This window comes from Niallia taxi (assembly GCF_004005475.1).
In the GTDB taxonomy this organism is placed as follows: Bacteria; Bacillota; Bacilli; order Bacillales; family Cytobacillaceae; genus Niallia; species Niallia taxi.
In genome coordinates, this window is the sequence record NZ_RZTZ01000002.1 from 1 (window position 1) to 57671 (window position 57671).

Genomic DNA, 57671 nt, shown 5'->3' on the forward strand with positions numbered 1-57671 from the left:
TCGCAGGTTCGAATCCTGCATGACTCACCATAATGCGGGTGTGGCGGAATTGGCAGACGCACTAGACTTAGGATCTAGCGCCGCAAGGCGTGGGGGTTCGACTCCCTTCACCCGCACCATTTAATTTGATATCGAGCGGAAGTAGTTCAGTGGTAGAACATCACCTTGCCAAGGTGGGGGTCGCGGGTTCGAATCCCGTCTTCCGCTCCAAATATGAAAACAATGCCGGGGTGGCGGAACTGGCAGACGCACAGGACTTAAAATCCTGCGGTAGGTGACTACCGTACCGGTTCGATTCCGGTCCTCGGCACCATTGTTTTTTAAAGAAATTAGCGCCCGTAGCTCAATTGGATAGAGCGTCTGACTACGGATCAGAAGGTTATGGGTTCGACTCCTTTCGGGCGCGCCATATATACGGGAAGTAGCTCAGCTTGGTAGAGCACTTGGTTTGGGACCAAGGGGTCGCAGGTTCGAATCCTGTCTTCCCGACCATGAAACACTTATATTGGGGCCTTAGCTCAGCTGGGAGAGCGCCTGCCTTGCACGCAGGAGGTCAGCGGTTCGATCCCGCTAGGCTCCACCAATTATTTGTTAATATCTATTTGAATAATGGCGGCGTAGCTCAGCTGGCTAGAGCGTACGGTTCATACCCGTGAGGTCGGGGGTTCGATCCCCTCTGCCGCTACCATATTCTTTTGGAACTTGTTTGGACCTTTAGCTCAGTTGGTTAGAGCAGACGGCTCATAACCGTCCGGTCGTAGGTTCGAGTCCTACAAGGTCCACCATGATATCGAGGAGGAATACCCAAGTCCGGCTGAAGGGATCGGTCTTGAAAACCGACAGGCGGGTCAAACCGCGCAGGGGTTCGAATCCCCTTTCCTCCTCCATTTTAAATAAAGTTTTATCGTCGCGGGGTGGAGCAGTCTGGTAGCTCGTCGGGCTCATAACCCGAAGGTCGCAGGTTCAAATCCTGTCCCCGCAATAATGGTCCGGTAGTTCAGCTGGTTAGAATGCCTGCCTGTCACGCAGGAGGTCGCGGGTTCGAGTCCCGTCCGGACCGCCATTATAATTTAAAAAATATTAAGGCTCAGTAGCTCAGTCGGTAGAGCAAAGGACTGAAAATCCTTGTGTCGGCGGTTCGATTCCGTCCTGAGCCACCATTAATGCCATCGGCGTTAATAAAAAACATCCATGGCGGTTGTGGCGAAGTGGTTAACGCATCGGATTGTGGCTCCGACATTCGTGGGTTCGATTCCCATCAGTCGCCCCATATTTTAATAATTTAATAACGCGGGTGTAGTTTAATGGTAAAACCTCAGCCTTCCAAGCTGATGTCGTGAGTTCGATTCTCATCACCCGCTCCATTATATGGGCCTATAGCTCAGCTGGTTAGAGCGCACGCCTGATAAGCGTGAGGTCGATGGTTCGAGTCCATTTAGGCCCACCATATATTGTTCCGCAGTAGCTCAGTGGTAGAGCACTCGGCTGTTAACCGAGCGGTCGTAGGTTCGAATCCTACCTGCGGAGCCATTTTTTTTGGGGAAGTACTCAAGAGGCTGAAGAGGCGCCCCTGCTAAGGGTGTAGGTCGCGTAAGCGGCGCGAGGGTTCAAATCCCTCCTTCTCCGCCATTCGGCCCATTGGTCAAGCGGTTAAGACACCGCCCTTTCACGGCGGTAACACGGGTTCGAATCCCGTATGGGTCATACAAAAAATAGAAAGAGCTGTTGGTTAAGTTGCCAACAGCTCTTTCTATTGCTTTCTTTTATTTTCACCTGTGGATAACTTAAAATACTAGACTTTAATCATTTATAGTCTAGTTATATTAGTAAGGTAGGGCAAGCTATTTAGAACTTGCCCTTTTTTATGTCCTCTTCTAATTTATCTCTGTCCGTCATTAATTTTTGACCAGGATTATTTAAGTCGAAATCAGAGAACATACCTGTGTTTGGACCCCTAAAAATATCGGTAGCTAGAATTTTTTTGTCCGGTGCATCAAAGTATGGATTTGGATCTTTCTGGTTTTGTTCCAATAGATATTCTTCTTCACTTTTACTCATTAGGAAATCCCTCCTTCTTTCTTACCTTTATATCCTTTCTAAAATGAACATAAACTATGTTATAAAAAACATCAGCGTTTTTTGCATGACTAAACATAAAAAGTTATTTAATGTCATAAAATTTTAAAAAAACAGAAAAGGGTTTATAACAACACTAATAGAATATTACATTTAATTGAACTATTTTATTCTTAAGCAAATTATTTTCCCGTAGGAGTGATGTAGTTTTAAAACTAGCAAAAAAGGGAAAATGGTTTGTACAAATTATTATTTTTACAGTCGAATTAAATCAATAGTCAAAGAAAGTAGGATGATTGTGGAGACAGTATTCCCAACTGAATTTCAGCAGCATTTATTTCATGAAGGTAATCTATTTGAAAGCTATCATTTGTTTGGATCTCATGTAAAGGAAGAAAACGGTAGATTATGCACTGTTTTCTGTGTGTGGGCACCGAATGCTCAGACAGTCCGACTAGTAGGAGATTTTAACAATTGGAACGGTGAGGGATTTGACCTTCAAAAAATAAATAAAGAAGGAATATGGCTAATAAGTATTTCTGAGGATCTTACTGGTGCTATATACAAATATGAAATTACCGGTCAAGATGGCAGGAAACAGCTCAAAGCTGATCCATATGCCTTTTATTCGGAAGTAAGGCCAAATACAGCTTCGATCGTTTATTCATTGGAGGGTTACGCTTGGAATGATGCAAAATGGATTCAAAAAAAGAAAAGAAAACAATTTTTGAAAGAGCCTGTATCCATTTATGAAGTACATTTAGGTTCTTGGAAACTAAAAGAGGACGGCTCGCTGTATACTTACAGAGAATTAGCAATGGAGCTTATTCCTTATGTATTGGATCTTGGCTTTACTCATATAGAGATATTGCCGATCGTGGAGCATCCGTTAGATATCTCTTGGGGTTACCAAGGAACTGGCTATTATTCTGCAACAAGCAGGTTTGGAGAGCCAAAGGATTTTATGTATTTTGTGGATCAATGTCATCAAAATGGTCTTGGAGTAATCTTGGACTGGGCACCAGGTCATTTTTGCAAGGATGCTCATGGTTTATATCAATTTGATGGCTCGAGTCAATTTGACTATCCAAATGCTACGGACAGAGAAAATATTGTATGGGGAACAGCTAACTTTGACCTGGGAAGAATGGAAGTGCACAGCTTTTTAATATCGAATGCAATTTTCTGGATGGATTATTTTCATATTGATGGGTTTAGAGTAGATGCCGTTTCTAAAATCATTTACTGGCCGAATTCTACTGATAATACAGTGAACCCATATGGAATTGATTTTTTACAAAAGCTAAACACAACAGTAAGCCAATATGACCCTACTGTTTTGATGTTTGCAGAGGATTCCAGTGATTTGCCTCAAGTAACAGCACCTGTCCATTATGGAGGCATAGGCTTCCATTATAAATGGAATATGGGATGGATGAATGACCTGCTTTCCTATATGGAAACAGAATCATCTCAAAGAAGGCATGAACATAATAAAATTACTTTTTCATTGCATTACGCCTTTTCAGAAAATTTTGTGCTCCCATTATCCCATGATGAGGTTGTTCACGGCAAAAAATCTCTTCTAGATAAAATGCCAGGTGATTACTGGCAAAAGTTTGCACAGTTTAGACTTCTTATTGGATATATGATGACACATCCAGGAAAGAAGCTATTATTTATGGGGGCAGAGCTTGCCCAGTTTTCTGAATGGAAGGATAAAGAGCAGCTTGATTGGATGTTAATGGATTATGACATGCACCAAAAGGCAAATGTCTTTTTTAAAGAAGCATTAAAACTGTATAAACGCTCTAAACCTCTATATGAATTGGATCATCTCCAGGAAGGGTATGAATGGATTGATGCCAATAACCACGAACAATCGATTTTCTCCTTTATCAGGCAAGGAGAAAAGGAAGAAGATTTCCTAATAGTAATCTGCAACTTTACTTATCATACGTATGAAGAATATCTAATCGGCGTACCGAAGGCCGGAAGCTATCGAGAAATATTAAACAGCGATGATGAACGGTTCGGCGGAGCCAATTATATAAACAAAAAAATTATAAAGGCCAAAGAGAACTCGTTCCATGGGAGGCCATATTCCATTCCAGTGACGATTCCAGCTTATAGCATCATTATCTTACGGCCAGTCCAACATCGGAAGGGGAGAAAAGAGAATGGGAAAGAAACGGTGCGTCGCAATGCTATTAGCGGGAGGAAAGGGAAGTAGACTTTATTCTTTGACAACAAATCTGGCTAAGCCAGCCATTCCATTTGGTGGCAAATATCGAATCATTGATTTTACTTTGAGCAATTGCTCTAATTCAGGAATTGAAACCGTTGGTGTGCTGACTCAATATCAGCCCCTTGTCCTGAATTCTTATATAGGGATAGGCAGTGCATGGGATTTAGATAGGGTAAATGGAGGCGTCACCGTATTACCTCCATACAGTGAATCTTCAGAAGTGAAATGGTATACAGGAACTGCAAGTGCTATTTACCAAAACCAAAATTATCTTTCTCAGTATGATCCTGAATATGTGCTTATTCTTTCTGGTGATCATATTTATAAAATGAATTATGAATCAATGCTAGACTATCATATTCAAAAACAAGCAGATGCCTCTATTTCTGTTATTGAAGTTCCGTGGCATGAAGCTAGTAGATTCGGTATTATGAACACGAATGATCAAATGGATATTATTGAATTTGAAGAGAAGCCAAAAAAGCCAAAAAACAATCTCGCATCAATGGGCATCTACATATTTAAATGGAAAGTGTTAAAGGAATTGCTGGAAGAAGACGATGAAAACGGCAATTCTACCCATGACTTTGGAAAAGATATCATCCCAATGCTTATTGAAAAGCAAAGAAAGGTTGTCGCTTACCCATTCAAGGGCTATTGGAAGGATGTTGGTACAGTACAAAGTTTATGGGAGGCTAATATGGACTTATTGGATGATTCAAGTGAATTGAACATCTCAGACTATAACTGGAGAATATACACAGTTAATCCTAATCATCCACCCCAATATATTTCGAGTGATGCAATTGTGAAAGAGTCTTTAATAAACGAAGGCTGCACGATTAATGGAAATATTGAAAAGTCAATCGTGTTTCAAGGAGTAAACGTGGGTACAGGCTCGATTGTCCGAAGTTCTGTCATAATGCCTGATGCTCGGATTGGCGAAAATACTTATATTGAAAAGGCTATTGTTCCATCTGAGATTGAGATACCTGATGGAATGGTCATTAAGCCAAGAGACGGTAATGATGATGTTGTACTAGTAACAGAAGAAATGGTTAATGCATTTGTATCCTGACAAACAGAGAATAGGGAGGGGTTTTCAGTGTTAAAAACAATGCTAGGGGTAATTGATGCAACAACATATCATCATGATTTAGAAGAATTGATTTCGCACAGGACGCTTGCTGCCTTGCCGATAGGCGGAAGATACAGGCTCATCGACTTCGTCCTTTCTAATATGGTGAATTCCGGGATAGGAAGTGTAGCAATTTTTCCTAAGTACCAATACAGATCCTTAATGGATCATCTTGGTTCAGGGAAGAATTGGGATTTGGATAGAAAAAGAGATGGATTGTTTTTCTTTCCGGCTTCTATTACGGATGGAGATAGCGAAGGGATAGGTTCTTTCAATCAATTTGCCGCAAATATGGATTATTTCTACCGCAGCAAACAAGAATATGCTTTAGTAGCAAATTGCTTCACCGTTTTTAACATGGACTTTAACCCCGTCCTTATTCGGCATTTGACATCAGGATGTGATATAACAGAAATCACGAATAACGGTGCTTCATTGGAAGTCTACCTTATCAAAAAGTCATTATTAATAGACTTAATTTTGACACGAGATATCACTGGTTATACATGCATGAAGGACGTTATGCTTGATCATAATCATGAATACAAAATATGCCATTATGAATACAATGGCTATGCAGAAAAAATATCTTCTATTTCTAACTATTTTGAAGTAAGCAGGGACATATTGAATGCAGAAACATGGAAACAGCTATTTATTAAGGAGCGGCCAATTTTTACGAAGGTAAAGGATGAACCACCGACTCGTTATACAAGCACAGGAGAAGTAAAAAACTCCATGATTGCAAATGGCTGCATTATTGAAGGAGACATTGAAAACAGTATCATTTCAAGAGCTGTTAAAATTGGCAAAGGATCTCGCCTCAAAAATTGCATTATTATGCAAAAATGCTCTATAGGTGATAATTGTGTATTAGAAAATGTAATTTTAGATAAAGATGTTACGGTAGGAAATGACACGGTAATGACTGGAAGTAAAAATACACCATTTGTCGTTAGAAAAGGGACAGTGCAGGGAGCGTTGATGAATTCGTGAAAGTAATGTTTGCAGTATCAGAATGTGTACCATTTATTAAATCAGGAGGACTAGCAGATGTAGCTGGTTCTCTTCCGAAAGAGCTTGTGAAGCAAGGAACAGAGGTTACTGTCATCATGCCAAAATACAAAGATATTCCTGAGAAGTATTTAGGCGATTTGGAGAAGGTGATGGACTTCCGTGTACAGGTTGGCTGGAGAAACCAGTATTGCGGCATTGAAAAATTGCAGCAGGATGGCATTACTTTTTATTTTATTGATAATGAGTACTACTTTAATAGACAGGGTTTATACGGTTATTTTGATGATGGAGAAAGGTTTTCTTTCTTTAACAGAGCAGTGCTGGAAAGCCTTTCTTATTTATCTTACTACCCAGATATTATTCACTGTCATGATTGGCATACTGCCATGATTCCATTTATGCTGAATGTAGACTATAAGTGGAGAAGGGAATATAGTCAAATCAAGACAGTATTCACTATACATAATCTTCAATTCCAAGGAATTATGCCAAGAGGGGCTCTTGGCGATTTGCTTAATATAAATGACGATCATTTTACGACAGATCAGTTAGAGTTTTATGGGAACGTTAATTTCATGAAAGCAGCATTGGTTGCTTCTGACAAGGTAACGACTGTTAGCCCAACATATATGAATGAAATACAAACAGATTATTACGGGGAGAAGCTTAATCAGCTTCTGGAGTTAAGGCAAAGCGACTTAACTGGAATCATCAATGGGATAGACGAGGAAGTATATAATCCTGCAACAGATGATGTCATTATTCAAAAATACTCGAATACAAATATTAATGGAAAGGTCGCAAATAAACTTCATATCCAAAAGATGTTTGGGTTAAAGGAAGATGAATCTATTCCGGTCATTTCCATGATAACAAGGCTGACAAGTCAAAAAGGACTTGAGCTAGTCCGCCATGTCTTCCATGAAATTATGGAGGAGGATGTGCAGTTTCTTGTGCTAGGCACAGGTGATCCTGAATTCGAAAATTTCTTTAGAGAAATGGAGTTCAAATATCCCGATAAGTGCAAAGCGTATATTGGTTTTGATGAAAACTTGGCACATAAATTATATGCAGGAGCAGATCTTTTCCTGATGCCTTCCAAGTTTGAACCATGCGGGCTTGGCCAGTTAATTGCATTGCAATACGGGAATATCCCTATTGTCAGAGAGACTGGGGGATTAAATGACACAGTGTTTTCATACAATGAATCTACGAATAGCGGAAATGGTTTTAGTTTCACTAATTTCAATGCTCACGACATGCTCTATACTATCCGAAGAGCGTTACAAATCTATCAAGATAAAGACGTATGGAGCACTATTGTTAAGAATGCAATGACAATGGATAATAGCTGGGCACAGTCAGCATTTAAATATAACCAATTATATGCTGAGCTTATCTCAAGGAGTGAAACACATGTTTTCTAACAAGGAAAATTTTAAAACCTACTTTTTACAAAAGCTTGAGATGACTTACGGCAAACCGTTTGAAGATTGCACTAACAGCGATCACTTCCAAACATTAGGACATATGATCAGGGAGTATGTAAGCGGAGATTGGATTAATACAAATGAACTTTACCGAAGAAACAAAGGAAAACAAGTGTATTATTTATCAATAGAATTTTTATTGGGAAGATTACTGCACCATAATTTAATTAACCTAGGAATTGATAAGGTAGTAGAGGAAGGGTTTGCAGATTTAGGAATAGACCTTTCTGATATTGAAGAGATTGAATGTGATGCAGGTCTTGGCAATGGAGGACTTGGAAGACTTGCGGCTTGTTTCCTTGATTCATTGGCTACTTTAAATCTCCCAGGTCATGGTTTTGGAATCCGTTATAAGCATGGCTTATTTGAACAGAAAATTGTTGACGGATATCAGCTAGAACTGCCGGAGCAATGGTTAAGGCACGGGCAAGTGTGGGAAGTACGTAAGGAGGACTTAGCTGTTGATATTTCCTTCTGGGGGCATGTAGATTCCTATGACAAAGATGGCAAGTTACAGTTTCGGCATTTGAATGCTGAAACTGTAACTGCTGTTCCTCATGATATACCTGTAATCGGATATAACAGCAGTACGGTTAACACGCTCAGATTGTGGAATGCGGAGCCTGCCTCTCTCCTTGCAAAGGATGTAGCGGACATCATGAAATACAAAAGGGAAACAGAAGCAATCTCAGAATTCCTGTACCCGGATGATGCACATGATGAAGGAAAAATATTACGTTTAAAACAGCAGTATTTTTTAGTTTCTTCAAGCCTTCAGTCCATTATAAAGGACTATAAGCAGCAATATAAAGACATAAAGGATTTCCATGAGCATGTCAGCATTCATGTGAATGATACACATCCCGTTTTAGCAATCCCTGAGCTTATGAGAATCTTAATTGATAAAGAAGGATTAAGCTGGAATGATGCTTGGACCATAACAACAGGTGCAATATCTTATACAAATCATACAACCTTGTCTGAGGCATTAGAGAAATGGCCGATTTCGATTTTTCAGCCGTTATTGCCAAGGATTTATATGATTATAAATGAGATAAATGAACGCTTTTGCCAACAGCTGTGGGATATATATCCAGGTGATTTTAACCGAATTGAAAATATGGCGATCATTGCACATGGCATGGTTAAGATGGCTCATCTAGCATTAGTAGGGAGCCATAGTGTAAATGGTGTAGCAGAAATCCATACAGAGATTTTGAAAAAGCGAGAAATGGCAGAGTTTTATCAAATTTTCCCAGAGAAATTTAATAACAAGACAAATGGAATTACACATAGACGCTGGCTGATAAAGTCAAATCCAAAGCTTACAAGTCTTATTAGCAATACAATCGGGACAGAGTGGATTGAGACACCTTCAAATCTCGAAAAGCTATTAGCTTATAAGCAAGATTCATCGTTCCTTGAACAGCTTTCCACAGTTAAACAGGAAAATAAACAAAAGCTAGCGACTATCATCAAGGACAGTAATGGTATCATTGTTGATCCTCATTCTATCTTCGATATCCAAGTAAAGAGGCTGCATGCATACAAGCGGCAATTGTTGAATGTCCTGCATATCATACACCTATATAACCGCCTTAAAGAAAATCCATCCTTACCTATAACTCCTAGGACATTTGTTTTTGGAGCCAAGGCATCGCCTGGTTACTATTATGCAAAAAAGATTATTAAGCTGATTAATGCTGTAGCGGAAAAAATTAATCAAGATAAAACGATTGAAGATAAATTAAAAGTAGTATTTTTGGAGAATTACCGTGTTTCTCTTGCAGAGCACATTTTCCCGGCAGCAGATGTAAGTGAACAGATTTCAACGGCAAGTAAAGAGGCCTCTGGAACAGGCAATATGAAGTTTATGATAAATGGTGCATTGACTGTTGGAACTCTAGATGGAGCTAATATTGAGATGCGAGATTTAGTCGGAGATGAAAATATTTTCATATTCGGCATGAATCCAGACCAAGTGCTTGAATTGTATAAAAATGGTGGATATAAATCAGCCGAATATTATCATCATGATAAACGAATTCATCAAGTTATCGATCAATTGAAAAATGGCTTCTTTTCGACAAATATTAATGAATTTGAACCGATTGTTGATTCGTTGCTGACAGAAAATGATCAGTATTTCCTGCTGAAGGATTTCCATTCTTATGCAAGTGTTCAGGAGGCTGTCGACAAAGCTTATCAGGACAAACAAAAATGGCTTGAAAAGTGTACTGTCAATATTGCAAAAGCTGGTCATTTCTCCAGTGACCGTACGATTAAGGAATATGCAGAGGAAATATGGAATATTAAAGGGTTAGTACATTAAGAGAAACGCACTGATGCGATTGTCAGACTTTCGTCAGACAATCGCTGTTTTTATTTTTTGTTATCATCGTCTGTATAGCTGTCTCTATTTTTGTAAGGAATGTCGCCAAATGGAGCATCAACGTCTGAATCTTCAAGCGTATTTTCATATTCCTTCTCTTTATCTGTACGATAAATCCCTTTTTCTTGTACGGTTGCATCGTTTGCAGAAAAAGATTCATATTCCTCTGGGAATCCGTCATTTGGATTATTATCAGTATATAGACTATTGTAATCTTTATAATCTCCTCTTAAATCGGAAGGTGTTTCAGACGTACCATAGTTGGCAACCTCTTGAAAACTATCTTCATAGTCTCGGATTTCTGCATTATCGCTATGTGTAAAAACATTGCCGTGAGCAGGCTCCAGTATCTCTTCTTCTACAGGACGGTCTTGGTCATTTTCGCGATCGCTGTATTCCTTCAAAGTAGTAGCAGTCGGAATGGCTTCTAATCTTTCATAAGGAATTTCTTTTCCCGAAACCTTACAGACTCCATAGCTTCCGTCTTCTATTGCTTGAAGCGCAGCATTAATCTTGTCCAATTCGGCTTGGTCATGCTCTTCTAACGCTAGATCTCTTCCTCGTTCGAATAACTCTGTGCCCAAATCAGCAGGATGATTATCGTAGGTCGATAATTCACCGACAGAATCTTGCATCGTTTCTTCTTCTTTGCTATTTAATCTATTAGTCAATTGCTCTTTTTGTTCCTCTAATTGCTTTTGCAATGTGGATATTTGTTCTTTTGTAAGCATTTTAGTCACATCCTTTAAATAGTCGAGTGTAAAAAGCATCTATTGTCCATACTGTACAGTTCCCGCCTATCTCCTACTTAAAACATGGAGTGATAAGTAAAAATACCAATTTCCGTAAACACTAAGAGACATTAGCAGAAATCCAATTTACGAAATAGGGATTAGGACAATATGGGACTAGATCATTGACATAACACGAAATAGAGGTGTATCTTAAAATAAGTTAAATTGAACATTTGTGAGCATATGAACGAAATATTATCGCAGTTCAGTTCAAGATCACGCAATGCGAAAAGATTGCATAGCAGATCTTATAGGGGGATTTACAAGGTAATGAAAGAAAGTAAAGGACTTCTGTTAGAAGGCAGTGAATTAAATACTTCCACTTCTATTTTAAGAAGTAAGGTGATAAAGCTGGAGCAAAAACAAGATTTTTTAACAATTTTTGCCCAGAATGATCAATATAAAGGAAAACGATTTTTTTGGAAAAGTCCTGATGGAGCCTCGGTGTTTGCCGGCATTGGGATTTGTAAAATGCTTCAATCTAATGGAATGGAGCAGATATATGAAGAGGTAGAAAAGGAATGGCAAGAGCTTCTCGATGGCAGTGAAATTAATAACCCATTCCAGACGGCAGGCGTCGGTCCCATGTTATTTGGCGGCTTCTCCTTTGATCCTAAAAAGACAAGAACAAATCTTTGGGATAATTTTAAAGATGCCCATTTCTATTTGCCTGCTATCATGTTCAGTGAAATAGATGGAGAGCAGTACGTTACAGTCAATCAATATGGAGATAGGAACGATTTGGTAGAAGTTATCCAAGCATGTTTCGAGAAGCTTGAAAAAAACGAAGATACATCTACAGTTAATACCCACTCTAATAAATTGTTGGACAGTAAAGAAATCAATGGCGACCAGTGGAAAAGGATGGTGTCAGAGGTTGTCCAGGACCTAGGACAATCCTTAAAAAAGGTTGTATTGGCAAGAGAAAGCAGATTAGTTTTTGAACAAGATATTACGACAGAAGCTGTCCTGGAAAATTTGTTGAACAGGCAAAAAAATAGCTATGTATTTGCATTAGAATCAGGTAAAGATTGTTTTATCGGAGCTTCACCAGAAAGACTTGTCAAAAAAGCAGGAAAACAAGTCTTTTCCGTATGCTTGGCCGGGTCTATTGCTCGGGGAATGAATGAAGAAGACGATGAGTCTTTAGGACAGGAACTAATGAATGATCCGAAAAACAGAGTGGAGCATGATTATGTCGTACAAATGATAAGATCTGCAATGGAAAAGGTGTGCAGCACATTTGAGATTCCGGATGAGCCGCGTCTTTTGAAAATGAGGGATATTCAGCACTTATATACTCCCGTTACAGGAACGTTGCTTAAATCAGCCTCTGTCTTATCTCTAATCGAATTATTGCATCCTACACCTGCATTAGGAGGATACCCGCAAGCACTGGCAATAGAAAAAATTCGCGAGGCTGAAATGTTAGACAGAGGTCTATACGGGGCACCAATTGGCTGGCTTGATTACCGAGGCAATGGGGAATTTGCTGTGAGCATTCGTTCAGCCCTTATTCAAAAAAACGAAGCCTCATTGTTTGCAGGCTGTGGTGTCGTTAAAGATTCAGATGCAGAAATGGAATTTAAGGAAACGGCAATTAAATTCAAGCCGATGCTTTCTGCGCTAGGAGGTCAATTAGGATGAACCATCAAGAAAACTTAACCGCTTATTTACAATCATTCGTAAATGAGCTAGTTCGAAACGGGATAAAAAATGCTGTTATAAGTCCCGGTTCTCGTTCAACACCGATTGCTTTGTTAATGGCTGAGCATAGTCAAATGAATGTACATGTTCATGTAGACGAGCGCTCTGCCGCCTTTTTTGCTTTAGGTATGGCAAAGGCTCTTAAGGAACCGACTGTGTTAGTGTGCACTTCAGGTACTGCTGCAGCCAATTATTTTCCTGCTATTGTCGAGGCAAAGATTTCGAGAATTCCACTGATTGTCCTGACAGCGGACAGACCCCATGAATTAAGGGATGTAGGTGCACCACAAGCGATTGACCAGGTAAACCTTTATGGAAACCAGGTGAAATGGTTTATGGAAATGTCTCCGCCTGATGCAGCTCCTGAAATGCTTCGTTATGTAAAAACAGTTAGTTCAAGAGCAGTTGCATCAGCCATGAAGGAACCAAAAGGGCCAGTGCATTTAAATATGCCGTTTCGTGAACCGCTGATTCCTGATTTTGATCATATAGAAAAGTATGAGAACGAAAGCCGCCATGTGGAAATTATTAATGGAACTTTAACTGTGGCAGATGAATATATAAAAGGACTTGCCCAAAGGCTAGAAGGTATGCGTAAAGGAATTATTGTTTGCGGTGAAATAGACAACGAGAATTTTTCTGCAGCGATTTTGGATTTGGCAAAAGAGCTCAATTTTCCGATACTAGCAGATCCTCTATCACAGCTTCGTTCTATTGACGATCCGGACAATCTGATTGTCGATACATATGATGTGTTTTTACGGAACGATGCTGTAAAGCAAGCATTAGCTCCTGAGGTTATCATTCGTTTTGGGAGCATGCCTGTAAGTAAACCTCTTACTTTATATATGAAGCAATCGGAAGCCCTGCAAATAGTTGTTGACGGTGGTGCTGGTTTTCGCGATCCTAATCAGCTGACTGCTGAAATGGTTTATTGTGATGAAACATTATTTTGTAGGAAGCTTGCGGAATATGCCAAGAAAAACAAGCACAATGATGGGAAGCTATGGAAGGACATCAATGAAAAAACAAAACAAGCACTCAGTCAGGTAGCAAATATAAGTGAATTAAGTGAAGCGAAATTATTTCACTTATTAGCTGAGCTGCTACCTGATAATTCGGTGTTATTTGTCGGCAACAGTATGCCTATTCGTGATTTAGATACTTTTTTTCATAAACAAAGGAAAAACATTTCTATTTATGCGAACAGAGGAGCAAATGGCATTGATGGAACAGTGTCAACAGCTCTTGGGGTTGGTGCGGCAAAACAACAACCATTATATTTAGTACTTGGAGATTTGACGTTCTTCCATGATATGAATGGTCTTATCGCAGCAAAACAATATAATGTGCCAATTACGATTATTCTTATTAACAATAATGGTGGAGGAATTTTCTCCTTTTTACCGCAAGCCCAGCATCCTAAGCATTTCGAATTATTGTTTGGCACACCATTAGATATTCATTTTGAACATATCATCAGGATGTATGGCGGGAAATACCATGCTGTCGAGGATTGGGATCATCTTAAGTCTTTATGTGCTTCAGGTGAAGAGTTTGGCATTAGATTATTCGAAATAAAGACAAATAGAGATGAAAACTTAAAAGAACATCGTCAAATCATGACGAATGTTTCCCAGGAAATACAACATTTTTTGAGAGATGACAAAAAATGAATATAGTGGTCGATCATATTTCTTACCATGTCGAAGTTTACGGTACAGGACCTCCGCTTATGCTGTTACATGGCTTTACTGGAGACTCAAGTACGTGGGCACCTTTTATTCCGATTTTGGCAAAAGACCGGCAGATTATTGTCATGGATATAATTGGACATGGCAAAACTGCCTCACCTGCAGAGAAGCAGCATTATCATATAGAACACGCAGCATATGTCATGAAAAAAGTGCTGGAATCGTTGAAAATAAACTCCGTTGATCTTATAGGATACTCAATGGGTGGGCGGCTTGCGCTTTCATTTGCAATTATATATCCTGATATGGTATCGAATTTGATACTGGAGAGTGCGAGCCCTGGTTTTAAAACGGAAGAGGAAAGAAAAGAAAGACGCATACAGGATAAGCAATTAGGAGATTATATTTTAACGAGTGGTCTTCTTAAATTTGTGAATAGATGGGAAAATATCCCGCTGTTTGCCACACAGTCCCGTTTAAGTTCGGCTGTTAAGGAACAAATAAGAAGCCAAAGACTTTCAAATAATGCAATTGGACTTGCTAATAGTTTGGAGCAGATGGGAACAGGCTCTCAAGTTTCCTGGTGGGACAGGCTTGAGACACTTAAATGCCGGACATTGCTGATAACTGGAGATCTAGATAAAAAGTTCTGTCAGCTGGCAGCAGAGATGCAAGAAAAGGGTAATTGTATGGAATGGATTAATGTAAAGGATGCTGGCCATGCAATTCATGTGGAGAAACCGAAAATTTTTGGTACAATAGTAAGTGAGTTTTTGTCGAATAGCAGTTGAACAAGAGATTAAATTCGGCAAAATATAAAGGGAGGCAATAAAAATGGCAGTAGAATGGGTTGCTGTGCGCAATTATGATGAAATAATTTATGAAACATACAACGGCATTGCAAAAATAACAATCAACAGGCCGCATGTACATAATGCTTTTACACCAAAAACGGTAAATGAATTAATTGATGCTTTTGCAAGAGCAAGAGATGACAGCAGTGTTGGGGTAATTATCTTAACTGGTGCTGGTGAGAAAGCATTCTGCTCAGGCGGAGACCAAAAAGTAAGAGGACATGGTGGTTACGTCGGGGAAGATCAAATTCCTCGTTTGAATGTTCTTGACCTACAAAGATTAATCCGTGTTATTCCAAAACCGGTAATCGCAATGGTTAAAGGATATGCGATTGGCGGCGGTCATGTACTTCATGTAGTATGTGACTTAACGATCGCTGCAGATAATGCTGTATTTGGTCAAACAGGACCAAATGTAGGCAGCTTTGACGCAGGTTACGGTTCTGGCTATTTAGCACGCATTGTCGGTCATAAGAAAGCAAAAGAAATTTGGTTCTTATGCAGACAATACAATGCACAGGAAGCGCTGGACATGGGACTTGTAAACACGGTTGTTCCTTTAGAGCAAGTTGAAGAAGAAACAATCAAATGGTGTGAGGAAATTCTTGAGAAGAGTCCAACTGCTTTACGTTTCTTGAAGGCAGCATTTAATGCTGATACAGATGGTCTTGCAGGGATCCAGCAATTTGCCGGAGATGCTACGCTTTTATACTATACAACGGATGAGGCAAAAGAAGGACGCGATTCCTTTAAGGAAAAACGCAAGCCAGATTTTGGTCAATTCCCACGTTTCCCTTAATGGTTAAGGGATAAAATAAAAAGGGTGACTCCTGGCATCTATCTTCCATTCCAGTTAGAAGGATTGGAATGGAAGATAGTTGGGAGTCACCTTTCTTTCATTTTTTTAAAAAGTTTGGAAGAATTGTCTTCCAATTAATAATTAGTAATGTTAAAGGGGAGAAATATATGGAAGAAATACTTCCTAATTTCCTGAAAAACCGTGCTTCCTTAACTCCTAATAAAGAAGCAATTGTATTCAATAAAAATCGTTTAACCTTTCAGGAGCTATATGAAAAAGCATACTATACAGCAGGGGTATTGGCTGCAGAAGGAATCACAAAAGGGGACTATGTCGCTTTTTTAGTGAAAAACGATCTCCGCACAGTAATTACTCTTCTATCTCTTCATCTGCTCGGTGCAAGAGCAGTACTCTTGAATAATCGACTCACAGCAAATGAACTGCTGTATCAAATAAAAGACTCCAATTCTCTGTTTCTTATCGCAGATGATGATTTTCAGTTAACGGCTGAAGATGTGCTTCGTAACTCTTCCTCCTTAAAAGTCATCTTCAAGAAAGAGTTGGATACAAAACCTTTTCAGAAGCCTGTCGTGCAGGAAACAGTTCATATAAATGACACATGTACAATTATGTATACGTCTGGAACAACCGGATTTCCAAAAGGAGTCATACAAACATATGGAAATCATTGGTGGAGTGCTGTCGGAAATGTTTTAAATGCTGGATTAACAGACAAGGATGTTTGGCTTTGTACAGTTCCAATCTTTCATATTAGCGGCTATTCCATCTTAATGCGAAGTCTTATGTATGGAATGAAGGTTATCCTTCATGAATCATTTGATGAAAAAAGAGTGCTTACTGATTTGGTGCAGGAAAAAATAACAATTATGTCTGTTGTCACGGCAATGCTTCAACGAATCGAAAAGGCTGCAATGGGAGCGTTTCCTGACTATTTCCGCTATATGCTCCTTGGAGGCGGCCCTGCTTCTATTGATTTAATATCGAGCTGTATGAATAAGGGAATACCTGTTTATTATTCCTATGGCATGACAGAAACCTCATCCCAAATCGTTACATTACCTCCTGAGGATGCCGCAAGAAAGATTGGCTCTGCAGGCAAACCATTATTTCCTGCCCAGCTAAAAATCCTCGATGAAAAAGGGAAAGAGTTAGGAGCAAATGAAGCTGGGGAGATAGTCGTATTTGGACCTAATGTGTCAAAGGGATATTTAAACAAAGGACCTCACTCTGTTGATGGCTGGTTTCACACTGGGGATATTGGGTATAAAGATTCAGAAGGCTTTCTGTATGTTCTCGATCGGCGCTCTGATTTAATTATATCTGGGGGAGAAAATATTTATCCAGCAGAAATAGAATCTGTCTTATCCTCTATTACAGGTATCAAAGAAGCGGGTGTAGTTGGAATGGATGACCGAAAGTGGGGACAAGTTCCAATCGCTTTTGTCGTATGTGAGGAAGGAACGGAAATTCCTGCAGCACAAATTTTGGAGGTATGTAAAAGAAAACTGGCTTCCTATAAGCTGCCAAAGGAAATCCGCTTTATTGAAGCACTTCCTAGGAACGCCTCTAAAAAAATCGTGAGAAGAACATTACGAGAATGGATTAAGTAGCCGAACTAAAATTAATTAGGGGGCAAAAATATGGAGCCAAACTTGTATCATGGAAATTTGTACTGGCCGAATACACTGCAATACATTCCATCCTATCCTTCTCTTGCAGAGGATATCGTATGTGATGTGCTTATTGTAGGCGGCGGGATGTCTGGTGCGATTTCTGCTTATATCCTTTCACATGAAGATTTAAATATTGTTGTTGCAGATAAACGAAAAATTGCGCATGGAAGCTCCTCGGCAAATACAGGGCTTCTTCAATATTCCAATGACATGATGCTTCATGAATTTGCACAGTCAATCGGTGAGGAAGAGGCAGTGAGATTTTACCGTCTCTGTTTTGAGGCGATGGAGGATCTTAAAGGCATAGCGGGCTCTCTTAAAGAGGATGTTCAGTTTAAGTCAAGAAAAAGCTTGTATTATGCAAGTACGCAGCAAGACGCAGCCAAGCTGCAAACAGAATATAATATGTTAAAAAAACATGGCTTTCCTGTAGAATATTTGCACGAAAAGGATATTAAGGAACGGTTTGGATTTTCTAAACCTGCTGCCATCTTAACAGATGGAGATGCAGAGGTTAATCCTCAAAAGTTTGTTATGCAGCTAATGAAAGAGGCAGCTTCCCAAGAAAATGTTCAAGTGTTTGAACAGACAGAAATGAAAGAGCTTGGATTTAGTGATGGCTATTGGCATTTTACATCAGATAAGGGAGCGACCATACGAGCGAAAAAGGTCATTTATTCGACTGGATATGAGGCAGCACTTCATACAAACAAGCTCGGCGCAGAACTGAATCGTTCCTTTGTGATTGCGACTACACCGATAGAATCCTATCCTGGCTGGGAAGACAAGAGTCTGATTTGGGAAACGAAACGGCCCTATTTCTATATGAGAACTACATACGATGGCAGAATAGTGGCAGGCGGACTTGATGAGGATCCAATGGAAGCTCCGTCAGATCCAGCAATTATTCAAAAATACGGGGAGAAGTTACTTGCAAGGATTAAGGAGCATTACCCTGATTACGAAATAGAAGTTGATTATGCTTACGGAGCAACCTTTGGTGAATCTGTTGATGGCAGACCATTTATTGGGAGACATCCAAGCAAAGAGGATATTTTTTATTGTCTCGGATATGGTGGGAACGGAACAGTGTACAGTATGTTTGGGGCAAAAATGATACGAGAAATTATCATACATGGTCAGCATCCTGATGAAAACCTGGTTGCCCCTGACAGACCGATAAAGGAATCTGCATCGAACTAAAAACGAAAAGAAAGAGAGGCTTTTGCCTCTCTTTCTTCCTTTACTCAGCCGGCTGAAATGTTTTGCAGTCCGTTTCGCGACTGTTATCAGCATATTCACCAACATGACTTACTACATAAATTTGATCTGCTCCACATAAATTTCCACTTTCCCAAAAACTACAGTTTCTTACTTCACAAAGTACATCTTTTGCCAATAGAAACACGCTCCTTATTTGGCTTTTGCTTTACAGGAATCGGGTAATCCTTTTCCTATAACTAGTATGGAGCAGGCACTTAAGATTTATACTAGTGTGAATGTCTGCCTATTTTTTAGTTGCTTGTAAATATTTCTTATCGTGCATAAATAGCTTCCAGAAAAAGTAGAAGCCAGGAAACAGGATAATAAAGGCAGCGATATAAGTTGCGAATATTGCATGAAATGAACTAGGGCTTGTGAAGGACGATGTAATCGTTACCTCAGGATAAACGATATATGGGAGATGAGCTTTACCGTAAACATAGCTTGCTATTAAATATTGAATCGTAATGGAAACAATAGCGAGCCGCGGCACCCCCTTGATATCCTTGTTTTTTCTAGATGGAAGAAAAAGACCTGCGCCTCCAAGCAGAAAAAAGAAAAGAGAGAGGAGAAGCAAATATAAATCATCCATCATTTTTACATAAATCCAATTTGCATCCTGTTTTAAAGTAATCATGATAAATACTGCCATCAGTAAGGAAATAGGACCGAGAATAATTGCATCCCTTCTGTAAAGCCGGTAGGCCTCAGGCTCTTTCGAAACATTTGAATAGTCTGCCAGCAGCAAGGAAGACAAAAAAAGTGTGCTGCTCAAGGCAAAGCCAAAGAAGGCATATTCATTTGGGCTAGAAAACAGGCCGACTAAATCAAGGCTCTGCTTACCATCAGCAAAATCAACAAATCCTCCATGTGTGACTGGAAGGACACTAAGCAAAATCCCGGGAATCAACATCCCGGTTATACCAGAAATATACGTAAGGGGCTTGCGGTATTCTTCCACAATATTTGAAAAGACAAGAAAGGCACTTCTGATTGCTAATAGCAGCAGAATCAGACTTCCTGGTATAAGCAGAACCGTTCCTAACGTATAGGCAGCCTTTGGAAATAAGCTGTAGACTGCGACAACAATCGCAACAACAAAGGTATTTGTCACTTCCCATGTTGGTGAAAGATAACGGTTAGCGATATTGGTTGCTCTTGTCTTATCTCTATTAATGTAAATCATCGACCAAAAGCCTGCGCCAAAGTCCATTGTTGCCATTATTGCATAGATAAAAACGAAACCCCACAGTACTGTAATCGCAAGTAATGAATCTGTCATGTTGTCACCACTCCTTAACTGTTAGATCCAAACAGTGGGATCTCTTTTTCCTTTGCAGCATTTAAGTCTTTCAGTACCGTGTTTTTACGGAAGTAATAGATGAGCACTAACGAAACGGTTACCCCAAGAATGATATAAACAATCATAAAAGAGAAAAACAGTAATGGAAGGTTACCAGAGGTCGTAACAGAGTCTGCTGTTGATAGCTTCCGATAAATCGTCCAAGGCTGCCGTCCTGTACATGCAAAAATCCAACCGCATTCAATACTTAAAATAGCAAGTGGTCCTGATGCCACAAATATCCACATTAAAAACTTGGGGAACCGTTCCTTTTTCAACAGGTATTTCCATGCTAAGGAAGCGAAGGAAAGCAAAATTAAAAACGAGCCTATTCCAACCATCGCATTAAATAGCGTATGTATATAAAGCGGCGGCCAATAATCCTCAGGGAAATCGTTTAAGCCTGTTACTACTGTATCGAAGCTGTTACCTGCCAAGAAACTAAGCGCCCAAGGTATTTCAATAGCACCGACAATTTCCTTGTTCTCCTTGTCAGTGAAGCCCCCAATAGCAAGTGGAGCATGGGATTGTGTTTCAAAAAGACCTTCTGCAGCTGCCAGCTTTTCTGGTTGATATTCGTACAGCTTTTGTGCAGATTCATGCCCATTTAACGCAGTAAGTAAGGAAAATACAGCACCAACTGCAAGGCTTAATACTAATGCCTTTTGATGGAACTGAAAAATTCGCGAGCCAAACGGCTGCTTCATCATCTTCACTGCGGAAACAGCTGCGACAACAAAAGCTCCTGTAGTGTACGCACTCATTGCGACATGTCCTGCTGAAACAAAGAAAGTAGGATTAAAGAATGCCTTCCATGGATCTACGTCTGTTATTTCCCCGTTATTCATATTAAATCCTTGTGGAGTACCTTCAAATGCATGAACATTTGTAATCAGAATAGCCGAAGCTAAGGCGCCGATCGCAACAAGAATAAGACTGATGATTCTTGCCCATGGTGGAATCCTTTCGGCAGCATATACATAGATGGACATAAATAATGCTTCTATGAAAAAAGCGTAGATTTCAATTTGAAACGGTAAGGCCATTACTTCCCCAATTACTTTCATAAAACCTGGCCATAAAAGGGAAAGCTGTAGACCTGCAATTGTTCCTGTAGGGATGCCGACACCTAGCAGAATCCCGAATGTCTTTGTCCATCTTTTTGCCATAATGACATAGTCAAGGTCCTTCTTTCTTTGATAAAGAATTTCTGCTACTAACATCATTAAAGGCAAACCGACACCAATTGTCGCGAATATGATGTGAAATCCCATCGTCATCCCGAACATACTTCGAGCAGTAACTAGATGATCCATTAATATCTATCCTTTCCTTCTATATTGCATTTACTGCTGTTAGTATTTTCAGGAATTGGCGGAATTATGTAAGCTTACCTGTATACAGGAATTGAGTTGTTATTGGAGGTGGTCTTCAAAAGATTTTTTTTTTACTATATAATATAGAGGCATTAATAAAACATAGACCAGAAAGATAGGAGATAAGAGAATGACATTATTAAATGATATTTTAACTTTTAACGAAGAATTTGTAGCAGAAAACAAATATGAGCGTTATATAACGACGAAATTCCCTAATAAAAAGATGGTTATTTTAACTTGTATGGACACAAGACTTCTTGAGCTATTGCCACATGCTTTAAATCTTTCTAATGGTGATGTAAAGCTGGTAAAAAATGCTGGCGCAATGGTAGTGCATCCTTTCGGAAGTATCATGCGAAGCATTCTAGTGGCTGTTTATGAATTAAAGGCAGATGAAGTGATGATTATCGGACATCATGATTGTGGAATGAGTGCATTAAATTATGACTCTATGCTGGATAAAATGAAGGATAGAGGAATTTCGGAGGATACTATCAGCACGTTAGAGAACTCTGGCATGGACTTAGACAAATGGCTGACAGGCTTTAGTTCTGTTGAAGAAAGTGTGTCACATAGTGTGAAAATGGTGAAGAATCATCCCCTTCTTCCACCAAAGGTTCCTGTTCATGGCTTAGTAATTGACCCTAAAACAGGCAAGCTCGACCTTGTTGTCGATGGCTATAAGGCTTAATTAGGGGAATGATTCTTTTTATGCGGCCACTCCTCTGGGACTGGATCAACCCCGCCTGGATGAAATGGATGGCATTTGGAAATACGCCGTATTGTTAAAAAACCACCCTTCCAAGCGCCATGCTTTTTGATAGCCTCTAATCCATAGGAGGAACAGGTAGGATAAAAGCGGCACGAAGGCGGGGTTAGCGGTGAAATTGCCTTTTGATAAAAACGAATGATTAAGATGAAAAGTTTGCTTATCATGTATAGCACTCCTAATTTAATGCTTAATGAAGACAGTATAGCATGATGGCATTTGAGATGAAAATGTCAGCACTTCAAGATAAGAACATTATTGTGCTGGAAAAATATAATATAATTAAGTTGATGAAAATACTCGGGTTTTACGTTATAATGAAGTAACGAAAAAAAAGGGGATGACTTAAATGCCTTCAGTTGAAAGCTTTGAATTAGATCATAATGCCGTGAAAGCTCCTTATGTAAGACACTGTGGTGTCCACAAGGTAGGAAGCGACGGAGTTGTTAATAAATACGATATTCGTTTTTGCCAGCCAAATAAACAGGCAATGAAGCCTGATGTTATTCACACATTAGAGCATTTGCTTGCCTTTAATCTTCGTGCACATGTTGAAAAATATGATCACTTTGATATTATTGATATTTCGCCAATGGGCTGCCAAACTGGCTATTATTTAGTTGTTAGTGGTGAGCCGACTGTGGAAGAAATTATTGATTTGCTTGAAGCTACGATGAAAACAGCAATAGAAATTACAGAAATTCCTGCTGCGAATGAAACACAATGCGGTCAAGCAAAACTTCATGACTTAGAAGGTGCAAAAAAGCTAATGCAATTTTGGCTAAAACAAAGCAAGGAAGACTTGAAGCAAGTTTTCCCATAAAAAAAAGAGATGCTGAAAAATTCAGCATCTCTTTTTTTATAACAAAGGACTTAATAATCTAGAGAATGATTCCTTAAATTTAATCCATAATGATCTTTTTGAATAGCTGTCCAATGTCAGGGGAGTACATAATTTCATGTCTTCGAGGAAGCCGTTTGTGAGTGTTGTGGATATTTCCTCACTATATATAAATGCGTTTACCTCGAAGTTAAGACGAAAGCTTCTCATGTCGATATTAGCAGTGCCGACAGAGCTGATTTTACTGTCCACAAGCAATGTTTTTGCATGTATAAAGCCATTTTCATAAATATACACCTTAGCTCCTGCCTTTAGCATTTCGCCAATATAAGAGTAAGTGGCCCAGTATACAAACATATGGTCAGGCTTGTTAGGAATCATGATTTTGACATCAACACCAGATAGTGCGGCAATCCGTAAAGTGTCCAGCAAGCTTGTATCTGGGATGAAATAAGGTGTTTGAATGAAAACAGATTCCTTGGCGGCAGTAATCATTTTAATATAGCCATTTTTAATTTGCTCCCATTCTGAATTAGGACCACTGGAAACGATCTGCATTCCTATATTGCCGACAATTTCGTCAAGTTTGCCAGGGAAATAGTCTGGTGAGTAATGAATTTCATGGTGTGGCGCAGCCTGATTCCAATCCAGGATAAATCTTGTCTGGATAGCATAAATGGCAGTACCGACAATCCGTAAATGTGTGTCTCGCCAGTAGCCGAATTTCGGATTAAGCCCCAAATATTCATCTCCAACATTAAAGCCGCCGATATAGCCAGTTTGTCCGTCAATAATCGCAAGCTTGCGGTGATTACGGTAATTCATACGTAAATTAATCAAATGAAATTTACTTGGGAAGAAAACGGCAACCTTTCCGCCTGCTGCTGTTAATTCCTTAAAAGCTCGCTTTCGTAAGGTTCTAGAGCCGAGCTCATCATACAAAAGCCTAACCTCAAGACCTTCTTTTGCCTTCTCTGTTAACGCAGTTATTAATTTTGAGCCAATACCGTCATTTTTAAAAATATAATATTGGAGATGGATTGATTTCTTCGCAGCCTTTATGTCAAGCAGCAATTGATCAAACTTTTCTTTCCCGTCTGTAAAAATATCGACAGCGTTATTTTCCGTTAAGACTGCATCATTATTGAACAAATTCATATAAATAAGATCTTGGTTTTTTTTGATTACATTATTTGTCGTCCGCAATTGATTAGAGCTAATTTGCAATAATTGAGACGCAAGTACTTGTTCGATTCCAAGCTTCTTTCTTTCATCCCATTGAAACATCTTTCGATTTCGCAAGTTTTGGCCAATAAGAAGATATAAGATAAATCCGAGAATAGGGATAAAGGTCAAAACCATGAGCCAAGCCCATGTAGCAATAGGATCTTTTCTTTCAAAGAAAATAACAAGGAAAGCGAAGATAATATTAAGTAAGATAATCGTACTAAGTAAAATGGTGTATACGTGCATAGAACAATCCCTTTCAACCTTTTGTCTTTTAAATGAATAACCCATTTGTCTTATCTAAAGGAAGCGACAAAGGAAAAAAATAGAGGTAAGTAGAAGATTCTGTTTCATTATAGGTGATAACGAACGCAGTGGAAACTATTTTGTTCCTATATAATCTTCCCTCCAAAAGCCAATATTAAACGATACAAGCATTTGGCAAAAGTAGTAATAATAAAGCAATAAAAATTTTCGAAAATAAAACTTTAGCCTTTATGGGCTGTCGTATTTTTTTTGAAAAATATCAGCTATTATATTTAGAATAATCAGAATTATAGTTGTGTAATAATCAGTAGTGAACAAATATATAAGGATACGGAGTGAGATAAGAATGGATTTCTCTAAGCCAGATGTAGAACAGTTCTTAAGATCGTATGCAATTGATGATTTCGCGGTTAGTCCTGATGAAAACCAACTTGTGTTCAGCACTAATTTGAGCGGGAAATATAATTTATGGTCGCTGCAATTACCAAGTACTTTTCCGGTTCCTTTAACATTTAATAATCAAAGCTGCCAAGAACTTGTTTTCGATAAAAAGGGCCGATTTATCATTGCCGGATTTGATAATGATGGTGATGAGAATACACAATTTTATGCACTTCCACCACATGGAGGAAGCTTAAAGGCTGTTGTTTATAATGAAGGCACACGTAACTTCTTCCCCATTTTATCAGAAGATGGGAAAAAATTGTTTTATAGCTCCTCCAATGGCAATCCCACCTATTTAAACGCCTATTGCCACGACCTTGAAACTGGTGAGGATTCTTTAATTTCAGAGGGGAAAGAGGCAACTACATACTTCTTTGGGATAAGTTCTGATGAAACAGTTCAGTTATACTTTAAGCATTTGTCTAATACATATACTCTCATGTATGCAAAGGATAAGGAAGAAATGAAATTGCTGACTCCGAATGCAGAACTGCAGCATACCGTCAGTGATGCAGTATTTGTAACAGATAGGCTTATCTATTTGCTGACAGATTACGAAGCTGATTTTACCTATCTTGCCTCCTTTAATCTTGATACTAATCAATTTAATAAAGTGAAAGAATTAAACAAGGAAGGCTTTGGCTCACTTGTATATGATAAAGAGCAGAAACTGCTTTATGCTGTTAGTAATAAAGGGGTTGAAGATGGTCTTTATTGCTATGATTTACGGAAGGAGTCATGGACTGTTGAGGAAACACCCTGCAGTGTCATTGAAAAAATAACTGTCGGAAAATCAGGCGCAGTATACTTGCTTGGAAGAAGTGCAACTAAGCCGCAAAACATTTACAAACGGACTGATGAGGGCTGGGTGCAGCTCACGAATTATCAAGTACCTGGAGTTTCAGAATCTGAATTGATTGAGCCGGAAGTGGTGAACTATACTTCCTTTGATGGATTAGAAATCGAAGCACTGTTTTTTAAAGCAAATGCGGAGCAAGCAAATGGTGAAATCATTTTCTGGCCACATGGAGGGCCGCAAGCCTCTGAACGGAAATCATTTCGTGCAGCCTTCCAGTTTTTCTTAAATAATGGCTATAGTATTTTTGCACCTAACTTCAGAGGGTCATTTGGCTATGGTCTTTCTTTTATGAAAATGGGTATGGAGAAAAAGGCGAGATACTGCTAATGGGCGGCAGTTATGGTGGTTATATGGCTTTGCTGCTGCACGGTAGGCATGCTGATTATTTTAAAGCTGTCGTTGATATATTTGGACCTTCCGATTTATTTTCCTTCATTAAATCTGTCCCTGAGGACTGGAAGCCTGTTATGGACAAATGGGTCGGAAACCCGGTTCAGGATAAAGAAAAGCTTATTGAATACTCACCAATCACCTATTTAGATGGAATGACAAGACCGATGCTAGTTATACAAGGAGCTAATGACCCAAGGGTGGTTAAAGAAGAATCAGACCAGATAGTAGAAGCCTTAAGACAGCTTGGCAGAGAGGTAGAGTATATGCTTTTGGAAGATGAAGGGCATGGATTCTCAAAAAAAGAAAATGAAATTGCTGTTTATAAGCGTATTCTCACATTTTTTCAAAAGCATCAGCAAGCAAAAACACAAGTATAATTAAACGCAAAAAGACAAGCTCCTTCCTGGAACTTGTCTTTTTTGTGCCAATAAGTGTTAATGCAAATTCCTTTGTGTAAACAGCGTCTGTCCCTGCTGACGATAATCGTCTCTGGCAAATTTTCCTTTAAGGCTTTCAATTAAGTATAATCCCATCAAATCATATAGTTCCTGTTCATTTAATTCCTGAATAATATGAAGAAGGTCATCTCTGGACATCTCCTCTAAAAAGGCAAATGCGAGCATATCAATATCTTCTTCATCGCCTGTCAGCTTATTTTTGTATAAGTTATATAACTCATCGACCAATTTCATATTCCATTCCCTCCAATGGTATAACTTTATCTGTTAAAATGTAAACGCTTTACTTATTATACTTACTATAATATCGGAGAATGTCTATTTTCGCCACATCTTAATTACAGCTTTCAGTTTCATTATTATATCCCTTTTCTTTATAATGGTTACATACCCTATCATTTGAAAGATATTCCATACCAAAAATAAAATAGACTGGTGAATGCGAGGCAATTGATGAAAACATTTTATGACATTAATGGATTGATGGTGAATTTGTCATTTGAGGAAGAAGCATTTTCCCTTCGAGCAAAACATGTGCTTGTAATTTGTACTTGGCATGGAAAATGGCTACTGACAAAGCATAAGACAAGAGGCATTGAATTTCCAGGCGGCAAGGTTGAAGCTGGAGAAACATTAATAGAAGCAGCTGGACGTGAAGTGATGGAAGAAACTGGAGGAATTATTGACCAGATAGAGTGGATTGGTGAATATGAAGTCTGTGAAAAAGAATCAACATTTGTCAAAGCGGTTTTTTTCGCTACTATTGGTGACATTCTAGAAAGGGATAACTATTTGGAAACAGATGGGCCTTATCTTTTGGAAGGAAACATACTAGATGCACGTTTTCAGGACTCCTATAGCTTTATCATGAAGGATAAAGTCCTTGATTACTGTATTAAAAGAATGGAAAAGCAATTATCAGGAGAAAATTTGGGGTATTAGATAAAAAAACGAAGCAGGAGGGATTATCTTGAATGGAGAAATTTTGGAGCAAACTAGATTTCCTTCCCCAAACCCTTCCATCGATTTATATATAGTCACATATGCTGTAAATGGCTTAAAAGTGAAAGGTTTACTTGCTGTCCCAAAACAGCAGGACATAACAGATGGGTTTCTATATTTACGGGGCGGAATTAAAAATGTCGGTAAGGTCAGACCTGGAAGAATCGTTCAATTTGCAGCAGAGGGCTTTATAGTATTTGCGCCATTTTACAGGGGAAATCAAGGTGGTGACGGAAATGAAGATTTTGCGGGTGAGGATAGAGAGGATGCTATTGCTGGATTCGAGCTTCTAAAATATTATCCTGGCGTTGAGCGAGTGCATGTCTTCGGTTTTTCTAGAGGCGGTGTTATGGCTTTATTTGTCGGCATATATTGTCCTGTTGCTTCTATTGTTACATGGGGTGGTGTTTCGGATATGGTGCTGACATATGAAGAGCGCAAGGATCTGCGAAGAATGATGAAAAGAGTTATTGGCGGTACACCAGCAAAATACCCGGAGCGCTTTCAAGAACGAACGCCCCTTCATTACTTGGACAAGATTCATGCACCTACTTTAATTATTCATGGGATACAGGATAAGAATGTTTCGATTGAACATAGCATAAGGCTGGAGGAAGGACTGAAAAAGTCAGGGAAAACTGCTGAGACTTGGTATTTTCCTGAGTTTACTCACTATTTTCCTCCAAAAGTCAATCGAATGGTAGTAGAAAATTTATGCGCTTGGATGAAAAAACAGGCTGAAAAGCTGGTAAAATAAAAGAGATGAGAAAAAGGGAGGGAAAGTATATGGGAATGCCCTTAGAATTAAACACAATGATCGTTACGAAAGGGAAAGAGATACGCTTGGAGGAAAATTGGTTTATGCTGGAGAAAGAAGCATACCGATTATATCCTATGCATATTCCTTTAGAAGTGAAAAAAACAATCGAAGGTGAATTGATTGGAACTGCTTCCATTGAAAAACTGGAATGGGCGGAAGGAAAGACGAAAATTACCTACCAGTTAATTGCATTAAATTCAACTAATTAAGGACAAATATATTGACATTAATGAAAAGATTGAGATATTATGAAGTCTTGAACGGATACTCTCTTATCCTGAGCTGGTGGAGGGACTGGCCCTATGAAACCCAGCAACCTACTATGTGAAGAAAATAGGCTGAAACATTCATTAAAGATGGATGGGGCAGACATGTTCTCTTAGGAAAGGTGCTAACCTGAAGCAAGGAAATATCCTTGAACGATAAGAGTGAAAGGTGCGAATCAATTTTGCTTGAAGCCTTTTCACTATTGAAAAGGTTTTTTGTGTGCAATTTGGTCCATTATCTTTTAAAAAATGTATATTTTCATGTGTGTTTTTTGAACAAAGAAGTTTTTTGCCAAAGGCTTACCCTTCTCGGATAAAAACGCCGTGTTTACTTCATACTATCTAGGGAATGAGTACCGTATCAATTTAGAGGGCAATCTATAGAAAAGACCATTCTTACTATGCTTGCCTTATAATAAGGAGGAAATCAGATGTCATCAAAACGTCGCTTGTTTACTTCTGAATCGGTAACGGAAGGTCATCCGGATAAAATCTGTGACCAAATTTCAGATGCGATTTTAGACGCTATTCTAGCAAAAGATGCAAATGCCCGTGTTGCAGCAGAAACATCTGTGACTACAGGGTTAGTTTTAGTTGCAGGAGAAATAACTACATCTACATATGTGGATATACCGAAAATTGTAAGAGAAACAGTTAAGGAAATTGGCTATACTCGTGCCAAATACGGTTTCGATGCACAAACGAGCGCAGTGCTTACTTCTATTGATGAGCAGTCAGCAGATATTGCTTTAGGTGTTGATCAAGCTTTAGAAGCACGTGAAGGTACAATGTCTGATGAAGAAATTGAAGCGATTGGCGCAGGAGACCAAGGTCTAATGTTTGGTTTTGCTTGCAATGAAACAAAAGAACTTATGCCTCTTCCAATCTCTTTGGCTCATAAGCTTTCAAGAAGATTGGCAGAAGTGCGCAAAGAGGAAATCCTGCCTTATTTGCGTCCAGACGGTAAAACACAAGTTACGGTTGAATATGATGAAAATGACAAGCCTGTAAGAATTGATACAATTGTAATCAGTACACAGCATCACCCTGAAGTAACTTTGGAGCAAATTCAGCGTAATATAAAAGAATATGTTATTAAACCAGTTGTTCCAGCAGAATTAATTGATGAAAACACAAAATACTTCATTAATCCGACAGGCCGTTTTGTTATTGGCGGACCACAAGGTGACGCAGGATTGACAGGCAGAAAAATCATCGTAGATACATACGGAGGATATGCACGACATGGCGGTGGAGCTTTCTCTGGTAAGGATCCAACAAAAGTGGACCGTTCGGCAGCTTATGCAGCACGCTATGTAGCGAAAAACATCGTTGCAGCAGGATTAGCTGACAAGGTTGAAGTACAGCTTGCATATGCAATCGGTGTTGCTCAACCAGTTTCTATTTCGATTGACACATTTAAAACAGGTACTGTATCGGAAGATGTACTGGTAGAAGCGGTTCGAGAAAACTTTGATCTTCGCCCAGCAGGAATCATTAAGATGCTAGACTTGCGTCGCCCAATTTATAAACAAACGGCGGCATACGGACATTTCGGCCGTAATGATCTTGATTTGCCTTGGGAACGTACAGATAAATCAGATGTATTAAAAACAGCTGTAGCTGGTAAATAAAAGAAGGAGTTGCACGAAAATAAAGTGTAACTCCTTCTTTCTTTTTTCGTCTAATTAGTCAGTAGAAAATTTTACTTGTTTTTAGCTCTTAAAATTATCAAGAGTTTCGTCTATAATGTATTAATGTGAAATATAAATGATAGTCAATATTTGCTAATAGAACATAACGATGTTTTAAAATAGCTTGGATTACATTTAAAGAATAAAAGTAAAACTTTATACTAACAGTAATTTTTGTCTCCTTTATGCAGGAGAAGAATGGAGTAGGTGAGCAATATGTGTGGTTTTGTAGGTTGTATACACGAAAAAGAGCAAAACTTCCAAGAGGCGCAAAAAGAACAATTTGCGAATATGAATAGAATTATTACACATCGTGGACCAGATGATGAAGGATATTTTTATGATGAGCATATTCAATTTGGCTTCAGAAGATTGAGTATTATCGATATTGAATCAGGGCATCAGCCGTTAACATATGAAAATGAACGCTATTGGATTATTTTTAACGGGGAAGTTTATAACTACCTTGAAATTAGAGAAGAGCTTGTGAAGGCAGGTCTAACTTTCCAAACTAACTCAGATACAGAAGTTATCATTGCGCTATACAGCCATGAAAAAGAAAAGGCTGTTGAAAAGCTTCGCGGCATGTTTGCATTTGTTATTTGGGACAAGCAGGAAAAAACATTATATGGTGCTCGTGACCCATTTGGAATTAAGCCTTTCTTCTATTATGATAATGGCGAAAAGACTTATTTTGCATCTGAGAAAAAGAGTATTGCTATGGCATTAGAAAGCGATGTATTAAACTATGAGTCTCTACAGCATTATATGACTTATCAGTTCGTGCCAGAGACTAGTACGATGTCAGAGGGCATTAACAAGCTGGAGCCAGGTCATTACTTCACGAAGAAGCTTGGTGAACCAATGGATATCAAATGCTATTGGAGAGCATCTTTCAAGCCTGTGAATAAATCAGAGTCAGATTTCGTTAAAGAAATAAAAGACGTGATGTTTGACAGTGTAAAAATGCATATGCGAAGTGATGTTCCGGTTGGTTCTTTCCTTTCAGGCGGAATTGATTCATCCATTATTGCAAGTATTGCGAAAGAATTCCATCCTGGAATTAAAACATTTTCTGTCGGATTTGAGCACAATGGTTTCAGTGAAATTGATGTTGCGAAGGAAACAGCAGATAAGCTTGGCTTAGAAAACATCAGCCGCATCATTACACCACAGGAATATATGAATGAAATTCCAAGAATTATGTGGCATATGGATGATCCGCTTGCAGATCCAGCTTGTGTGCCTTTATACTTTGTTGCACAGGAAGCTAGAAAACATGTAACAGTTGTTCTTTCTGGAGAAGGAGCAGATGAGCTGTTTGGCGGATACAATATTTACCGTGAACCACAGTCACTAGAAGTGTTTAATAAAATCCCGAAAATCGGTAAGTCTTTGTTGCGTGCCATTGCAGCTATTCTTCCTGAAGGTGTTAAAGGAAAAAGCTTTATTGAACGCGGTGTGACACCGATGGAGCAAAGATATATCGGAAATGCGAAAATGTTCACGGAAAGTGAAAAATCGCAATTGCTGTCTATCTATAACAAAAATATCGACTATAAAGATATTACAAAACCTCTTTATGAAGAAAGCAAAGGGTATGATCCGGTTGACCGCATGCAGTTCATTGACATTCATACTTGGATGAGAGGGGACATCTTGCTAAAAGCAGATAAAATGACAATGGCTCACTCTCTTGAATTACGCGTGCCATTCTTAGATAAGGCTGTATTTGATGTTGCGTCTAAAATACCTTCAAGCTTGAAAACTGCAAATGGAACAACCAAATACATTTTAAGAAAAGCAGCGGAAAGCTTTGTGCCTGAGCATGTATTAACACGCAAGAAACTAGGCTTCCCTGTGCCAATTCGTCACTGGCTGAAGGATGAGATGAACGAATGGGCAAAAACAATTATTAAGGAAAGCGATACAGACCATTTACTAAACAAATCAGTTGTCTTGCAGCTTTTGGAAGACCATTGTCAAGGCAAAGCGGACAATAGCCGTAAAATCTGGACTGTATTAATGTTTATGGTTTGGCATAGTGTTTATATCGAAAAAAAATATTCCTTCGAAAAGGAATATTTGAAAGAGAAAACACTTGTTTAATTAATGGATTAGGGAAGTTAGTTGCTGTAAGTAATTGCCTGGCTTCCCATCTGCACCCACGATGCGATAAAATCATCGATGGGTGCTTTTTTGTTTTGTTCACCTGTCAATGGATCATTAAAGTAAACATAATCTTTGTCATAGCCAGTAATCAGGACAGAATGCTCGGAGTAAGTGACATCAATTGTGCCGCTTGGAGTTACCCATGTACGGAAGTTATCATCAGAAAGCTCCTTGAATTTGGAAGTAGTAATAACCCAAACTGGACGGCCATCTGAAAGCTGCTCTTTTACAGAATCGAAATCAGAACCGGAGAAATCAACGATTGCTCCTGGAAGATACTTTTCCGCTAGCTCTGCAATTGGCTTGTGATAAACACCTAGACCCGGACCTTCAAGGGAGTACATATCTCCGACAAATCCATCATTAGGATTGCCATAATAAATAGTGCCGTTAACAACTTCATATGCTGTAGTATTTTTAGTAACCTCTTCTGCAAGTGTCATTTTATCTACATTTACTCCTGCATATTGCAAAAGCATGGCAAGAGCTGTCACTTCACAGCCTCTAGGAAGCTCTGGCAGCTGATTAATAGCAGTTGCCTCCAATAATACAGATTCTTTAGTCGTTATTTCTGAACTCAATTTTTCTATATTTTCTTTTGTTTTCTTTGCTACTTCTTCAACCCGCTCTTTTGCGAAGGCGAAATTCTTAGAATCGTCTAAATTTAATACATAAAAGCTGATACCAGCTAATATGGCAATTAAGGAAAAGAGGAGCGCTTTTATGATTTTAGTAAGCCTTTTTTGAACTACAAGGAATAATACGAAAAATAGAGCAAGAACAGAATAGAGTATTATTTCGTTTGTATTCATTTTCATCACCTATTTCTTATATAAGTATTTATCGGTTAATTTTTGCGAAAATAAATAGTAAGAAATGAACTTTCTTGAATTAAAAATATTTTTTCGTCCAAGGAGGCGCTTCCTGTTTATTTTTTAATATTTCTTTTCCCGATAGTGCATAATATAAAAACCAATTTATTGTATTAAATAGTGTTTCTATCAAATATAGAGTACTGCTGCAACCTTTAATTTCCCTTAAATTATCGGGAATAAAGTTTAAAGTTTAATTTAAAAATTTGTCAAAGTGTATTTACGTGTTACATAATAGAAGAAGCAATACTGTGATAAGTCGAATGGGGGAGTTTTTTTATGTGGAAATGGGAAGCAGAAGGAGAAGCTAAAGCAGTCATAGTTATTGTCCATGGTGCCATGGAGCATCATCGCCGGTATGGATGGCTTATTGAAATGTTTCGCTTATCTGGTTTTCATGTCGTCATGGGAGATCTCCCAGGCCAAGGCATGACGACAAGGTCAAGCAGGGGACATATCGACTCATTCAGCGAATATACGATAGAAATTAAAGACTGGATTCAAGCAGCATATCAATTTGATTTACCGGTGTTTCTAGTTGCACACAGCTTAGGAGGTTTAGCCTCCATTCGTTTGTTGCAGCAGGAAAAGCTAAAGATTGCCGGAGTCATTTTATCATCACCGTGCTTGGGATTAAAGAAATATCCACCGAAGCTGCTAAGTGCTATTTCCATTCTCCTGAACAAGGTTGCGCCTAGACTGCGCATGAACACAGGATTGACAATTGATATGGCGACTAGAAATGCAGAAATTAGGGAAATAGACAGTAATGATACGTTGTATATCACAAAAGTGTCTGTAAGATGGTATAGAGAACTCATAATTTCTATGGCTGCAGCCTTTGCAAATGCAAACAAAATGCAGGATTTGCCGCTTCTTGTTATGCAAGGCGGAGACGATTCCGTCGTCGATAAAAAAATGGTAAAAAACTGGTTCAATATGGTACCATTATCTGAAAAGAGATATAAAGAATGGCCGCAGTGCTTCCATGAAATTTTTAATGAACCAGAAAGAGATGAAGTGTTTGACTATGCGTTGGATTTCATTCGTAGTCAGCTGAAATCTATAGGCTATATTGTATAAGTGAGGTTTTAATAATGTCTGTACCGAATATGCCATTAACATTAATGTCCAAGGTGTACTTGAAGGTTTTTCCTGTTGTACACAAAGAACTGAATTATTGGACAAACAGAGCAACACAAATTCCGAATCCTGAACTGCGTAAACAAGCGTTGGCCAGTATAAAAGACAAAACTTTCCACTGTGAAGGCGGCTCCATCATGGCCCTTATTTCAAGGCATGAGTACAAGGTAGCCATTAAATTTATCGTGGCATACCAAACAATCAGTGATTATCTTGACAATCTTTGTGATCGAAGCACTTCGTTAGATCCGCAGGATTTCTCTGCATTGCATGAGTCGATGGAACATGCACTGACAGTAGGAGCAGAAGCATCCAACTATTATCGATACAGGGAAGACCAAGATGATGGCGGCTATTTATATGATTTAGCGAAAACCTGTCGGGACACATTAGCTGAATTAGATAATTATGAGCATATTAAAGACCATTTGCTAGAGCTTTGCCGTTATTATTGCGATTTGCAAATACATAAACATGTTTCTGTGGAGGAACGCATCCCGAGACTGCAGTCATGGTTTAATGATAACAAGCATGCAATCCCTGAAATGGAGTGGTATGAATTTTCGGCTTGCTCCGGCTCTACGCTAGGTATTTTTTGTTTAGTTTCATATGCCCTTAGAAAGGATTTCGAGCCTTCTTATTCCTCTAATATCCGTGATGGTTATTTTCCATATATACAAGGACTTCATATCCTGTTGGATTATTTTATCGATCAGGAAGAAGACAGGCAAGGCGGCGATTTAAATTTCTGCTTCTATTACAAGGATGAAACAGAGCTTTTCAGTCGCTTGAAGCATTTTGTGGTCGAAGCTGACAAGCATACGAAGAATCTGCCTCACCAAAGATTTCATAAGCTCATAAACAGAGGACTGCTAGGCGTATACTTATCAGATGAAAAAGTATATAAACAGCAGAACATTCGCAAACTGGCACGGGAAATCATTAAAACCTCTGGACCAGTAGGCTATTTCTTCTATATTAATGGACGTGCCTACCGCAAGTTTCAAAAAATGATGCCAGCAGGAATTGCACGAACAATGTCAAAATAATGACATCATCAAGGAGAGTGGCAGATGTTTCCTGTACTTGAAACAGAGCGATTGCTATTAAGAGAGATAGAAGAAAAAGATATTAAAGCAATCTATTCGATTTTAAGCCGTGAGGATGTTACGGTGCATTATGGACAGGAGCCTTTCAAGGCATATGAGGAAGCCCGATCCTTGCTTGCGATTTTTAATATGAATTACAGCATGCAAAGAGGCATTCGTTGGGGAATACAAGAAAAAAACAGTGGTGCATTTGTTGGAACAATCGGGTTTCATGCATGGCACCAAAAACATAGACGGGCAGAGATTGGGTATGAGCTTCATCCGGATTTTTGGAAAAAGGGCTATGGGCAAGAAGCAGTTTCTGAGGTTATTTCCTTTGGTTTTTCTGAGCTGAAATTAAACCGTATCTCTGCAATTTGTTACCCAGAAAATAAGTCCTCCCAAAAATTGCTGGAAAGGTCCGGTTTCCATAAAGAAGGCATATTAGCAAAATATATGGTTCAAAATCAGCATGTTTATGATTGCTATATGTATTGTCTGCTACATCCATCCTTGAATGAAGAGAAATAAAAAGGCAGGATATCAGCTTTTTGCTGATATCCTGCCTTTTTTCGCTTATCGTTTCTCTAAAGCTATAACAAATGGTGGATTGTTTTTCTGGTTAATAAACTGGTATTGAAGAACATGTGCCTTTTCCTGGTTGAAATTCTCCACAAATTGCAGCAGCTCATCTTTTTCTGCTGCACCTTCCGCATGTCCGTGATAAATAACGAGGATAATTATTCCTTCTGGTGCAAGCATTTCAAAGATTTGTTCCACTGCAGAAATTGTTGTGGCTGCATTTGTAACTATTGTTTTATCTCCGCCAGGTAAATAGCCTAAATTGAAAATAGCTCCCTTGACGTGGCCGTGAAGGTCTTTAGGGATGATGCTTCCAACATGCTCATGGCCTATCTTCGTAAGGATGACTCTGTCGGAAAGAGACTGCTCTGCAAGTCGCTTTTTTGTAGCAAGCATTGCTTCGTCTTGAATGTCAAAACTGTAAACCTTTCCTTCATTCCCAACAAGGTTTGCAAGATAGACAGTGTCATGTCCGTTTCCCATTGTTGCATCAATGGCAATGTCACCTATTGCAACAGACCTGTCCAGTAAAGTCCTTGCGAATGGTAATATACGTTCTAATTTCATACAAGCACCTTGTCAGACGGCTGATAAAACTTTCCTTGCCAGCTGTTTCGTCTTTTCAATTCTGCATCAATGCTGTTTAGTACTTCCCATTTGTTAACACTCCACATTGGTCCAACCATCAAATCAATCGGTCCATCGCCAGTAATGCGGTGGATAATCATTTCAGGCGGTAATATTTCTAATTGGTCACAAACAAGTTGAATATATTCATCAAAGGAAAGAAATTGAAGCAGTCCTTTTTCATATTGTTTAACCATTGGTGTGCCTTTTAGTAAATGCAGCAAATGAATTTTAATTCCTTGGACATCTAATTTGCTCACTTCTTTTGCCGTTTCCATCATCATTTCATTTGTTTCAAGGGGAAGCCCATTGATGATATGTGTGCAAACGCGAATATTATGTTTTCTCAGCTTGTTAACACCGTCTACATATGTTTGGTAGTCATGTGCCCTGTTAATTATATTAGCCGTTTTTTCATGAACTGTCTGCAAGCCAAGCTCCACCCAAAGGTATGTGCGCTCATTCAATTCTGCCAAATATTCAACAACATCGTCAGGAAGACAGTCTGGACGTGTCGCGATGGAAAGCCCAACAACATTATCCTGCTTCAAAACAGTCTCGTATTTTTCTCTTAATACATCAACAGGTGCATGTGTATTCGTATATGCTTGGAAATAAGCCATATATTTGCCATCTTTCCATTTTTCATGCATTTTATCCTTTATTTCATGAAATTGCTTTTCTAATGAATCGACACGATTGCCGGCAAAGTCACCGCTGCCTGCAGCACTGCAGAAGGTGCAGCCTCCATGTGCCACTGTGCCATCCCTGTTAGGGCAATCAAAGCCGCCATCCAAGGCAATTTTAAATACTTTATGTCCGAACTCGCCACGCAAATGATAATTCCATGTATGATACCTTTTATTATCAGCTGCATAGGCAAATGGGTTTTGCTGATTCAAACGTTTAACCTCCCTCTCATGCAATACTCCACACGCATAACCAAAATTTTAACATGTATCCTCTTCTTATCCAAACAAAATTCAATGGTAGTTTTTTAAAACAATTATTCAGTAAAGAAAAGGAAGTCATAAGAAGCCTAACCGCTACAGATAATATCTAGGAAGCAAATTGCTTCAAAATAGCAGGACTTGTTGGGAGGGCTATAAATTTGGCAACTCGTGATTCTATAGATGAGCTTTTGGAAAGATGTAATGCTGCAATTGGCTTTGCAGAGGAGCAGTATAAAATTTCTCAGATGCAACAGCATTATAATATTGAAGAATATACAGATGCACAATATCAGCTAGAAAATGTATTTAATGATTTGGAAACGATGGACCATAGTGCTAATGCTCAGCAAAGGGATCAGCTTTACAGAATGAGACTTCTTATTCAGGATAAGCAGAACCAAATGGCGCTCCATCTTCCTTAAGGATGTACAGTTACAAAAAATAGGGCGAATCGGGATTGTACCCCGGTTCGCCCTGTTTTTTTATGATTTTGCCACTTTCACTTTGCCGGCTTTTAATGGAACATCATAGAAATACGAAGCAATCATGCCAAGCAGCAGTAAAAATACTAATACTGGCACAAGTAATCCTATTCCATTTACATCGACAAGATAGCCTCCTAATAATGGACCTATCATTCTGCCGCCTGTTGCCGTACTGTTGATGATGCCCTGGAAGAAACCTTCCTTGCCCTTTGGAGCCAGTTTATCGGCAATTGTTGGCACTGCTGGCCATACAAGCATTTCTCCGATTGTCAGGATGATCATTGCTGCAAGGAAACCAGCGAACATTTCTGCTTGCCCAACAATAAGGAAGGAAACGATGAAAATGACCATGCCAATCAGCATCTGCATTTTAACGGAAGAGCATATTTTCTTCGTAAACAGGCTGATAAGCGGCTGACCAAACACGATGAGTCCACCGTTTACTGCCCAAAGCAGACTGTATTGTGCCAGCGGGATATTCAGCTCTTGCGTATGTGTTGAAATAGTGGCCTGCCATTGAACATAACAAATCCAGCAAAGCAAATAGCCGAACCCAAGTATGGCAAGTGCATAAAGTTTAGTGTTTCGTTGCAAGCCTTTTTGTTTCATTCTGTTCTCAGCAGTATTTGGCATACTTGGCTGAACTTGAATATTTTTATAGCTAACTAAAGCAATAAAGAAAAATACCACATACATAAATGTGTTCGAAATAAATATCCAAGTAAATGAATAGGATGCGATAACCCCACCGATTGCTGAACCTAATGCCACACCGGCGTTTTGGGCAACATAAATGCTGTTGAATGCTTTTCTGCCACCTTCTGGCCAAACATTTCCAGCCATAGCATACATGCTGGGGTAAATAATTCCAGATCCAAAGCCAGACAATGTAAAGAAGAAGCAGTAAGCTCCCCAGGCATTCCAAATGGTCAAGCCTAACAAGGCAAGAGCTGTTAAGGAAATTCCAAGGAGTATCGAAAGATAGCCTCCTAATTTATCATAAAGCGCACCACCTATTAAATTTCCGATTACACTTGCGCCAGAATTAAGCATTAAGATAAAACCGGCAACGGTAAGCGATTTTCCAAGGTGGTCATGAATATATATACTGTTTAAAGGCCAAAGCAAGGAAGAGCCAGTTACATTGACTGCCATTCCAATTACTAAAAGCCAGAGTGCTCTAGGCATATTGGTGCTCCTTTTTTAAGTTGATTTGCTACCAGAAATAAGTTTAATTCGGATTGTGTTGTCCTGCAATAGAAATAGCTTCAACATTATGAAGGCGGAAAATTGATTATTTTCTGTAAATTAAAGCGCTTACGAGCAGAAGATATAATATTTATTAATTGAATTTATTGAAAAATCACACTTCTTCAACTACAGTAGAAATAACATCTTGTGTTGATAGAAGAAATGACTGATATTTGTTTAATAAGACATGGAGAAAATACGTATTTAACAAATGCTTGTTTAAGCAATATCCATTATAGAAATCAAAAGTGGGCAATTAAGGATTATATCGTCAAACAATTACAGCTTTAATTAACGGAAGGGTGAGGAGTTTGGAGAAAGATTTTGGAGCATACGCAGATAAACAGGTTGTGCTTGAGCCAGTGAATACAGGGGAATTATCTGGTCTTAGCTTCGCAGTAAAGGATGTTTTTGCCATTCAAGGTCACAGGTCTACAGCAGGTAATCCAGATTGGCTAAAAACGCATCATGCGGCAAAAGAAACAGCACCAGCGCTTACTAGCTTGCTTCATGCAGGTGCAAGACTAGAAGGAACGACAATAACAGATGAACTTATGTACAGCTTAAATGGAGAAAACTTTCATTACGGGACACCTGTTAATCCAAAGGATCCTAAGCGAATACCTGGAGGTTCCTCCTGTGGATCAGCAGTTGCTGTTGCAGCAGGGCTAGCAGATTTTGCGATTGGAACAGACACAGGTGGGTCTGTTCGAATTCCCTCTTCCTATTGTGGAATTTATGGCATAAGACCAACACATGATATTGTCCAGATAGATGATGTTATTCCACTTTCGAAAAGCTTTGATACTGTCGGCTGGATGGCAAGGGATGCCAGTACGTTATGGAAGGTTGGGAGGGTATTAATAGAAGCGGAAGAGACTGGATCGTTCACACGTATGATTACGGCAGAGGATGCTTGGAAATTAATAGACATAGAAGCAAAAGAGGCATTGTTAACAGAACTGCATAAGTGGGATACGGATTCTATGGAACAATCCACAACCATTTTGGCAGAAGAAGGCTTGGCTGAATGGGCTGAAACCTTCCGTATGCTTCAGGGCAGGGAAATATGGCAGGAGCATGGCGAATGGATTCAGACATATAACCCTACGTTTGGTCCTGGTATTGCAGAGCGTTTTAAGTGGGCGAGTACACTGACAGATAGCGATATTTCTCCATATTTACAGAAAAGAAGTATGATAACGGAAAAAGTGGAAAAACTGCTTAAAGATGACGGTGTGTTGATTTTACCTACGGCTCCTGGTACGGCCCCATTGCTTAACCTGCCTGTCGAAGAGCTGGAGGTACGCAGAAGCAGAACATTCCAGCTTTGCTGTATTGCAGGGTTAACAGGATTACCGCAAGTTAACATACCACTTGCAGAGGTGAATGGTGTGCCAGTTGGTCTTTCGATTATTGCTGGAAAAAGACAAGACAGAAAATTGCTTAAATGGATAGCACAGCTTGAAGCAAATCGAGTGTGACCATATTTCTTTCGTAAGCATATGCTGCTTTTAACAGGAAAGTTCATGCTTAATAACTGCTTGCATCCATGAAGAAAATAACATACAATAAACAACATATAGGGCAACAGCTAGGAAAAGGAATAGTAAAGATAATTTTTTGTTGAAGAGAGCTGGCGGATGGTGCAAGCCAGTCAAAAAAAATCTTGAACTCGCCTTTGAGTTGCAAGTGTGAACTAACAGTAATGCTTGCCGTACACCGCGTTAAGGGATGAATGAAGCGAGTGATTTATTCACTAATTGTGGGTGGTACCGCGGGAGATATACATATATTCCTCTCGTCCCTATTGGGATGAGGGGATTTTTTGTTTTCTGATGAAAACAGCCCTGCGAATAGAAATTAAATAGGAGGAAATTAAGATGAGCTTTAGTCATCAAAACATAGAACAGAAATGGCAAAAGTATTGGCAACAAAATAAAACATTCAAAACAAGTGAAGATAAAGGGAAAAAGAAGTTTTACGCACTTGATATGTTTCCATATCCATCTGGAGCTGGTCTTCATGTAGGACATCCAGAAGGATATACAGCTACAGACATTCTTTCTCGTATGAAAAGAATGCAGGACTTTAATGTCCTGCATCCGATGGGATGGGATGCATTCGGTTTGCCTGCAGAACAATATGCATTGGATACAGGTAATCATCCAGCATTGTTTACAGAAAAAAACATTGAAACATTCAGACGTCAAATCAATTCATTAGGCTTCTCTTATGACTGGGACAGAGAAATTAATACAACAGATCCTGACTATTATAAATGGACACAATGGATCTTCCTTCAGCTTTTTGAAAAAGGCTTAGCGTATGTGGATGAAGTGGCAGTTAACTGGTGTCCTGCATTAGGCACAGTGCTTGCTAATGAAGAAGTAATCGACGGAAAAAGTGAAAGGGGCGGACATCCAGTTGAAAGACGCCCAATGAGACAATGGATTCTAAAAATTACTGCTTACGCTGATCGTTTGCTGGAAGATTTAGATGATGTGGATTGGCCTGAAAGCATTAAAGAAATGCAGAGAAACTGGATTGGACGTTCTGAAGGCGCGGAAGTGACGTTCCAAATTGACAATCACGAAGAAACATTCACTGTTTTCACAACAAGACCTGATACACTGTTTGGGGCAACATATGCTGTTCTTGCACCAGAGCATGCTTTAGTTGACAAAATCACGACAGCAGAACAAAAGGAAGCAGTTGAAGCATATTTAGAGAAAATTAAGAGTAAGAGCGATTTGGAAAGAACAGATCTTGCTAAAGAAAAAACAGGTGTATTCACAGGAGCTTATGCTGTTAACCCAGTGAATGGCGAAAAAATGCCGATTTGGATTGCGGACTATGTGCTTGTCAGCTATGGAACAGGAAGCATTATGGCAGTTCCTGCACATGATGAGAGAGACTTCGAGTTTGCAAAAACTTTCGGGTTGCCAATTAAGGAAGTTGTGGCTGGCGGAAATGTACAGGAAGAAGCTTATACTGGTGATGGAGCTCATGTTAACTCTGAATTCCTTGATGGGATGCAAAAAGAAGCAGCAATCACGAAGATGATTGCGTGGCTTGAAGAGAAGGGCATCGGTACAAAGAAAGTAACCTACAGACTTCGTGACTGGTTATTCAGCCGTCAAAGATACTGGGGTGAACCGATTCCAATTATCCATTGGGAAGATGGTACAATGACAGGTGTTCCTGTGGAAGAATTGCCGCTGACATTGCCTGATACTGCAGAAATTAAACCATCAGGCACTGGTGAATCACCATTGGCAAACATTTCTGAGTGGGTTAATGTTGTGGATCCAGTAACAGGTAAAAAAGGCAGACGTGAAACAAACACAATGCCGCAATGGGCAGGCAGCAGCTGGTATTATATCCGTTATATCGATCCGAATAACAGTGAAGCTATTGCAGACCCTGAAAAGCTAAAAGAATGGCTTCCAGTTGATATGTATATCGGTGGAGTTGAGCACGCAGTATTGCATTTATTGTATGCACGCTTCTGGCATAAGGTATTGTTTGATTTAGGTGTTGTTCCAACGAAAGAGCCTTTCCAAAAGCTGTTTAACCAAGGAATGATACTTGGTGAAAACAATGAAAAAATGAGTAAATCTAAAGGTAATGTTGTTAATCCAGATGAAATCGTGGCAAGCCATGGTGCAGACACACTTCGCTTGTATGAAATGTTCATGGGACCACTTGATGCTGCTATCGCTTGGTCAACAAATGGACTAGATGGTTCAAGAAGATTCCTTGATCGTATTTGGCGATTGCTTGTAGACGATAATGGAGAAATTTCCGGCAAGGTTCAAGATATCGAGGAAGCAAAAGGATTAGACAAAATCTACCACCAAACGGTGAAGAAGGTTACAGAAGACTTTGAAGGCTTGCGCTTTAATACAGCAATTTCACAAATGATGGTGTTCATTAATGAGTGCTATAAAGCAGATGTGCTACCAAAAGCTTATATTGAAGGTTTTGTGAAGCTTCTTTCTCCAATTTGCCCACATATTGCAGAAGAGCTTTGGGAAAAGCTTGGTAGCTCTGCAGGCACAATCGCATATGAAGCATGGCCTGCATATGATGAGGCAAAAATGGTAGACGATGAAATCGAAATCGTTATCCAAATCAACGGTAAAGTAAAAACAAAATTGATGGTTCCAGCAGATGCGAATAAAGATGCACTTGAGCAGATCGCAATGGAGGACAGTCAAGTGAAAGAGCAAATTGACGGGAAAACAGTTAGAAAGATCATTGCTGTACCTGGAAAATTGGTTAATATCGTAGCGAATTAATAAAAAAAAGTTCAGCCAAATAATACGGCTGGACTTTTTTTTGTCCATAAAAATATTGGGCAAGTGATTTGCATCTTTTTTTTAATTGTTCTATATTACAATGAGTAGAGTTAACAAGATAAGTAACGGTTGAATGGAGGAAACAATAAGTGGAAGATATTAAGATAATTACAACAGCAGAATTAGAAGACAAGCTAAACAAAGGGGAAAAGCTGGAGCTTGTTGATGTCCGTGAGGATGAAGAAGTAGCAGAAGGAATGATTCCAGGCGCTAAACATATTCGCATGAATGATATTCCTGAAAACCTAGACTATTTCTCACAGGATAAAGAATATATTTTTATATGCCGCTCTGGAAAAAGAAGTGAGAATGTTTGCTATTTCCTTGAAGACAAAGGCTTTAAAGTTGTTAATATGGTTGGTGGAATGCTTAACTGGAACGGCAAAACAGTGTAATTAATGGAGTCTGAGACATAAGTGTTAAGTCTAATTCAAAACCGAACTACTTAATCGTTACGGATTAATAGTTTGGTTTTTTTAGTATCGTTTTAAAACGATACTAAAAAATCTTATGGAATGGAGCAGAGGCACTCAACTACTTAGGGAAATAACCCCGCAGGCGAAGATGCGTGCGTTATGAAATGAACTAATTTCAAGGCTACTCTATTAGATAATTCCATGCACCATTGTTTCAAAGTTAGTTGGAATCATTTCGTGGTTAGATTGGTGATGTTTTGTCCACCTGTTTTTTTTCTTTCTCCTTTAAAATGTCTAAAATACTGTGAAAATGGCTACTCTTTTAATAGAATATTCTGTCATATAAGGAGAGTTGTCTAGATGATTAAAGTGAAATTATTTGACCAAGAGCATGAAAAAGACTTGGAAATGGAAATGAATAAGTTTTTGGAAAAAATAGATGAAAAGAAGCTTGTGGATATAAAGTATAATATTGCTGCATTACAAGAGGACGATGAGGAACAAATATATTGCTTCTCCTCCATGATTATTTATAAAAGCTGAACGACCTTTTGTATAGTCGTTCAGCTTTTTTTTAGTAATACGTATTCTTGGCTTCTAATGCGGCATTAACACCAGCAAGTCTTCCTGTCACAAACGCACTTGTAATGTTATACCCTCCTGTATATCCATGGATGTCCAATATTTCCCCACAGAAGAAGAGTCCAGGCATTAGCTTTGATTCCATTGTTTTCGGTGAGATTTCCTTGATTGAGACACCACCGCCAGTAACAAATGCTTTCTCCAAAGGTAATGTTCCGTTTACATTAAAAGTAAAACCTTTACATAGAGCTGCGAATTTTTTCAGCTTATCCTGCGAAATTGTCGCTCCTTGTGCAGAAGGGTCAATATCTGCCAGCTCAAGCAAAAATAGTAGATAGCGTTCTGTTAGAAAGCCTTTTAAGATATTTTTAACTGCTTTTTTTGGCTCGTCCTTAACGAGTTTGCTAATTTCCTGAAACAGTGGTTCTTCCTTTTTATCAGGGAATGAATCAATTGAAACAGGCACCTCCGCTAATTTCGTTTTCTTCAGCTCCTTCACGACAAACTGGCTACAGCGTAAAACAGCAGGACCGCTGATTCCTAAGTGAGTGAAGATCATGTCCATCTTATGTGTGATAATCGGTTTTCCTTTTTGGTTCAATACACTAAGAGCAACGGCTCTTAAAGACAAGCCTTGTAAGGTTTTGTCTTTAATGAATTTTTCGCTGGAAGTGACAGGAACCTCTGTTGGAAACAGCTCAGTAATGGTGTGCCCAGCACTTTGTGCCCAAGCATAGCCATCACCAGTTGAACCAGTATGGGGAACAGATTTACCGCCAACAGCAATGATAAGTGATTTGCACACTGCCTCTTTGCCATTTTGCAGTTGAATCGTTTTCGTGCCGTCTTGATTATATACAACATTCTTAACAGGAGTATTTGTACGAATTTCGACCTTCAGCCTGCCAAGCTCCTGTAATAAGGCATCCACAACGGACTGTGCCTTATTAGAAACTGGGAACATTCTGCCATGATCCTCTTCCTTTAAGGCAATTCCTAAATTCTCAAAAAACGCAATAATATCTTCATTATTAAAAATAGAAAAACCGCTGTACAGGAACCGGCCGTTTCCTGGTATATGCTTAATTATTTCCTCGACTGGCAGGCGATTTGTAACATTGCATCTGCCGCCACCAGAAATAGCAAGCTTACGTCCTAGCTTTTCTCCTTTATCAATTAACAGGACTTTCGCATGAGAATCGGCAGCACCGATTGCTGCCATTAATCCAGACGGTCCGCCCCCTATTACTATTACATCATATTGCATTAGTGAACCTACTTTCTTTTTTCCTATAATAGAGCTTGTTAGATAGTCTATTTTCTTTATTTGCAAGCTAAAGTAGCGTTTCTAGCCAAGAAAAGGTAAACTACTAATAGTGTTTTAAAAAAATTGCTCAGTATTACACTTAGTATCTTCATTCATTTCGTGTTAAAATAATTTGTTATGTTACATTGCAGCTTCGTTTAAGGAAGGGATTATATGTCGTCAAAATTGTTGAGAGGTACGTTTATTCTAACACTCGGAACTATGATATCAAAAGCACTGGGATTGTTCTATGTTATCCCGTTTAATATGATTGTCGGAAAAGAAGGAACTATCCTTTATCAATATTCATATGTAGCTTATACGATTGTCATCAGTATTGCAACAGCAGGGATACCTCTTGCTGTCAGCAAATTTATATCCAAATATAACGCCATGGGAGAGTATGGGGTTAGCAGGCGGCTTTTTAAGTCAGGTTTGCTTGTCATGACCTGTACGGGGGTTGTCTGCTTCCTTGCCATGTATTTCCTTGCACCATTTCTTGCAGAAATTAATATTCCTGAGGATGATTTAGACTCGAGTGTCAAGGATGTTACGACTGTTATTAGGGCAGTTAGTTTTGCTGTTATCGTCGTTCCTGTCATGAGCTTGATTCGCGGCTTCTTTCAAGGACATGAATCTATGGGGCCGTCTGCTGTATCTCAGGTTGTAGAGCAGATTGTGCGGATTATTTTCATGCTTGCTGGAGCAGCTGCCGTTTTGTACATTTTCAAAGGCGATATTGTTACTGCAGTTAGCATATCGACATTTGCTGCATTTGTCGGTGCGATAGGCGGTCTTGCCGTTCTTATCTATTATTGGGTTAAAAGAAAAAAACATTTTAACTCTATGCTTGACGAAGATAAACAACAAATTACAGATATATCATTAGGTTCCATGTACAAAGAGATACTCATTTCGGCAGCACCATTCGTTTTCGTCGGAATAGCGAATCCGCTCTTTCAATTTATCGATACGATAACCTTTAACCGTGCTATGGCTGTTGTCGGGTTAAGTGCTGTTTCAGAAACACAATTAAATGCATTTAATTATCAGACACATAAAATTGTCATCATACCTGTGTCGTTGGCAACAGCTTTTTCGATGACACTCGTACCGATGATAACAAGAGCATTTGTTAGTGGAGATCAAAAGTCTGTTAATCATAATTTAAATCAGGCATTTCAAATATTATTATTTATTACATTGCCGGCAACAATAGGATTATCGGTGTTGGCTGAGCCGGTTTACCGTCTGTTTTACGGGACAACAGATTTGGCTTTAGGAACAGAGGTACTGCGGTTATATGCACCAGTTGCGATTCTTTTCTCTCTGTATGCCGTTACTGCTGCGATTCTTCAAGGGATAAACGAGCAGCGATTTACTGTTTTAAGTCTTTTAGTGGGATTATTAGTCAAGCTGAGCTTAAACATGCCGCTAATTGAAAGATGGGAAGCGAATGGAGCTATATTGGCAACAGCATTAGGTTACAGTGCTGCTATCATCATTAATATCTTTGTTATTAAGGTATTTGCACAATATCCGTTTAGGCTCGTGCTGCGAAGAAGTGTGCTTATAATCGGCTTCACGTTTCTAATGTATGTTGGGGCAGAAATAGTGTATAAACTGCTTGGTTTGTTTTTAAAGCCAGAATCAGTTATTTCATCCCTGCTTATGGTCGGAATTGTTGGGTTAGCCGGCGGTTTGCTTTATATCTATTTAGCATATCGCTCCAAGCTTGTGTACCTATTATTAGGAGAACGGGCAGCATCTATCAAAAGGAAGCTGAGGCTGCCATTTTAATATAAGGTAAAAGATTAAAGAAACGGATGGCAAGAAGAATGAAAAAAATGAGAATTGATAAACTGCTTGCCAATTTAGGATTTGGCAGTAGAAAAGACGTAAAGTCACTGTTGAAAAGCAAGGCTGTTAAGGTCAATGATGAGGTTATCAAGGATGCGAAGCAGCAGGTTGATCCAGAAAATGATGTTATTACATTACATGGAGACGTGGTGGAATACAAGGAGTTCATTTATTTAATGATGAACAAGCCGCCAGGTGTCATTTCAGCCACAGAGGATACGCGAGAGGAGACAGTCGTTGATCTGCTTGAGATTGAGGATGCTGTCTTTAATCCATTTCCTGTTGGAAGGCTGGATAAGGATACGGAGGGACTATTGCTGCTGACAAATGACGGAAAGCTGTCCCACCGTCTGCTTTCACCGAAAAAGCATGTGCCGAAAACGTATTTTGCTGTCATTAAAGGGGTCGTAACAGAAGAAGATATCGAGTCCTTTAAAAAGGGAGTAATGCTTGATGATGGCTATGTAACAAAGCCAGGTGATCTTGTCATCTTGAAGTCTGGAGAAACGTCAGATATTGAGCTGACTATTTCAGAAGGCAAATTCCATCAAGTAAAAAGGATGTTTGAGAGTGTCGGCAAAAAAGTCATGTACTTAAAACGTATGTCCATGGGACCACTGGAACTCGACGAAACATTGGAATTAGGAGAGTACAGGGAGCTTACAACAGAAGAAATAGACATGCTTCTACAATATGAAGTAAATGAATAGCAGCTGCAACATAAAAAAACGCCAAACACTTGTTTTGGCGTTTTTTTATGAATACACGATTTTAGATTAGTATATTTCTCAATAATTAATCTGCTTGTTTGAAGCTTAAGAAGTCATTTTCACTTTTTTTCTGGTTGTTGTCCATTTTCCACGACTAGGGCTTTTAACCAAGTCGTTATAAGCTAACACATTCAAATCCCTTTGAATCGTTCGAGGAGTAATACCAAATTCCTCCACTAGCTCTTGTGTTGTTACTGTTCCACGCTTACTAATAAACATGTAGACGGATTTGATACGGTTTAACATCCGGTTAGTTGAAGGTTTCAATAAACCACTCCCTATCCTTTTTTCAAACCTTTGGCAAATTCCTACGACCGACAGCTTATTTGAAGATTTGTTCTTCAAGCGTATGTAATTTTCTTTTTTACAGACAACTCCTTTTCAAATGGCTAATAGTGAACAATAATGAACTCATATAAATATTGTATCCCTATTTACTTTTTAATTCTACATTATTTAATTAAATTTACAAAATATTTGATTATTAATGTATAAATATACCACCTCCTGATTAACTTGCTTAGTTTATCATATGGTACAAACTGATAATTTTATGATAATAATTTTATTGAAAAGGAATAAAATTGTTTATTTGTACTTTTATTACCATTATAATCTAGTAAATAAACATGATGGAGGATTAGTCATTTGGATAACATAAGAAAAGAACAGCTTGTCCATCCAAGAGAGAATATTTATTTTGTACTCGTATTGCTGGTCAGCGTTGGAACGTTAATCTTGTTGCTTTTTTCGGTTATTGGCATTATTCTTTTTGCGGTATTTACAGCAATCATGCTGTTTCTTCATGCACTTTCCATGGGAGGTATTAGAAGAAATGGCGTTAAACTAAGCGAAAAACAATTTCCAGAGCTATATGCACAGGCGATTGGCATTGCCAAGGACCTTGGCTTAAGCAAGCTCCCGGATATTTACATATTGGAATCAGAAGGGATGCTTAATGCATTTGCGACTAAGTATGTACGCAGGAACATGGTCGTGTTATATTCCAGTATTTTTGAAATGGTTGATAAAGAAGCAGAAAAGGAAGTAATGTTCATCCTGGCACATGAGTTTACTCATTTAAAACGAAAACATGTCCATTTTGGATTTTTCCTATTGCCGGCACTGTATATTCCTTTCCTGGGAAATGCGTATATGCGAGCATGTGAATACACTTGCGACAGAACAGCAGCCTATTATGTACAATCCTTTGATGCAGCAAAAAATGCACTCACAATGCTCGGGATTGGCACGACACTTTATAGAAAAGTTAATAAAGAAGCATATATGGAGCAACTTGAGAAGGAAAGCGGCTTCTTTGTATGGTTTAATGAAAAGCTATCGACACATCCTCATTTGCCAAAAAGGATTTATGCAATTGAGTCTTTTTACAATGCGGAGGGTGTACAGCCCTTGAAGGAATCCAAGAAGGGGCTATGGATAGGTATTGGTTTATTTGCAGCGGCTTGCCTTGTTTCCATTGGATTAATTATCGCTGTTATTGCCGGAATTACAGCTTTTATTGAGAAATCAAACATTATTCCGTATCTAGAATCAGAACTGCCAGCGGGATATGGAGATGCTGATGATCTTTATTATGGAGGATATACAGAGCTTCATGAAGCAGCATACAATAATGATATAGAGACAGTCAGTACCTTACTTGAAAGCGGGGCAGACCCGAATTCACAGGATGATGAAGGATATACACCACTTATGTCTGCTATTGATGGAGGATCAAATCCTGAACTTTTAAAACTTTTACTGTTTAACGGAGCCGATGTTACATTACAGGACGCATATGGCTACACAGCTTTTGACTATGCAGAGAGTTATGGAGATGAAGAAACAATTAGTCTGCTAGAAAGTTATCTATATCAATAAAAGGTAAGCGGCTGGATTATCCAGCCGCTTATGTTTTATTCTCAGATAATGCGAAATAGTCCTGCAAAAATTTCCTGTGGCTGCCGACCATTTTCTCAGGAAGATTGTCCTTGCTAAAGAACGCAAGTGTAAAGCCCTCATCCTTGTTTACTTGGATTTGCCCACTATACTGCTTTGTATAATAGGCGGCTGTAACCGAATAAAACGGATCACCGTTTGCTGCAACCGTGTAGAATTCTTGGCCAGAATAAATGTTTAACAGCTCGAGCTCTTCAACGCTTAAGCCTGTCTCTTCAAAAACCTCGCGTTTTGCCGTCTCCACCGTGCTTTCTGCCAATTCCATCAGACCGCCAGGGAGTCCCCATACTTTATGTGGATGGGTTCTTTCCTGCAAAAGGACCTTGTTGTTGTTGTCAGCAATGATGACAACCGCTCCAACGAGTATAAGTGGCATTTTGCCAACCTTTTGCCGCAATTCCTCGATATATCCCATGTCCTCATTCCTTTCCTTGCTTTTTTCCTATTTTACAGGAAGATTCTTAAATCATAAAATTTTTTCCTGATTGTGTGGAAAAGAGATGGAAATGTACAAAATAAGAAGGGACCAGCATTTCTTTAACTAGTACTTGTCTTTTATTGATAAGAAGTAGAGAGATTATGGTAAAATATTTTTATGCAACTTGATACAATAGGATGTAATTTCAAAAGCAATAAGAAATCCATCCTTATAACGAGCAAAAGCATATTGGTTCAATATGTTAAGGAGGCAAGGGTTAGTGAAAGCATTAGATTGGTTAAAAGAAGTGCATATTCGTAAAGAGGACTTCATTCATGACTTACAAGGATTGCTGCAAATAAAAAGTGTATTGGATGAAGAAAATGCTACAAAGGATGCTCCGTTCGGTAAAGGGGTTAAGGAAGCTTTGACGTATATGCTGGAGCTTGGCAAAAAAGACGGATTTGCAGAGAAGAATGTCAAGAACGTAGCCGGTCATGTTACATTTGGCTCAGGAGATGAAAGCATCGGTATCCTTTGCCATGTGGATGTCGTGCCGGAGGGGGACGGCTGGACAAGCGATCCTTACAGTGCGGAGATCCGTGACGGGAAAATATATGCAAGAGGAGCCTTGGATGATAAGGGTCCAACAATGGCTGCTTACTATGCAATGAAAATAATAAAAGAACTTGATCTGCCGATTACGAAGGAAGTCAGAATGATTATTGGCACGGATGAAGAAAGTGATTGGCGATGTGTAACAACTTATTTTGAAGAAGAAAAAATGCCTACAATGGGCTTTGCTCCAGATGCAGACTTTCCCATTATTTATGCCGAGAAGGGCATTTCAGATTTTGATATAGTCCAATCACTGGACAAAAAAGAGCAAGGCAAATCAGGTAAGGTGGAAATGGTTGCGTTCTCTTCTGGCAGAAGATACAATATGGTCCCGGATTTTGCCGAAGCAAGGCTTCATGTCGGTGTTGACCAAACAGAAGTGATTCAACGTTTCCAAGAGTATTTAAGCAAGGAAAAGGCAAAAGGCCGATACATAGTTGACGCAGGTAATCTCGTTCTGGAAATGGAGGGAGTGTCTGCACATGGATTAGAGCCGAAAAATGGTGTTAATGCAGGATTGAAGCTTGCTTCCTTTTTAGCTGAATTAGACCTTGATGAAACTGCAGCAGCTTACTTCCAATTTGTGAAGAGCTATTTTGAGGATGATTCGAGAGGACATAAGCTGGGGATAGCTTATAATGATGATATAACTGGAGATTTGACATTAAATGTTGGCATTCTTCATTATGATCAGCAAAACGGCGGGAAATTAGGTTTAACATGCCGCTATCCTGTAACAAATAAAATCGAGGAAACAAAAGCTGTTTTAGATGAACTGCTTGCCGAAAAAGGCTTTTCCATCGATCATTTTACTAATTCGAAGCCACATCATGTTGATAAGAACTCTGAACTGATTAAAACATTGAGTAAAGTGTATCTTGAACAGACTGGTGAGGAAGCTAAGTTAATTTCTATTGGGGGAGGAACATATGCAAGGTCACTTGAAAATGGCGTTGCATTCGGACCACTGTTCCCAGGAAGAGAGGATATTGCTCATAAAAAGGATGAGTATATGTATATTGAGGACTTGCTGAAGGCTATTGCGATTTATGCCCAAGCAATTTATGAGCTTGCTAAATAAAAATTAGAACAATATATAAGGGGGAGAGAAAATGAGTATTGTATGGATGAATGGAGCGTTTATAGACAGATCTGAAGCAAAGGTAGATATTGAAGATAGAGGCTACCAGTTCGGTGACGGCATATATGAAGTAATAAGGGTATATAATGGACAGCTGTTTACTGCAAATGAGCATCTTGAACGTCTGCTTGGCAGTGGAGACAAATTAAGCATACAAATTGGTTATTCTGTTGAAGAGTTTAAAGGTCTGCTTGAGCAGCTTATTGAAAAGAATAATCTGGAAACTGGTATAGTTTATATGCAGGTCACAAGAGGCGTAAATTCGAGGAACCATGCATTTCCTGCAGAGGATACTCCTCCAACGTATATTGCCTATACGAAAGAAGTAGCAAGGCCAACTGAGCAGCTTGATAATGGCGTTACAGCTATAACTGTTGAGGATATTCGCTGGTCAAGATGTGATATCAAAAGCTTGAACCTGCTTGGAAATGTGATTGCAAAGCAAAAAGCGACAGAAGCTGACTGCTATGAAAGCATTCAATATCGGGACTTGACTGTAACGGAGGGCAGCTCTTCTAATATTTGGATTATTAAAGATAATGCCGTAAAAACACATGAGGCTAATCAGTTTATCTTAAATGGTATTACAAGACAGAAGATAATTGAGCTATGTCAGGGAAATGACATAGAGGTGGTAGAAGCAGCATTTACAATTGAAGACCTAATAGATGCTGATGAGGTATTTTTATCAAGCACAACGGCAGAAGTAATGCCGATCATTTCCATTAACAATGTGCCAGTTGGAAGCGGAGAAATTGGTCCTGTAGCAAGAAAGCTGCAGCAGCTATTCCAGGACGCAATTGAACGGGAATGCAACCAATTAGCATAAACTGCATACAAACAAAACAATCCCTCCCGCAGCAGCGGAGGGATTGTTTGTTAATCAAATGCAAACACATCACTAGATAAATATCTTTCACCAGTGTCGCAAACGATAAAGACAACAACATCATCTGGTGACAGTTCCTTTGCAACTTGGACAGCAGCATAGCAAGCTGCACCTGAAGATGGACCTGCTAATATTCCTTCTTCAAGGGCCAATCTTCTTGTGAATTCATATGCCTCTTCATCTTTGACTAAGTGAATTTTATCATATACGTCTTGGTTTAAGATATCTGGAATAAATCCAGGACTTGTTCCAACAAGCTTATGCTTGCCAGGCGCTCCTCCAGAAAGAACAGGAGATCCGGCAGGCTCTGCAACATGCACTCGTATGTCAGGAAATGCTGCCTTCAAAACTTCACCAGTTCCGGTAATTGTACCGCCAGTTCCTGCTGTTGCCACAAATGCAGCCAAAGGTTTATTGAGCTCTGTCATTGCAGCGATTATTTCTGGAGCTGTCGTTTTTCGGTGTGCTTCAGGATTATGATTGTTGCTAAATTGCATTGGTACAAAGGAGTTTGGAATCTGTTTTTGCAGTTCTATTGCTTTTCTGATACTGCCAGGCATTTTTTCGTCTCCTGGTGTCAGGACAACCTCAGCTCCGTATGCTTTTAAGATGTTGATTCTTTCTTTTGTCATTGTGTCTGGCATAACAAGAATTGCTCGATATCCCTTAGCAGCTGCATTCATCGCCAAGCCAATACCAGTGTTCCCGCTTGTCGGCTCGATTATCGTCGCCCCAGGCACAAGCTTGCCTTCTCTTTCGGCAGCCTCAATCATGCTAAAAGCAGCTCTGTCCTTCACACTTCGGCTAGGGTTGAAATATTCCAGTTTTGCGTAAATAGCAGCACCATTACTTTCTGAAATGCGGTTAAGTCGGACTAATGGTGTGTCTCCAATAAGTTCAGTTACAGATTGATATATTTTCATTGTTATTTCCTACTTTCTTTTTTCTAGAAATGAATAAAATTGCCGATAGATGGTGATTGCTGATAAGGTAAAAGTTTTTAAACCTTATGTTTCCTGAGCAATAAGATTAAAATCAAGTGAAAAGGATATATAATAACAATATATTTCTTTTCTAAAAGGACTTTTTACAAATATTTAATAGTATTATAGCTATAATTGCCCATAAAAAAAATAATTTACTTTTAAAAGGATGCTCTTAATGACAATGAACACACATTATTTTTTAGCAATTGGCTTGCCGGAAGCTGCCAGACAACAGATAGAAGATAAAAAAGCAATGCTTCAAGCAGCATTCCCCTTTAAAAAATGGGTGCATCCACAAGATTATCATTTAACGTTAGCGTTTTTAGGTAATGCGCCAGAGGAACAGAGAAGTGAGCTTACGGAAATTTTGGATAATGCTTTGAATAATACAGAGAAATTTACTTTAAATATCGATAAAGTAGGTGTATTTGGAAACGAAGCAAGTCCGCGGATTTTCTGGCTTGGAGTGGACGAGAATCCATCTCTATTCAAGCTGCAAGAGAATGTGTATGCGTATTGCAAGCAAGCTGGCTTTACATTAGAAAAAAGGCCATTCCATCCGCATATTACCCTTGCGAGGAAATGGGCTGGACAAGAGAGTTTTCAAGCAGACAGGCTTGCTTTAGAATCTCCATTTGTGGAAGAGATGGTTTCATTTGATGTAAGTCAATTTTCATTATTTCAAACACATTTAGATAAAGAACCTAAATATGAAGCAATATATACAAAAAAATTATAAGTACAGGTGTTTTTAGGGGGAAAAGCTTTGGCACAATTAATTAAGCTAAAAGACTACATATCACGCTATCAGCAAAATATACTACTATATCCGTCTCGCTTTGTCCGTCTGAAGAAGCAAAAATGGGAAGGAGTCAAAAGTGCGTTTGACTCAAAAGATATGCAAATATTTTATGAAAATCCAGATTTGACAGAATATCTACCAGAAGAAAAGGAATCTATCTTTCTTAAAATCAGAGGGATGATGAATCGAAAAACAAAGGATGAAGAAAGCCTTCTGCTTTTTCCGGCTATCGTTAAAGAAGAAGAGGAAGACAAGGAGGAGCAACTATTTTCCTTTGATTATAAAGCAAATGAATATAATGAACCGAAAAGCTTAGAGCAGTTGAAGCTGCAGTTTTTGAATCAGCTTTTCCAATTTCAAATGAAATGGGCGAGCTCGACGCTGACAGAAAAGTCAACTGTTAAGAAAGCATTTTATTATGATGATTTGCTGAAATATTTTTTGCAGCGATTTCCAGACACGTATCTGGTCCTTTATAAACCAGTTTTCTTGTTGAAAAACGCGCCAATTGAGGTAGAGACAATCCTTGTAACGCCAACTGCAGTTTGGTGTATTACTGTATTGGAAGCAGAAGATTCCGCTGTCTTTGTTGGTTCAAATGAAAAATTTTGGGTAAAGAAATACAATAGCAAAGAAAAAAAGATTTTAAGCCCGGTTATTGCACTGAACCGAACAGAAAAAATAATTCGAGGTATTTTTGACAGACATGATGTAACATTGCCTATTCAAAAAGCCATTTTAACAAGAAATGGCTATATCGATTATCCAACAATACCTTACGATTTGAAAATCATCGAGAAAAGAAACTATGATGAATGGTTCCAGATGATGAGAAACAACCAATCACCGATTAAGGCGATCCAGTTAAAAGGGGCCGAAAGTCTTTTGCAATATTGTTTGACAACCTCTGTAAGAAGATATGATTGGGATTCTACAGGAGATGAGGAGTCTTGATTAATAATTGAAACAGAAGAAGGAGTGGGGAATTCATGCTGTCCATAAAGAGAGATTATTATGCTTACTTAGATGAGCTTTCTGTTATAACCATACTGCTTCCATATATGTATCATGGCGGTGAAGCTAATGCTTTTACAGTTCAGGGAGATGAAGGTTCTATTAGTTTAACAATCAAGGCGAAGGAAACGGTACAGCAGTATGCTAAATACACTTGTATTTCCTCCGTGAAGTTAGATGCAGGCAAAAGCTATAAAATCATTGATAATCACAATGGCAGTACTGATTTGCAAATTGGTGCGGTAATAAGGACAAAAGAATTTGATGAGCGTTACTTTTATGAAGGTCCGCTTGGCATTCAATACAGTACGGAAAAGAGCAGTTTTTACTTATGGGCGCCTACTGCCCAACAAGTGAAGCTAGTCTTGCAAAATCCCCACGATCATACACGCAGTGAAATACCGATGAGCAGACAAGACAAGGGAGTTTGGACAACAGAACTA

The 57671-nt window shown here is 39.0% G+C and carries 52 protein-coding genes, 18 tRNA genes, 1 riboswitch and 1 other annotated feature (1 of these 72 running past the window's edge); of the genes, 54 read left to right on the plus strand and 16 right to left on the minus strand.

Annotated elements, in window-relative coordinates:
• Window positions 1-34 precede the first annotated feature (34 nt).
• From EM808_RS04850 to EM808_RS04935, 18 genes are all read left to right on the plus strand, one after another.
• Window positions 35-119: transfer RNA gene (locus EM808_RS04850), tRNA-Leu, on the plus strand.
• Between the two features lie 16 nt (window positions 120-135).
• Window positions 136-210: transfer RNA gene (locus EM808_RS04855), tRNA-Gly, on the plus strand.
• A gap of 14 nt (window positions 211-224) precedes the next feature.
• Window positions 225-313: transfer RNA gene (locus EM808_RS04860), tRNA-Leu, on the plus strand.
• Window positions 314-332: 19 nt separating this feature from the next.
• A tRNA-Arg gene (locus tag EM808_RS04865) sits at window positions 333-409 on the plus strand.
• A 6-nt stretch (window positions 410-415) separates the two neighbouring features.
• Window positions 416-492 (plus strand) — tRNA-Pro (locus tag EM808_RS04870).
• A 15-nt stretch (window positions 493-507) separates the two neighbouring features.
• Window positions 508-583, plus strand: a tRNA-Ala gene (locus tag EM808_RS04875).
• A gap of 28 nt (window positions 584-611) precedes the next feature.
• Window positions 612-688, plus strand: a tRNA-Met gene (locus tag EM808_RS04880).
• A gap of 20 nt (window positions 689-708) precedes the next feature.
• Window positions 709-785 (plus strand) — tRNA-Ile (locus EM808_RS04885).
• A gap of 9 nt (window positions 786-794) precedes the next feature.
• Window positions 795-887: transfer RNA gene (locus EM808_RS04890), tRNA-Ser, on the plus strand.
• A gap of 21 nt (window positions 888-908) precedes the next feature.
• A tRNA-Met gene (locus EM808_RS04895) sits at window positions 909-982 on the plus strand.
• 4 nt (window positions 983-986) lie between these two features.
• Window positions 987-1063 (plus strand) — tRNA-Asp (locus tag EM808_RS04900).
• 21 nt (window positions 1064-1084) lie between these two features.
• A tRNA-Phe gene (locus tag EM808_RS04905) sits at window positions 1085-1160 on the plus strand.
• 34 nt (window positions 1161-1194) lie between these two features.
• Window positions 1195-1270: transfer RNA gene (locus EM808_RS04910), tRNA-His, on the plus strand.
• Between the two features lie 20 nt (window positions 1271-1290).
• Window positions 1291-1364: transfer RNA gene (locus EM808_RS04915), tRNA-Gly, on the plus strand.
• Between the two features lie 6 nt (window positions 1365-1370).
• Window positions 1371-1447 (plus strand) — tRNA-Ile (locus tag EM808_RS04920).
• Between the two features lie 8 nt (window positions 1448-1455).
• A tRNA-Asn gene (locus EM808_RS04925) sits at window positions 1456-1530 on the plus strand.
• A gap of 8 nt (window positions 1531-1538) precedes the next feature.
• Window positions 1539-1629: transfer RNA gene (locus EM808_RS04930), tRNA-Ser, on the plus strand.
• A 3-nt stretch (window positions 1630-1632) separates the two neighbouring features.
• Window positions 1633-1704: transfer RNA gene (locus EM808_RS04935), tRNA-Glu, on the plus strand.
• A 141-nt stretch (window positions 1705-1845) separates the two neighbouring features.
• Here EM808_RS04935 and EM808_RS04940 read toward each other — a convergent pair.
• A complete protein-coding gene (locus EM808_RS04940; protein WP_127736756.1) occupies window positions 1846-2058 on the minus strand; it encodes a hypothetical protein in 213 nt (70 codons plus the stop codon).
• Window positions 2059-2368: 310 nt separating this feature from the next.
• Between EM808_RS04940 and glgB the strand changes: the two genes are divergently transcribed.
• Genes glgB through EM808_RS04965 form a run of 5 tightly spaced genes read left to right on the plus strand, consistent with a single transcriptional unit; the run spans window position 2369 to window position 10301 of the window.
• Window positions 2369-4309 (plus strand): 1,4-alpha-glucan branching protein GlgB, encoded by a 1941-nt coding sequence (gene glgB / locus EM808_RS04945; RefSeq protein WP_127736759.1) that lies wholly within the window; start codon window positions 2369-2371, stop codon window positions 4307-4309.
• Window positions 4257-5402 carry a glucose-1-phosphate adenylyltransferase gene (locus EM808_RS04950; RefSeq protein ID WP_127736762.1) on the plus strand — a complete coding sequence of 382 codons (1146 nt, stop codon included), beginning with the start codon at window positions 4257-4259 and terminating at the stop codon, window positions 5400-5402. Before glgB ends, EM808_RS04950 begins: the two co-directional genes overlap by 53 nt.
• A gap of 27 nt (window positions 5403-5429) precedes the next feature.
• Entirely contained in the window at window positions 5430-6458 is a 1029-nt protein-coding gene (locus tag EM808_RS04955; RefSeq protein ID WP_127736765.1) for a GlgC family sugar phosphate nucleotidyltransferase, read from the plus strand.
• Window positions 6455-7906 carry a glycogen synthase GlgA gene (glgA, locus tag EM808_RS04960; protein ID WP_127736768.1) on the plus strand — a complete coding sequence of 484 codons (1452 nt, stop codon included), beginning with the start codon at window positions 6455-6457 and terminating at the stop codon, window positions 7904-7906. The genes EM808_RS04955 and glgA overlap by 4 nt, the downstream gene beginning before the upstream one ends.
• Window positions 7896-10301 (plus strand): glycogen/starch/alpha-glucan phosphorylase, encoded by a 2406-nt coding sequence (locus tag EM808_RS04965; protein WP_127736771.1) that lies wholly within the window; start codon window positions 7896-7898, stop codon window positions 10299-10301. Before glgA ends, EM808_RS04965 begins: the two co-directional genes overlap by 11 nt.
• A gap of 50 nt (window positions 10302-10351) precedes the next feature.
• On the opposite strand, the gene EM808_RS04970 is transcribed toward EM808_RS04965, so the two are convergent.
• Window positions 10352-11092 (minus strand): TraR/DksA C4-type zinc finger protein, encoded by a 741-nt coding sequence (locus EM808_RS04970; RefSeq protein ID WP_127736774.1) that lies wholly within the window; start codon window positions 11090-11092, stop codon window positions 10352-10354.
• Between the two features lie 333 nt (window positions 11093-11425).
• Here EM808_RS04970 and EM808_RS04975 point away from each other — a divergent pair, with 333 nt between their 5' ends.
• The 6 genes from EM808_RS04975 to EM808_RS05000 all read left to right on the plus strand — a co-directional run bounded on the left by EM808_RS04975 (window position 11426) and on the right by EM808_RS05000 (window position 19106).
• On the plus strand, window positions 11426-12802 hold the full coding sequence (locus EM808_RS04975) for an isochorismate synthase (protein WP_127736777.1): 1377 nt from the start codon (window positions 11426-11428) through the stop codon (window positions 12800-12802).
• The gene (gene menD / locus EM808_RS04980) at window positions 12799-14538 is read left to right on the plus strand and encodes a 2-succinyl-5-enolpyruvyl-6-hydroxy-3-cyclohexene-1-carboxylic-acid synthase (protein WP_127736779.1); all 1740 of its coding nucleotides are present in this window, start codon (window positions 12799-12801) and stop codon (window positions 14536-14538) included. Before EM808_RS04975 ends, menD begins: the two co-directional genes overlap by 4 nt.
• Window positions 14535-15347: a 2-succinyl-6-hydroxy-2,4-cyclohexadiene-1-carboxylate synthase gene (menH, locus tag EM808_RS04985; protein WP_127736783.1), complete on the plus strand. Its 813-nt coding sequence runs from the start codon at window positions 14535-14537 to the stop codon at window positions 15345-15347. The genes menD and menH overlap by 4 nt, the downstream gene beginning before the upstream one ends.
• Window positions 15348-15390: 43 nt before the next feature.
• Window positions 15391-16209, plus strand: coding sequence for a 1,4-dihydroxy-2-naphthoyl-CoA synthase (gene menB, locus EM808_RS04990; RefSeq protein WP_127736786.1), 819 nt, complete (start codon window positions 15391-15393; stop codon window positions 16207-16209).
• Window positions 16210-16376: 167 nt separating this feature from the next.
• Complete coding sequence (locus EM808_RS04995; RefSeq protein ID WP_127736789.1) at window positions 16377-17840, plus strand: o-succinylbenzoate--CoA ligase; 1464 nt, start codon at window positions 16377-16379, stop codon at window positions 17838-17840.
• Between the two features lie 30 nt (window positions 17841-17870).
• On the plus strand, window positions 17871-19106 hold the full coding sequence (locus EM808_RS05000; RefSeq protein ID WP_127736792.1) for an NAD(P)/FAD-dependent oxidoreductase: 1236 nt from the start codon (window positions 17871-17873) through the stop codon (window positions 19104-19106).
• A 40-nt stretch (window positions 19107-19146) separates the two neighbouring features.
• On the opposite strand, the gene EM808_RS05005 is transcribed toward EM808_RS05000, so the two are convergent.
• From EM808_RS05005 to EM808_RS05015, 3 genes are all read right to left on the minus strand, one after another.
• Window positions 19147-19302, minus strand: coding sequence for a DUF1540 domain-containing protein (locus EM808_RS05005; protein WP_127736795.1), 156 nt, complete (start codon window positions 19300-19302; stop codon window positions 19147-19149).
• Between the two features lie 108 nt (window positions 19303-19410).
• Complete coding sequence (locus EM808_RS05010; protein ID WP_127736798.1) at window positions 19411-20448, minus strand: cytochrome d ubiquinol oxidase subunit II; 1038 nt, start codon at window positions 20446-20448, stop codon at window positions 19411-19413.
• A 14-nt stretch (window positions 20449-20462) separates the two neighbouring features.
• Window positions 20463-21824, minus strand: coding sequence for a cytochrome ubiquinol oxidase subunit I (locus tag EM808_RS05015; protein WP_127736801.1), 1362 nt, complete (start codon window positions 21822-21824; stop codon window positions 20463-20465).
• 190 nt (window positions 21825-22014) lie between these two features.
• On the opposite strand from EM808_RS05015, the gene EM808_RS05020 reads away from it, so the two are divergent.
• Window positions 22015-22578, plus strand: coding sequence for a beta-class carbonic anhydrase (locus tag EM808_RS05020; RefSeq protein WP_127736804.1), 564 nt, complete (start codon window positions 22015-22017; stop codon window positions 22576-22578).
• Here the strand turns inward: EM808_RS05020 and yidD are convergent.
• Window positions 22575-22823, minus strand: a complete 249-nt coding sequence (gene yidD / locus EM808_RS05025) for a membrane protein insertion efficiency factor YidD (protein WP_285849480.1) — start codon at window positions 22821-22823, stop codon at window positions 22575-22577. The two genes, EM808_RS05020 and yidD, sit on opposite strands and share 4 nt — an antisense overlap.
• Window positions 22824-23005: 182 nt before the next feature.
• Here yidD and EM808_RS05030 point away from each other — a divergent pair, with 182 nt between their 5' ends.
• Complete coding sequence (locus tag EM808_RS05030) at window positions 23006-23479, plus strand: S-ribosylhomocysteine lyase (protein WP_127736807.1); 474 nt, start codon at window positions 23006-23008, stop codon at window positions 23477-23479.
• Between the two features lie 36 nt (window positions 23480-23515).
• Here the strand turns inward: EM808_RS05030 and cls are convergent, their stop codons facing one another.
• Entirely contained in the window at window positions 23516-24970 is a 1455-nt protein-coding gene (gene cls, locus EM808_RS05035) for a cardiolipin synthase (RefSeq protein WP_127736810.1), read from the minus strand.
• Between the two features lie 367 nt (window positions 24971-25337).
• On the opposite strand from cls, the gene EM808_RS05040 reads away from it, so the two are divergent.
• Together EM808_RS05040 and EM808_RS29740 are read left to right on the plus strand one after the other, a co-directional pair.
• Entirely contained in the window at window positions 25338-26621 is a 1284-nt protein-coding gene (locus EM808_RS05040; protein WP_412973737.1) for a S9 family peptidase, read from the plus strand.
• On the plus strand, window positions 26621-27064 hold the full coding sequence (locus EM808_RS29740) for an alpha/beta hydrolase family protein (RefSeq protein WP_412973738.1): 444 nt from the start codon (window positions 26621-26623) through the stop codon (window positions 27062-27064). Before EM808_RS05040 ends, EM808_RS29740 begins: the two co-directional genes overlap by 1 nt.
• A gap of 57 nt (window positions 27065-27121) precedes the next feature.
• On the opposite strand, the gene EM808_RS05045 is transcribed toward EM808_RS29740, so the two are convergent.
• Entirely contained in the window at window positions 27122-27379 is a 258-nt protein-coding gene (locus EM808_RS05045) for a DUF6154 family protein (RefSeq protein ID WP_127736813.1), read from the minus strand.
• A 219-nt stretch (window positions 27380-27598) separates the two neighbouring features.
• Here EM808_RS05045 and ytkD point away from each other — a divergent pair, with 219 nt between their 5' ends.
• From ytkD to asnB, 5 genes are all read left to right on the plus strand, one after another.
• Window positions 27599-28087, plus strand: coding sequence for an RNA deprotection pyrophosphohydrolase (ytkD, locus tag EM808_RS05050; protein WP_127736816.1), 489 nt, complete (start codon window positions 27599-27601; stop codon window positions 28085-28087).
• A gap of 25 nt (window positions 28088-28112) precedes the next feature.
• On the plus strand, window positions 28113-28904 hold the full coding sequence (locus EM808_RS05055; protein ID WP_127736849.1) for an alpha/beta hydrolase family protein: 792 nt from the start codon (window positions 28113-28115) through the stop codon (window positions 28902-28904).
• Between the two features lie 29 nt (window positions 28905-28933).
• A complete protein-coding gene (locus EM808_RS05060) occupies window positions 28934-29176 on the plus strand; it encodes a DUF2584 domain-containing protein (protein WP_127736852.1) in 243 nt (80 codons plus the stop codon).
• A 60-nt stretch (window positions 29177-29236) separates the two neighbouring features.
• Window positions 29237-29396, plus strand: a riboswitch (SAM riboswitch).
• A gap of 268 nt (window positions 29397-29664) precedes the next feature.
• Window positions 29665-30867, plus strand: coding sequence for a methionine adenosyltransferase (gene metK / locus EM808_RS05065; protein WP_127736856.1), 1203 nt, complete (start codon window positions 29665-29667; stop codon window positions 30865-30867).
• A 276-nt stretch (window positions 30868-31143) separates the two neighbouring features.
• Window positions 31144-33036 (plus strand): asparagine synthase (glutamine-hydrolyzing), encoded by a 1893-nt coding sequence (asnB, locus tag EM808_RS05070; protein WP_127736860.1) that lies wholly within the window; start codon window positions 31144-31146, stop codon window positions 33034-33036.
• A gap of 17 nt (window positions 33037-33053) precedes the next feature.
• Here asnB and EM808_RS05075 read toward each other — a convergent pair whose 3' ends face one another.
• Window positions 33054-33911: a C39 family peptidase gene (locus EM808_RS05075; protein ID WP_127736863.1), complete on the minus strand. Its 858-nt coding sequence runs from the start codon at window positions 33909-33911 to the stop codon at window positions 33054-33056.
• Window positions 33912-34250: 339 nt separating this feature from the next.
• On the opposite strand from EM808_RS05075, the gene EM808_RS05080 reads away from it, so the two are divergent.
• Genes EM808_RS05080 through EM808_RS05090 form a run of 3 tightly spaced genes read left to right on the plus strand, consistent with a single transcriptional unit; the run spans window position 34251 to window position 36733 of the window.
• Entirely contained in the window at window positions 34251-35054 is an 804-nt protein-coding gene (locus EM808_RS05080; protein ID WP_127736866.1) for an alpha/beta hydrolase, read from the plus strand.
• A 14-nt stretch (window positions 35055-35068) separates the two neighbouring features.
• Window positions 35069-36163, plus strand: coding sequence for a tetraprenyl-beta-curcumene synthase family protein (locus tag EM808_RS05085; RefSeq protein WP_127736869.1), 1095 nt, complete (start codon window positions 35069-35071; stop codon window positions 36161-36163).
• Between the two features lie 24 nt (window positions 36164-36187).
• Entirely contained in the window at window positions 36188-36733 is a 546-nt protein-coding gene (locus EM808_RS05090; protein ID WP_127736872.1) for a GNAT family N-acetyltransferase, read from the plus strand.
• A 45-nt stretch (window positions 36734-36778) separates the two neighbouring features.
• On the opposite strand, the gene mnmM is transcribed toward EM808_RS05090, so the two are convergent.
• Window positions 36779-37351: a tRNA 5-(aminomethyl)-2-thiouridylate-methyltransferase MnmM gene (gene mnmM / locus EM808_RS05095; protein ID WP_127736875.1), complete on the minus strand. Its 573-nt coding sequence runs from the start codon at window positions 37349-37351 to the stop codon at window positions 36779-36781.
• Window positions 37348-38313, minus strand: a complete 966-nt coding sequence (gene mnmL, locus EM808_RS05100; RefSeq protein ID WP_127736878.1) for a tRNA modification radical SAM protein MnmL/YtqA — start codon at window positions 38311-38313, stop codon at window positions 37348-37350. The genes mnmM and mnmL overlap by 4 nt, the downstream gene beginning before the upstream one ends.
• A gap of 209 nt (window positions 38314-38522) precedes the next feature.
• On the opposite strand from mnmL, the gene EM808_RS05105 reads away from it, so the two are divergent.
• Entirely contained in the window at window positions 38523-38786 is a 264-nt protein-coding gene (locus EM808_RS05105; RefSeq protein ID WP_127736881.1) for a YtzC family protein, read from the plus strand.
• A 60-nt stretch (window positions 38787-38846) separates the two neighbouring features.
• On the opposite strand, the gene EM808_RS05110 is transcribed toward EM808_RS05105, so the two are convergent.
• Window positions 38847-40037: an MDR family MFS transporter gene (locus EM808_RS05110; RefSeq protein WP_127736884.1), complete on the minus strand. Its 1191-nt coding sequence runs from the start codon at window positions 40035-40037 to the stop codon at window positions 38847-38849.
• A 374-nt stretch (window positions 40038-40411) separates the two neighbouring features.
• On the opposite strand from EM808_RS05110, the gene EM808_RS05115 reads away from it, so the two are divergent.
• The 4 genes from EM808_RS05115 to EM808_RS05130 all read left to right on the plus strand — a co-directional run bounded on the left by EM808_RS05115 (window position 40412) and on the right by EM808_RS05130 (window position 45423).
• A complete protein-coding gene (locus tag EM808_RS05115; RefSeq protein ID WP_127736887.1) occupies window positions 40412-41584 on the plus strand; it encodes an amidase in 1173 nt (390 codons plus the stop codon).
• 103 nt (window positions 41585-41687) lie between these two features.
• Window positions 41688-41912: a binding site (T-box leader), on the plus strand.
• Between the two features lie 71 nt (window positions 41913-41983).
• Window positions 41984-44404 carry a leucine--tRNA ligase gene (leuS, locus tag EM808_RS05120; RefSeq protein ID WP_127736890.1) on the plus strand — a complete coding sequence of 807 codons (2421 nt, stop codon included), beginning with the start codon at window positions 41984-41986 and terminating at the stop codon, window positions 44402-44404.
• A 149-nt stretch (window positions 44405-44553) separates the two neighbouring features.
• The gene (locus EM808_RS05125; RefSeq protein ID WP_127736893.1) at window positions 44554-44859 is read left to right on the plus strand and encodes a rhodanese-like domain-containing protein; all 306 of its coding nucleotides are present in this window, start codon (window positions 44554-44556) and stop codon (window positions 44857-44859) included.
• A 381-nt stretch (window positions 44860-45240) separates the two neighbouring features.
• Window positions 45241-45423, plus strand: a complete 183-nt coding sequence (locus tag EM808_RS05130; RefSeq protein ID WP_127736896.1) for a sporulation protein Cse60 — start codon at window positions 45241-45243, stop codon at window positions 45421-45423.
• A 31-nt stretch (window positions 45424-45454) separates the two neighbouring features.
• On the opposite strand, the gene EM808_RS05135 is transcribed toward EM808_RS05130, so the two are convergent.
• A complete protein-coding gene (locus tag EM808_RS05135) occupies window positions 45455-46729 on the minus strand; it encodes a BaiN/RdsA family NAD(P)/FAD-dependent oxidoreductase (RefSeq protein ID WP_127736899.1) in 1275 nt (424 codons plus the stop codon).
• A gap of 213 nt (window positions 46730-46942) precedes the next feature.
• Between EM808_RS05135 and EM808_RS05140 the strand changes: the two genes are divergently transcribed.
• Window positions 46943-48568 (plus strand): putative polysaccharide biosynthesis protein, encoded by a 1626-nt coding sequence (locus tag EM808_RS05140; RefSeq protein ID WP_127736902.1) that lies wholly within the window; start codon window positions 46943-46945, stop codon window positions 48566-48568.
• A 47-nt stretch (window positions 48569-48615) separates the two neighbouring features.
• Window positions 48616-49338 (plus strand): pseudouridine synthase, encoded by a 723-nt coding sequence (locus EM808_RS05145; protein ID WP_127737888.1) that lies wholly within the window; start codon window positions 48616-48618, stop codon window positions 49336-49338.
• A gap of 105 nt (window positions 49339-49443) precedes the next feature.
• Here the strand turns inward: EM808_RS05145 and EM808_RS05150 are convergent, their stop codons facing one another.
• A complete protein-coding gene (locus tag EM808_RS05150; protein WP_127736905.1) occupies window positions 49444-49665 on the minus strand; it encodes a DeoR family transcriptional regulator in 222 nt (73 codons plus the stop codon).
• A 381-nt stretch (window positions 49666-50046) separates the two neighbouring features.
• Between EM808_RS05150 and EM808_RS05155 the strand changes: the two genes are divergently transcribed.
• On the plus strand, window positions 50047-51282 hold the full coding sequence (locus tag EM808_RS05155) for a M48 family metallopeptidase (RefSeq protein WP_127736908.1): 1236 nt from the start codon (window positions 50047-50049) through the stop codon (window positions 51280-51282).
• A 28-nt stretch (window positions 51283-51310) separates the two neighbouring features.
• Here the strand turns inward: EM808_RS05155 and EM808_RS05160 are convergent, their stop codons facing one another.
• Window positions 51311-51775 carry an NUDIX hydrolase gene (locus EM808_RS05160; RefSeq protein WP_127736911.1) on the minus strand — a complete coding sequence of 155 codons (465 nt, stop codon included), beginning with the start codon at window positions 51773-51775 and terminating at the stop codon, window positions 51311-51313.
• 283 nt (window positions 51776-52058) lie between these two features.
• Here EM808_RS05160 and pepV point away from each other — a divergent pair, with 283 nt between their 5' ends.
• On the plus strand, window positions 52059-53477 hold the full coding sequence (gene pepV / locus EM808_RS05165; RefSeq protein WP_127736914.1) for a dipeptidase PepV: 1419 nt from the start codon (window positions 52059-52061) through the stop codon (window positions 53475-53477).
• 31 nt (window positions 53478-53508) lie between these two features.
• On the plus strand, window positions 53509-54366 hold the full coding sequence (gene dat / locus EM808_RS05170; protein ID WP_127736917.1) for a D-amino-acid transaminase: 858 nt from the start codon (window positions 53509-53511) through the stop codon (window positions 54364-54366).
• 50 nt (window positions 54367-54416) lie between these two features.
• On the opposite strand, the gene cysK is transcribed toward dat, so the two are convergent.
• On the minus strand, window positions 54417-55349 hold the full coding sequence (gene cysK, locus EM808_RS05175; protein WP_127736920.1) for a cysteine synthase A: 933 nt from the start codon (window positions 55347-55349) through the stop codon (window positions 54417-54419).
• A 238-nt stretch (window positions 55350-55587) separates the two neighbouring features.
• Here cysK and thpR point away from each other — a divergent pair, with 238 nt between their 5' ends.
• The 3 genes in view from thpR to pulA are tightly spaced (at most 35 nt apart) and all read left to right on the plus strand, a layout consistent with a single transcriptional unit that may run on beyond the window.
• Window positions 55588-56151 (plus strand): RNA 2',3'-cyclic phosphodiesterase, encoded by a 564-nt coding sequence (gene thpR, locus EM808_RS05180; RefSeq protein WP_164849580.1) that lies wholly within the window; start codon window positions 55588-55590, stop codon window positions 56149-56151.
• 27 nt (window positions 56152-56178) lie between these two features.
• On the plus strand, window positions 56179-57168 hold the full coding sequence (locus tag EM808_RS05185) for an NERD domain-containing protein (RefSeq protein ID WP_127736926.1): 990 nt from the start codon (window positions 56179-56181) through the stop codon (window positions 57166-57168).
• Window positions 57169-57203: 35 nt separating this feature from the next.
• Window positions 57204-57671, plus strand: partial view of a type I pullulanase gene (gene pulA / locus EM808_RS05190; RefSeq protein ID WP_127736929.1) — the beginning only. The gene runs 1686 nt beyond the window's last position; only the first 468 of its 2154 coding nucleotides appear in the window; it begins with the start codon at window positions 57204-57206; its stop codon lies off the right edge, out of view.

Bases quoted from the DNA above. Each gene is read 5' to 3' on its own strand.
- menD (WP_127736779.1), top strand. From the start codon at position 12,799: ATGAACCATCAAGAAAACTTAACCGCTTATTTACAATCATTCGTAAAT.
- yidD (WP_285849480.1), bottom strand. From the start codon at position 22,823: ATGATAAGCAAACTTTTCATCTTAATCATTCGTTTTTATCAAAAGGCA.
- dat (WP_127736917.1), top strand. From the start codon at position 53,509: ATGAGTATTGTATGGATGAATGGAGCGTTTATAGACAGATCTGAAGCA.
- EM808_RS05110 (WP_127736884.1), bottom strand. From the start codon at position 40,037: ATGCCTAGAGCACTCTGGCTTTTAGTAATTGGAATGGCAGTCAATGTA.
- EM808_RS04940 (WP_127736756.1), bottom strand. From the start codon at position 2,058: ATGAGTAAAAGTGAAGAAGAATATCTATTGGAACAAAACCAGAAAGAT.
- EM808_RS04970 (WP_127736774.1), bottom strand. From the start codon at position 11,092: ATGCTTACAAAAGAACAAATATCCACATTGCAAAAGCAATTAGAGGAA.
- EM808_RS05145 (WP_127737888.1), top strand. From the start codon at position 48,616: ATGAGAATTGATAAACTGCTTGCCAATTTAGGATTTGGCAGTAGAAAA.
- cysK (WP_127736920.1), bottom strand. From the start codon at position 55,349: ATGAAAATATATCAATCTGTAACTGAACTTATTGGAGACACACCATTA.
- EM808_RS04965 (WP_127736771.1), top strand. From the start codon at position 7,896: ATGTTTTCTAACAAGGAAAATTTTAAAACCTACTTTTTACAAAAGCTT.
- mnmM (WP_127736875.1), bottom strand. From the start codon at position 37,351: ATGAAATTAGAACGTATATTACCATTCGCAAGGACTTTACTGGACAGG.
- EM808_RS05010 (WP_127736798.1), bottom strand. From the start codon at position 20,448: ATGACAGATTCATTACTTGCGATTACAGTACTGTGGGGTTTCGTTTTT.
- EM808_RS04975 (WP_127736777.1), top strand. From the start codon at position 11,426: ATGAAAGAAAGTAAAGGACTTCTGTTAGAAGGCAGTGAATTAAATACT.
- EM808_RS05080 (WP_127736866.1), top strand. From the start codon at position 34,251: ATGTGGAAATGGGAAGCAGAAGGAGAAGCTAAAGCAGTCATAGTTATT.
- ytkD (WP_127736816.1), top strand. From the start codon at position 27,599: ATGAAAACATTTTATGACATTAATGGATTGATGGTGAATTTGTCATTT.
- EM808_RS05030 (WP_127736807.1), top strand. From the start codon at position 23,006: ATGCCTTCAGTTGAAAGCTTTGAATTAGATCATAATGCCGTGAAAGCT.
- EM808_RS05020 (WP_127736804.1), top strand. From the start codon at position 22,015: ATGACATTATTAAATGATATTTTAACTTTTAACGAAGAATTTGTAGCA.
- cls (WP_127736810.1), bottom strand. From the start codon at position 24,970: ATGCACGTATACACCATTTTACTTAGTACGATTATCTTACTTAATATT.
- EM808_RS29740 (WP_412973738.1), top strand. From the start codon at position 26,621: ATGGGCGGCAGTTATGGTGGTTATATGGCTTTGCTGCTGCACGGTAGG.
- thpR (WP_164849580.1), top strand. From the start codon at position 55,588: ATGACAATGAACACACATTATTTTTTAGCAATTGGCTTGCCGGAAGCT.
- EM808_RS04950 (WP_127736762.1), top strand. From the start codon at position 4,257: ATGGGAAAGAAACGGTGCGTCGCAATGCTATTAGCGGGAGGAAAGGGA.
- EM808_RS05075 (WP_127736863.1), bottom strand. From the start codon at position 33,911: ATGAATACAAACGAAATAATACTCTATTCTGTTCTTGCTCTATTTTTC.
- EM808_RS05060 (WP_127736852.1), top strand. From the start codon at position 28,934: ATGGGAATGCCCTTAGAATTAAACACAATGATCGTTACGAAAGGGAAA.
- EM808_RS05090 (WP_127736872.1), top strand. From the start codon at position 36,188: ATGTTTCCTGTACTTGAAACAGAGCGATTGCTATTAAGAGAGATAGAA.
- EM808_RS05135 (WP_127736899.1), bottom strand. From the start codon at position 46,729: ATGCAATATGATGTAATAGTAATAGGGGGCGGACCGTCTGGATTAATG.
- EM808_RS05045 (WP_127736813.1), bottom strand. From the start codon at position 27,379: ATGAAATTGGTCGATGAGTTATATAACTTATACAAAAATAAGCTGACA.
- EM808_RS05140 (WP_127736902.1), top strand. From the start codon at position 46,943: ATGTCGTCAAAATTGTTGAGAGGTACGTTTATTCTAACACTCGGAACT.
- EM808_RS05085 (WP_127736869.1), top strand. From the start codon at position 35,069: ATGTCTGTACCGAATATGCCATTAACATTAATGTCCAAGGTGTACTTG.
- metK (WP_127736856.1), top strand. From the start codon at position 29,665: ATGTCATCAAAACGTCGCTTGTTTACTTCTGAATCGGTAACGGAAGGT.
- EM808_RS05040 (WP_412973737.1), top strand. From the start codon at position 25,338: ATGGATTTCTCTAAGCCAGATGTAGAACAGTTCTTAAGATCGTATGCA.
- glgB (WP_127736759.1), top strand. From the start codon at position 2,369: ATGATTGTGGAGACAGTATTCCCAACTGAATTTCAGCAGCATTTATTT.
- EM808_RS04995 (WP_127736789.1), top strand. From the start codon at position 16,377: ATGGAAGAAATACTTCCTAATTTCCTGAAAAACCGTGCTTCCTTAACT.
- EM808_RS05160 (WP_127736911.1), bottom strand. From the start codon at position 51,775: ATGGGATATATCGAGGAATTGCGGCAAAAGGTTGGCAAAATGCCACTT.
- menB (WP_127736786.1), top strand. From the start codon at position 15,391: ATGGCAGTAGAATGGGTTGCTGTGCGCAATTATGATGAAATAATTTAT.
- asnB (WP_127736860.1), top strand. From the start codon at position 31,144: ATGTGTGGTTTTGTAGGTTGTATACACGAAAAAGAGCAAAACTTCCAA.
- EM808_RS05015 (WP_127736801.1), bottom strand. From the start codon at position 21,824: ATGGATCATCTAGTTACTGCTCGAAGTATGTTCGGGATGACGATGGGA.
- EM808_RS05000 (WP_127736792.1), top strand. From the start codon at position 17,871: ATGGAGCCAAACTTGTATCATGGAAATTTGTACTGGCCGAATACACTG.
- EM808_RS05130 (WP_127736896.1), top strand. From the start codon at position 45,241: ATGATTAAAGTGAAATTATTTGACCAAGAGCATGAAAAAGACTTGGAA.
- menH (WP_127736783.1), top strand. From the start codon at position 14,535: ATGAATATAGTGGTCGATCATATTTCTTACCATGTCGAAGTTTACGGT.
- leuS (WP_127736890.1), top strand. From the start codon at position 41,984: ATGAGCTTTAGTCATCAAAACATAGAACAGAAATGGCAAAAGTATTGG.